Raw genomic sequence first — 56186 nt, 5'->3', positions numbered from 1 at the left:
CTGAAGGGCCTGACCCCGGTCGAGTTCCGGGAGCAGGCCCTTCTGGAGGCCGCTTAGGGTATCCTCATTTTAGCATCCAAGTTTTGGGGCGCAGTTCACTGCGGGGAGGCTCCTTTTATATGCGTGACCTCGGGCTTTAATTCCCTATACGAGAGCCGATCTTCCGTTTTCTGTGCTCCGCACGTTTCCGTGGCATTAAATACCAGTTTCGAGATAGGTTGATGGAGCAAACAAAGTCTCGCAGCCCTACCATGCGCTTCAACCACATCACGTGGCACGTCAGAGAGAGGGGTTTGCTCATGCACACCAACACTCAGCTCGCAACGGGACTGACCCGTCGTTCTTTCCTCACCGGTGCTGTCGCGGCCGGCGCTCTGCTTGCCATGGCCGCCGGGTCGTCCGCTCGCGCCAGCGAGTCCGCAAGCGCGGATGCAGGCGCCGGAGCCGCTGCCCAGGTGTATGACAGCGACACGACAGGTGCCACTCAGGGCGGCACGATGACGTGGTACCTCACGAACCCCGTTGCAATCGAGCCGTTCGGTGCCGAGGAGAACCAGGGCGTTGAGGTCATCTTCAACCTGTTCGACACGCTGACGACGTACGACTGGGAGAAGGGCCAGCTCGTCCCGCTGGCAGCCGAGAGCTACGAGTCGAACGACGACGCGACGCAGTTCACGTTCCACCTGCGCAAGGAGGCGACGTGGCACGACGGCAAGCCCGTCACGTCCAAGGACTTCAAGTATGCGTGGGAGCGCCTGTGCCGCTCCGACTTTAAGCCCGCTCCCTCTTCGCTCGGCTACAAGCTTACGAGCATCAAGGGCGCCGACGAGATGATGAAGGGCGAGGCCACCGAGCTCGACGTCGAGTGCCCCGACGACTACACGCTCGTCGTGAACCTCAAGGCCCCGTTCGCCGAGTTTGACGCCGCTGTCGGCGACATGGCCACCGCCCCTGTGCCTGCAGGCTGCACGGACACCGAGGAGGACTTCCAGAAGTTCCGTCTCGCCCCTATCGGCAACGGCCCGTTCATGATGGACGGCGAGTGGAACGACGGCCAGTACATCAACATCAAGCGTTATGACGGCTACTGGGGCGAGAAGCCGTTCATCGACGGTGTGAACTTCCAGATCTTCAAGGACGACCAGACGGCGTGGACGGAGTTCCAGGCCGGCAACCTCGACTTCACGACGATCCCCTCCGGCACGTTCACGCTTGCCCAGCAGACCTACGGCCTCGCCGATAAGGACGGCTACGTCGCCAACCCCGGCAAGCAGACGTTCCTGGGCGAGGAGACGTCGATTTACTACCTGCTCATCAACAACGAGGACGACGTGATGAGCAACAAGGATCTGCGTATCGCCGTGTCCTACGCCATCAACCGCAAGGCCATCTGCGACTCCGTGCTCCAGGGCACCAAGTCCCCCGCCTCGAACATGATTGCCCCCGGCGTCCCCGGCGCCGAGGAGAACGGCTGGGACTACTGCCTGCCCGAGGGCGACAAGGACAAGGCTGTCGAGTACTTTGACAAGGCCGGTTACCCGCTGGGCTCCGACGGCAAGCGTGGCCTGAGCCTGACGCTGTCGACGAACTCCGGCTCTGCGAACGAGTCCATCATGACGATGATCCAGGCTGACCTCGCCGCCTGCGGCGTCGACTCAACGATCGACGTCCAGGAGTGGGCCGCCTACATCGACGCGGTCCAGGGCCGCACGTACCAGATGGGCCGTCTGGGCTGGACCATCCAGGTCCCGACGCCCTACCTCGTGCTGCAGCCGCTGTTCTACACCGGCTCGGGCGACAACAACTCGGGCTACACCAACCCGGAGTTCGACGCGGCCATCGACAAGGCGTTCACCGTCACGGACACCGAGGAGCGCGTCGAGGCGTTCAAGGAGGCCAACAAGATCGTGGCCGCCGACTTCCCCGTCGTCCCGCTCTTCTACTACCTACACACCTACGTTGCCTCCGCGCGCGTGAACAACCTGTTCTTCAACCCGTCTGGCTACGGCCGTCTGACGCGCTGCTGGCTGAGCGCATAAGGCAAGGCTCCACAGCCGCATGAAAACGGCGCTCGTCGACCCTGGAGTCCAGGTCGGCGGGCGCCTTTTGTTTATGTACGAGACACTTCAGGCGGAGCAGAGCTCTGCTCAGTCGAGGCGTTACAGCACCTTGGCAAGCGCCTCGAGGGCAGCGGTAAGGCTGGCGACGATGTCGGCCTTCGACATGCTGGGCTTGCCGCGCATCTCCCCCTTGATGACCTGCTCGTGCAGCAGCGGCACGTGGATAAAGCCGGCGAGCAGGCCGGGGTTCTTGTGCGCAGCGCTGTCGAGCGTGAGGTACATGAGATGGTTGCACACGTACGTTCCGGCCGAGTCCGAGACCTTGGCGGGCAGGCCGGCCGCCTCGATAGCGCGCACCATGTCGTGGACGGGCAGCGTGGCGAAGTACGCCGCAGGACCATCGTCGACGATGGGCACGTTACAGCGGATGGCGTCAGCGTTGTCGGGGGCGTCACAATCATCGACGTTGATGGCGACGCGCTCAATCGTGACGCACGAGCGCCCCGCAGCCTGGCCCACGCACACAACGGCCTGGGGGTTCCAGTGCTCGATAGCGGCAGAGACGGGCTCAAAGGCTTGGCGATACGTCACGGGCACCTCGACCTGGACGATGTGCGCCCCGCCGATGACTTCGGGAAGCACACGCACGGCCTCGAGCGCGGGGTTCACGTCCTGGCCGCCAAACGGCTGAAAGCCGGTTACGACGATCGTCGGGGACAGAGACGGACCCTTCTCCACGCTTGCTGGCTTCTCTTCGCTCATGAGGCGCTCCTTTGCAACGCAGATCGATACGAAAGCGGACGTTTTCCCACGGCATCACGGATGCCGCGGGCAGCACCAGCCGATAAGTAACCACAGGGAGACGATCATAGCGGTTCTCGCTCGAACGGCGGATGGTGCGTGGCAGGTATCAGAGGGCGTCTATAATCCTGCGAAGCCGCGCCGCTCTCTGCCGACCGCGCGGCGCACCCGTCTCGATCCCACATCCTTGCATGGCGAAGGAGTCCCCGTGAAGGTTGCCACCACGTTCGACATACTCGGTCCCATCATGGTGGGCCCGTCCAGCTCCCACACGGCCGGGGCCCTGCGCATCGCCCAGATGGCGGCGAGCCTGTGCGACGCCCCCATCACCCGCGTAGCCTTCACGCTCTACAACTCTTTTGCGCGCACGTACGCCGGCCACGGTACGGACCGCGCCCTGCTCGGCGGCATCCTAGGCATGCACACAGACGATCCCGACATACAGCGCTCGTTTGACGTGGCGCGCGAGCGAGGTATCGCCTGGGAGTTCACACCCAGCAACGCAGGCGACGGCCTGCACCCCAACACCGTCGACATCGACATGCTGTGCGCGGACGGCACCCGAACGACCGTGCGCGGCGAGTCTCTCGGCGGGGGCAAAGCGCGCCTCGTCCGCGTGAACGGCGTGTCCGTCGACCTGACAGGTCGCATGCCCGCCGTGTTCGTGGCGCACCGCGACGTCCCCGGCATGCTCGCCCTCATGACGGGCGAGCTTGGAGCCGCCGGCATCAACATCGCCTTCATGAGCTCGTACCGTACGACACCGGGCCAGCTTGCCTACGCGCTGTTCGAGTGCGACACGCTTCCCGACGCCGAGGTCATCGCCAGCATCGAGCGCTCCCCCGACGTGTTCGGCGTGCGCATCGTGCGCGCCGTGGGAGGCGGGGCCGCCGTCGCCGGCGACGCGGCGAGCGAGCGTGACTTTGCCAGCGGGGCAGAGCTGCTCGAGCTCAGCGAGCGCGAGGGTGTGTCGCTTGGCGCGCTCATGCGCCTTCGCGAGGCCGATCTGCGCGGGAAGCAGGAGACGGACAGCCAGATGGCTCGCGTGCTCGACGTCATGCGCGCTGAGACGAGCGAGCCCGTGGCGCACCCCGGTCGCTCACTGGGCGGCATGCTCGACGGCCAGGCAGCCCGCGTCTTCGGGTGGTCCGGCCCCGCAGACGCGCTGTGCGGGCCCACTCTCACGCGGGCCTGCGCCTGGGCCATGGCAACGCTCGAGCGGTCGGCGTGCATGGGCATCATCGTCGCCGCGCCGACAGCCGGGTCGGCGGGCGTACTGCCCGGCGCCCTGCTGGCCAGTGCCGAGGCGCTCGGGTCGTCAGAGGCCGACGTGACCGACGCGCTGTTCTGCGCTGCGGCCATCGGCGCCATCATCGAACGCAACGCAAGCGTCGCCGGCGCAGAGGGTGGCTGCCAGGCCGAGGTCGGCTCGGCGTCTGCCATGGCGGCCGCCGCCCTCGTGCAGCTGCTCGGCGGCAGCGCGCAGACGTGCCTCAACGCGGCGACGCTGGCGATCTCCAATCTGCTCGGCCTCGTGTGCGACCCCGTGCGAGGTCTCGTTGAGGTGCCGTGCCAGGCCCGCAACGCGATCGGCGTCGCCAACGCATACACCGCCGCCCAGATGGCGCTATCCGGCGTGGCGCTGCCTATACCCTTTGACGAGGCCGTCGAAGCAATGGCGCAGGTCGGCCATGCGCTGCCGGAGAGCTTGCGGGAGACGGCGCTGGGTGGGCTGGCGGCGGCGCCGTCTGTCTGTGGGGCTTGTAAGTAGAGGGCGTCACGTCGGGCCGAGGGGTTGTGTATCCTGTGCTCAAACAGCTTCGCCGCAGAGGGCGCGGCTGCAGAACTGCGCCAGGATACACAACCCCCTTGGTCGCGTGCATGTCTTGGCAGGCATGGCACGAGGTAAAGAGAGGATTTGTGGGTAGCCTGATCCACCTGGTCGGAGATGAGTCGCTACCTGTCTTTGTGTTGATGCCTGCGATGTTTTGCTAGCCTGAGCTTCACGCGCTCGTGGCCATGGGGAGCGAGGCGCCTGAGGGGGCCGCCCTCGCGCAGGTGGGGCACGAGATGGAGGCCGCCGCGCATCTGTCGTGAGACGCGGATGCGCTGACGAAGCCTGTCGGCCTTCTCTCGGGCGGCGACGCGCGTGTTTGCCAGGTCTTGGGCGATGGCCGCACGACCGACGGGCGGCTCGCCGAACGTCTCCAGACGCTCAGCCGGCGTCACGCGGGAACGCAGGCCCATGAGCGGAGCGGAAATGAGAATTGGCAGGTAGAACGTCAGCGAGCGCCACAGCACGATAGCTGGGGCGACGAGGCCGGAACCCAGGCTCGGCCCGAAGAACAGCGCAAATCCGCCCTCGGCACCTCCCGTGCCGCCTGGAAGCGGCACAGCTGTGAGAATGAGCTGCACAAACGCCGCCGCGGCAAGGCATGTAAAGAAGTCCAGGTCGTGTGCCCCCAGCGCGTTCAGCACGAAATACGGCACGGAGTACATGGCAACAAGCTGGGCAATCGTGATGACGATGGCGCTGATGACGACGCCAGGGTGACGGATGGCAGCATGCACGGACGTCGCATACTGGTCGATCTGGGCCTCGACGCGGGCTAACACGGCCTCGCCGTCCTTTATGAGATGGATGCGCCCAGACAGCAGGCGCACACCTAACGTCACCACCCGACGCACGAGGTTCGGAAAGAATATGACTGCCACGAGACCACCCATAATGGCAAGGTGCACGCCAAACGACAGAACGCAGATCAGCACGAGGTTGCCATATAGCTCCTCAAAGAAGCGAAACTTTGCCAGAAGCATGGCGGCGCCAAACAGCGTGACGGCGCTCTGATACACGAAGAAGCGCGTGAGCTGCACCCCCGACGCGGCGCCCACAGACAGGCCCGCCTTGGACAGGCGCACGATCTGTGCAGGCGCCGCCCCCATCTGCCCGGGTGTCAGGTAGCCGAATACGATGCCAACGGCCGCGACGCTAAGCAGGTCAAGCAACCCCATGCGCACGCCCGTGAGCGTGCCGGCGATACGAAAGCACAGCGCATCGAGCAGGAAATACGAGAGAAAGCCGATGAGGCCGCCCAGAACCCACAGCAGATGAGCGTGGGACAGGGCGCCAACGAACGAGGCAGCCTCCCCTGTCGCGACGAGCCAGACAACGAAGCCGACGATGACGGCGCAGAGGAAGCCAATGCCGATGCGCAGCATCAGCTTATTCTTGCTATCCGTCTTGTCGGGCATGGAATCTGATGCAGCGCGGTCTGTCAACGGGCAGGCCTCCAGATACAAAAACGGGCCGGCATTTCTGCCGACCCGATTACTTTGCTGGTAGCCCGTACCAGATTCGAACTGGTGATCTCCGCCTTGAGAGGGCGATGTCCTAAACCGCTAGACGAACGGGCCATCCTATTATCAAACGGGCGAATGCCCGGTAAAACACTGGTAGCCCGTACCAGATTCGAACTGGTGATCTTCGCCTTGAGAGGGCGATGTCCTAAACCGCTAGACGAACGGGCCATCCTGTTTTCAACACGAGCAGGACGTGGCTGGGATAGAGGGAGTCGAACCCCCATTGACGGAACCAGAATCCGCTGTCCTGCCATTAGACGATATCCCAATTTGTTGCTCCCGGTGATTTCGTCCCGCAACGCGAGAAAGAATATTACGGATAGAAGCCTTCCCTGTCAACACCGATTTCAAACTTGTCCAATTTTGTCGGGAGCTTGTGAAGTGCGCAGGTCAGGAGCCTCGTTCTCTCGGAGCAGCTGGGATCCGTCCCCTATTCCGCCGGAGAAGGCGTCACGGTTTCGAAGACATCAGCCCAGTCCTGGCGGGTCTTCACGACCTCCTTGTGGCTCGGGTCGCGATAGCCGAACTGCGCCATCACGGCGACGCCGAACTCCTCGGGATCGATCAGCCCACGCTCGGCGAGCAGGTCGTTGAGCCTGCCCATGGGGAAGCCCTCGACGGGCGTTGCGTCGACGCGGAGCTCGGCGGCGCATGTCAGCATATTGGCCAGCATGATGTAGCACTGGCAGCGCGCCCAGCCAAACAGGGCCTCCGGTGTCGTGAGCCCAAAGTCCTCGCCCTGGAACTTGGCAAGCATGAGGCGACGGTTGCCCTTCTCCTCGTCGCGCAGCCCCTGAACCTCGGCGATCATGTGGCCGGCGTGCAGCGAGAATGCGCCGACCTTCCTGCGCGCAAGGATGACGACCGTGCGTGAGGCGTTCTTTTTCATGCCCCAGCAGAAGCTCTGCATCTCGGAGAGCAGAGCCTCGTCCTCGATGACGAGCACCTTCCACGGCTCGAGACCAAACGAGCTCGGCGACAGCCTGCCCGCCTCGCAGATCGCGCGGAAGTCCTCGTCGCTCACCGAGCGCGTCGGGTCGTAGCGCTTGCACGCCATGCGCCAGTTCAGGGCGTCCAGCGCCGCGCAACTCGTCATCGCCTCGTTTTGGGCCTGTGCCATACGCCATCTCCTCTCGTCGGGCGGGCAAAACCGCCACTGGTATCCTGTGATCCACAGTACATCGAACCTAACAGGGTCGCCATACGCTCCTGAATTACATATAAGCTCTCCGGGTATTTGGGAAATACTGGCATGAAGGAGTACCATTTGGTGGTATTCATGCCAAAAGCAGCGCACTTCTCGCCAGGTGGTACCCCAGGCAAACGTTTCTGGGTATCATTCGAGAGTTCCTGGGGGATCAGAAAAGGAGAGTTTTCTATGTCCGTGCTTCTCAATGTCTCCGGCCTGTGTGCCGGTATCGAGGACAAGCCCATCCTGCACGGTGTTGACCTGGCCGTCGAGCCTGGCCAGACCTGCGTGCTTATGGGCCCCAACGGTGCCGGTAAGTCCACGCTCGGCCACGTCGTCATGGGCGACCCTGAGTACGTCGTCAACAGCGGGTCCATCACGTTCGACGGCGAGGACATCACGGCGGAGTCTGCGGACAAGCGCTCCGTCCGTGGCATCTTTCTGTCGTACCAGGCGCCTGTCGAGGTGCCCGGCGTCCCGCTCTACAGCTTCCTGCGCACGATCTGCCAGAAGCGCCCCGAGCTCAAGATGACGTCGCGCCAGTTCCGCACGCGCGTCAACGAGGTCATCGACCAGCTCGGCATGGATCCGGCCTATCTCACGCGCGACCTGAACGTCGGCTTCTCGGGTGGCGAGAAGAAGAAGGTCGAGATGCTGCAGCTCCTGCTGCTCCAGCCCAAGCTCGCCATCCTCGACGAGACGGACTCCGGTCTTGACGTCGACGCCCTGGGCATCGTGTCGCGCGGCATCGAGGCGTATCGCCAGAGCTGCGACGGCGCGCTCATCATCATCACGCACAACACGCGCATCCTCGACCGCCTCAACGTCGACACCGTGCACGTCATGGTGAAGGGCCACCTCGTGGCAAGCGGCCCGTCCGATCTCATCGAGCAGATCGACCGTGATGGCTTCGCCACGTACGAGGCCCTGCTCGCCGACAAGCTCGCTGCCGAGCAGGGAGGCGCGCAGGCATGAGTGACATCGAGACCGCCCGCCAGTTTGAGAAGGCCACAGGCGGGCTCTACGACTTCGTAAAGAGCGAGGACGGCTACGAGCGCTTCGACGACGGCCTGTCTCACGACATCGTGCGCGAGATCTCGGCAAAGAAGGACGAGCCCGCGTGGATGCTCGACATGCGCCTGCGCTGCCTCGACCTCTACGAGTCCATGAGCATGCCCGCCAACTGGGGCCCGTCCATCTCCGGTCTGGACATGAGCAACATCTCCTCGTACGTGAGCCCCAAGACGAAGCAGGCAAAGACGTGGGACGAAGTCCCCGAGGACATCAAGGACACGTTCGAGCGTCTGGGCATCCCCGAGGCCGAGCGCACGAGTCTTGCCGGCGTCGGCGCGCAGTACGACTCGGAGATCGTCTACCACAACATGCGCGACGAGGTCGCAAAGCAGGGCGTCGTGTACTCGACAATCGAGGACGCGCTGCACGAGGGCTACGAGGACATCATCCGCGAGCACTTCGGCACGCTCATCACGCCGAATGACCACAAGTTCGCCGCGCTGCACTATGCGGTGTGGAGCGGCGGCTCGTTCGTGTACGTGCCCGCCGGCGTGAGCCTCGACTACCCGCTGCAGAGCTACTTCCGCCTGAACGCCGCCGGTGCCGGCCAGTTCGAGCACACGCTCATCATCCTGGAGCCCGGTGCGGATCTGCACTTCATCGAGGGCTGCTCTGCCCCCAAGTACAACGTCGCCAACCTGCACGCCGGCGCCGTCGAGCTGTTCGTGGGCAAGGGCGCCCACCTGCGCTACTCCACGGTGGAGAACTGGTCCAAGAACATGTACAACCTCAACACGAAGCGCGCTCGCGTCGAGGAAGATGGCAAGATCGAGTGGGTGTCCGGCTCGTTCGGCAGCCATGTGAGCTACCTCTACCCGATGTCGCTGCTCGTGGGTGCCCGCTCCAGCAGCGAATACACGGGCATCACGTTCGCCGGCGCGACGCAGAACCTCGACACGGGCTGCAAGACCGTGCTGTCCGCCCCCGACACGCGCGCGACGGTCAGCGCGAAGTCGCTGTCGAAGTCCGGCGGCGTCTCCACGTTCCGCAGCGAGGTCGTCGTGACGGAGGCGGCCGAGAACGCCAAGGTCAGCGTCTCGTGCGCCTCGCTCATGCTCGACGACGAGAGCCGCAGTGACACGATTCCCGCCATGGACGTGCGCTGCAAGAGCGCGAGCGTCGGCCATGAGGCCACGATCGGCCGCATCTCCGACGAGACGCTCATGTACCTCATGAGCCGCGGCATCCCCGAGGACGAGGCGCGCACGCTCATCGTGAACGGCTTCGCGAACCCCGTGTCCAAGGAACTCCCGCTGGAGTACGCCGTCGAGATGAACAACCTCATCAAGCTCGAGATGGAAGGGTCGATCGGCTAATGGAGACCAACACCATAGAGCTCACGCGCGTCGGCGAGTCGCCCTCGCCGACGTGGAATCGCCTGGACATCAACGGGCACATCGTCGAGGTGCCTGCGCCCGAGCATGACGCCACGGCAGTTGCCGACGCCGCCTCGCAGCATGGCGCGGCTTACGTCAAGCGCCCGTGCGAGCAGAGTCTCGAGGAGCGCTCCGGCCTGCGTAGCGGCCTGGGCACGGCAGCTCAGGCCTGGCTCGAGGCGCGCGCCCTCGACACCGCACAGCTTGACTTCACGCAGGACTCCCCCACTGCGGCTCAGGAGCTCGCCGTCACGTCCGATACGGGCGAGGCGCTGAGCGCACACATCGCGCTCGGGTCAGGCAAGCGGCTCGACGTCGCCATCGTGGCCGGCCCTCTTGCCGCCGGCATGCCCGTCAGCGGAGCGCTCACGAAGCTAGAGCTGGACGAGGGTGCGCACGCGAACGTGCACGTGCTCGTCGCGCTGCCCGATGAGTGCCAGCACCTCAACGACCTGCAGATCACGCTCGCCGATCGCGCCAGCGTGGACGTGACGTACCACCTGCTCGGCGCTGGCCGCTGCTTCGCGGGTATGGACATCGACTGCGCGGGCTACCACAGCGCGTGCCACGTTGACGTTCGCTACCTGACGCGTGACGCGGAAGAGCTCGACATGAACTACGTCATGCGCCTGCGCGGGCGTAAGTCCGTCGCGACGTTCGATGCGTACGGCGTCATGGGAGGCACGAGCACCAAGACGTTGCGCGACACAATCGACCTCGTGCACGGCGGCAAGGGCGCTGCCGGCCGCGAGCAGGAGACCGTACTGCTCACGAACCAGGGCGTCACGAACAAGTCGCTGCCCGTTGTGCTATGCGACGAGGACGACGTCGCCGGCGAGCACGGCGCGACCATCGGCGCCGTCAGCCCCGACCAGCTCGAGTACCTGCGCACGCGCGGCCTGACGGAGGACGAGGCCCAGGCCCTGTTCGCGCGCTCCGTTCTCGACAGTGCCGTTGCCCACAGCACGACGCCCGAGGCCCGCGCAGCCGCCCTCGCCCTCGCCGAACGCGTCATGGGCACCGAGGCCGCAGCCGAGATCGCTGACGTCGCCGCCGACGTGGAAGGGGCGCGATAAGTCATGAGCGACACGCAGCGCGTGGGCGCACCGACGCCTGACCCCTCCATTGTCGGCAACCCCTACAAGAAGGACTTCCCGCTGCTCGTGAGCCACCCTGACGTGGCCTATCTCGACAGCGCGGCGACGGCGCAGCGCCCGGCCTGCGTGCTCGACGCCCAGCGTCGCTTCTACGAGACGATGAACGCCAACCCGCTGCGCGGCCTCTACGAGCTCTCCGTTGACGCCACGCAGGCGATCGCCGACGTCCGCGCCCACACGGCGCGCTTCGTCGGTGCGAGCGACCCTACGGAGATCGTGTTCACGCGCAACGCCTCCGAGTCGCTTAACCTCGTAGCTTGCACGCTCGGCATGTCCCGCCTGCACGAGGGCGACGAGGTCGTCATCTCCATCATGGAGCATCACTCCAACCTCATTCCCTGGCAGCAGGTATGCCGCGCTACCGGTGCCTCCCTCATTTACCTGCGCCCCGACAGCGAGGGCGTCATCACCAACGAGGAGATCGCCGCGAAGATCGGCCCCAAGGCCAAGATCGTCTCCGTGACGCACGTCTCCAACGTGCTGGGCGTCATCAACCCCATCCGCGCCATCGCCGACCGCGCACACGAGATGGGCGCCGTCATGGTCGTGGACGGCGCGCAGTCCGTCCCGCACATCCCCGTCGACGTCAAAGAGCTCGACTGTGACCTGCTCGCATTCTCGGCCCACAAGCTGTTCGGGCCCATGGGCGTCGGTGTGCTGTTGGGCCGCAAGGCGCTGCTCGACGAGATGCCGCCGTTCCTCGTGGGCGGCGAGATGATCGACTCAGTGGCCGAGCAGGACGCCGTGTGGGCGCCCGTTCCCGAGAAGTTCGAGGCCGGCACACAGGATGCAGCAGGCATCTACGCCTTCGGTGCGGCGCTCGACTATGTGGAGGGCGTGGGCCTCGACGCGCTTGAGCACCGCGAGCGCCTGCTCGTGGACTACCTGTACGAGAGTCTCGCGGCACTCCCCTACATCGAGCTCATCGGGCCGAGCGACCCGGCCGCCCACGTGGGCGTCGTCTCGTTCAACGTGCGCGACATCCACCCGCACGACGTGGCAAGCCTGCTCGACACACAGCACGTCGACGTGCGCGCCGGCCACCACTGCGCCCAGCCTCTGCTAGCGTGGATGGGCCTGCAGACGTGCAACCGCGCTTCCATAGCCTTCTACAACGACGCGGCCGACATCGACAAGCTCGTGGCCGGCCTCAAATTCGTCTGGAGCGTCTTCCATGGCAATGACTGATCTGTACTCGGCGTCGCTCATCGAGCACAACGCCAATCCCGATTACAAGTACGAGATGGAGCATGCGACGTGCGAGCACATGGGCGTGAACCCCACGTGCGGCGACGAGCTCAAGCTCCAGGTGCGCCTCGCTGACGACGGCACGATCGCCGAGGCGTCGTTCACAGGCCATGGATGCGCCGTCTCCCAAGCCTCGGCCGACATGATGGCCGACGCCGTCATCGGTCTGGAGCCCGAGAAGGCCCGCGAGCTGTGCCACCTGTTCGGCAAGATGGTACGCGGCGAGGAAAGCGACCCGGCCAAGCTCGAGGAGCTCGGCGACGCGGAGTGCCTGCAGTCTGTGAGCCACATGCCGAGCCGAGTGAAGTGCGCCGAGCTCGCCTGGCGTACGCTCGACGAGATGCTGGGAAGCGCCGCTGGGTCTACCGGGTCAGGAGAGGCCACGACGACGGAGTAACCTTCTCGGACGGCTATCGTACTGGCGGGCGGGGCGTGTGCTCCTGGCTCGGTCAGTCCTCGTCTCGCACAGGCAGAGGGGCAGTGGATGCGTAACCTGAAGACAGGGACGCGCCGCTGCCCCTCTTGTGTGCACTGCGGAATCGCGCCCTGAGCGCACGCTCCGTCCGCGACGGCGCCCCAGCACAGACGAGAGCCTACCGGGACGCCCCCGAGGAGACGTCCAGCGCGAGCGCGTCAAGCAGGGCCCCACGCTCGTTGGGGAGCCGGCCGTCTATCACGCGGGTCAGCAGCATGCGCAGCTCGTGGCCGACTTCGGGGCCGCGCGGAACACCGGCAGCCATGACGTCAGCACCGCTGATGGCGAGGTCGCGCACGCGATATGTCTGTCCCTCGCGCACGACCTGCTGGAATATCCTCTCGACGTTGTCGAGGTTCGCCATGCGGTTCGGGATCGAGCTCGGCGCGTGTGCAAGGGCGTCGGCACGCTTGACCTGCATCAGCTCGCCAAACAGTTGCTCGGCAATCGCGTCGGAGCCCGCATAGGCGCGCGATAGGCGAGCAAGCATGCGGCACACACCGCGCGAACTCGGGTCGATGTGGTGATCGTGCACGCGAATAAGCAGGCAGGCGTGGTCGATGTCGAGCGAGCGCCAGCGCAGTCGGCGGAATATGCTGCGCGCGATGCGCGAGCCGACCTCCTCGTGCTCGTAGAAGTGGCCACGTCCCATCTCGTCCATCGTGTACGTCGCCGGCTTGCCGACATCGTGCAGCAGCGTCGCGTGGCGCACGAGCGTCGACGCCTTCGGGTCGAGCAGCTCAAGCGCGTGGAGGCAGTGCTCCCACACGTCATGAACGTGCCAGCGGCTATGCTGCTCGAAGCCCACCATCGGAGCAAGCTCGGGAACGACGTGTGTGACAACCTGTGCGTAAGAGCGCAGCGTCTCGACGGCGCGCTCGCCAGCCACGATGCCATCGTACTCCGTGGCGATGCGCTCCTCTGAGACACGGTCGAGCTGATCAAGGTTCTCGAGCAGCGCCTCACGCGTCGCATGCTCGACGACGAAGCCCAGCTTAGATGCAAAGCGAACGGCGCGCAGGATGCGCAGACCATCCTCCTCGAAGCGCGCGCGGGGGTCACCGACAGCACGTATGACGCCCGCCTGCAAGTCACGCCTGCCGTCGAACGGGTCGACGATACCGCGCTCAGGATTCCACGCCATGGCGTTGATCGTGAAGTCCCGCCGGGAAAGATCGTCCTCGACGCGCGTCACGAACGTCACCTCGTCGGGGTGTCGGCCGTCGGAATAACGGCCCTCCGTGCGAAATGTCGTGATCTCGACAGGCTGACCCTCGATGAACACCGTCACCGTGCCGTGCTTGGCGCCCGTCTCGACAACGGAGTAGCCCCGGGCCTGAAACACGTCACGAACGCGCTCCCATGGGGCGTCCGTCGTGACGTCGACGTCGTGGCAGGGGCGCCCGAGGAGGCCATCGCGCACGAAGCCGCCCACGAGAAAGCCCTTGTGGCGCGCCATACGCAGCACGTCAAGGGCGGTAAGCGCCCATGACGGGACAAGCTTCGGATCGATGTTCTTTGCGATGCGGGTGTCCCCCACAGGTGCCTCCCTCCCAGAGATCGCGCGTAGACAGCCAGTCCAGCCCAACCGCTATGTCGTGGTGCAGAACTCCACCATAGTAGCCGACTTGGAGCCTACCGGACGCGTCTATCTTCATCTGATACCTTCCGCTAACAAGAGATTACCGCACATCTCTGGGAATCGACCGCTGAGAGATGCCCCATGTCGCACTTTTGCGCGTTGTGCTGCGTCCCTCCCCCAGCCACCTCGCGTTTTGGGATAATGCACACGGTTTTTCTGACACCTGCCGAGGCAGTCTTTCGCTTTCCCGGCACACATCCAAGGAGGGTCCCATGTCCATCGGTTCCCCGTTCCTCAAGCCCGTGCCCACGTCAAGCGCCGACTTTGCCCACGACGCGGCATACGTCGTCGCAAAGAACGCCGTCACGGCCAACGGCATCATGAAGAGCGCTCGCGTGCCGGAGCAGGCCGCACGCGCCACGACAGCCTTCACGATCCAGGTGACGCCGCAGGGCGCCATCACGAACCAGAAGCAGTCTGGCCGCTGCTGGATGTTCGCTGCCCTCAACGTTATGCGCCGCGAGGTCATGGTGAAGCACAACCTCGAGACGTTTGAGCTTTCCCAGGCCTACCCGCTGTTCTGGGACAAACTCGAGCGCTCCAACTGGTTCCTCGCCAACGTCCTCGACATGCTCGACGAGCCGCTCGAGAGCCGCGAGTGGGCCTACCTGCTCGCCGACCCGCTGTGCGACGGCGGCCAGTGGGACATGTTCGTCTCGCTCGTGCGTAAGTAAGGCGTCGTCCCCAAGGAGGCCATGCCCGAGACCGCGTCCTCCTCTGCCACGCGCGAGATGGACACGTACCTCACGAAGCTGCTGCGCGCCGACGCCGCCGAGCTGCGCCGCGCCCACGAGGCCGGATCGAGCGCCGACGAGCTCTCCGCGCGCGTCCCCGCCATGCTGCAGGCCGTGCGCCGCATCCTGTGCACGTGCCTCGGTGAGCCGCCCGCATCGTTTGACTTCCGTGCCCGCACGAAGGGCGACAAGCCCGAGACGATCGAGGCGCTCAACATCACACCACAAGACTTCTATGCCCAGTACGTGGGCCTTCCGCTTGAGGACTACGTGAGCGTCATCAGCGCAAACACGGCTGACAAGCCGTTCGGCCACACGTATACGGTCGAGCGCCTGGGCAACGTGGCCGAGGACGGCCAGGTTAAGTACCTCAACCTCCCGATCGAGCGCCTCAAGGAGCTCGCGGTCGCCCAGCTGCGCGACAACCGCCCCGTGTGGTTTGGCAGCGACGTGGGCCAGTTCGGTCTGCGTGACGACGGCATCCTCGACACGAATGCCGTCGACGTCGACACGCTGTTCAGCATTGGAGCCGAAGGGACGCCCTCCAGCCTGCTCATGGATCGCGCGACGCGCCTCGACTACGGCGACTCCTGCATGACGCACGCCATGGTGCTGCAGGGCGTCGACCTCGACGCCAACGGAGCGCCCACGAGCTGGCGCGTCGAGAACAGCTGGGGCAAGGACTTCGGCAAGGACGGCTTCTACGTCATGAGCGACGCCTGGTTCAGCGAGTTCGTCTACCAGATCGCCGTGCCCAAGAGCTACCTGAGCTCCGATGAGCTCGCGGCCTGGGGCGAGGAGCCGAAGAGCCTGCGTCCGTGGGACCCCATGGGCACGCTCGCGAGGTAGTTTTTCTTCTCTTTTCAAGGCGTTGCGTGCGCATCGACCAAGAAAACCTTGCACACGGACGAGGGCTCGTTTGCTCTGGCGCAGTTCTGCAGCCGCGCCCTTCGCGGCGAAGCTGTTTGAGCACAGAGCAAATGAGCCCTCGGCCCGACGGCAGTCATACGAGATATTGAGGAAGGACTTCCAGATGTTACAGGACATCACACCACAGGAGCTCAACGAGTTTGCTGGCGCGCTCGAGGGCGACCGCTCGTTTGCCATCGCGCGCAACGCCGCCACCTCCATGGGGGTGCGCACCGCCTCGAAGAACCCCATCGTCTATCGCTCGTACCAGGACACGTATTCCGTCAGCCTCACGCCGACGAGCGAGGTCACGAACCAGCGCCAGTCGGGCCGTTGCTGGATGTTTGCCACCCTCAACGTGCTGCGCGACCGCATGATGAGCGAGATGGGCGTCAAGTCCCTCGAGCTCTCCCAGGCCTACCTGCAGTTCTATGACAAGCTCGAGAAGGCCAACCTCTTCCTCGAGAACATGATCCGCCTCATCGACGAGCCCATCGACAGCCGCGAGATGACGCTGCGCCTCGACGCCCCCGTGCCCGACGGTGGCTGGTGGGACATGGCCGTCGTGCTCATCGAGAAGTACGGCGTGCTGCCCAAGGCCTGCATGCCTGATTCGGCCAACGCCTGTGCGACGTCCGACCTCAACGAGCTGCTGAACCGCAAGATGCGCGCTGTTGCCACGAACATGCGCGCCCAGCACGCGGCAGGCGCCGACGAGACAGCCCTGCGCGACCTCAAGAAGCAAGCGCTCGCTGACGTGTATCGCATGCTGAGCGTCGCTCTCGGTGAGCCGCCCGCGCGCTTCGACTTCGACTTCGTTGCCGATGAGCGTCCCGCCTTCAAGCCTGCGGGCGACCCCGAGGCCCTTGCCACGCCCGAGGCGCTCGCTGCCCGCAAGGCCGCCATGGCTGAGGACGCACGCTTCGTGCGCCTGACCAACGTGACGCCTCTGGAGTTCTTCAAACGCTACTGCCACGTCAACCTGCACGAGTACGTCAGCCTGGGCCACGTCCCCGGCGACGGCCGCCCCTTCGGCTCCATCCTGCAGCTCGACCACGACGGCAGCGTTCAGGGTGTGCCGATCCGCATGATCAACGAGCCGATCGACGTGCTGAAGAACGCCGTCATCGCCCAGCTCAAAGCCGGTCATCCCGCCTGGTTCGCCTGCGACGTCACGAAGTTGCTCGACCGCACGGACGCTTCCGGCCTGCTCGACACCGAGTCTCTCGACACGGCGGCACTGTTCGGCGTGGACTATAACGCCTGCGACGGTGCTCCCATGACGAAGGCCCAGAGCTATGACGCGCGCGAGACGAAGCTCAACCACGCCATGACGTTCCAGGGCGTCAACCTGACGGAAGACGGCACCCCCACGGCATGGCGCGTCGAGAACAGCTGGGGCACGGAGAAGTGCAAGAACGGCTACTTCATCCTGACGGATCGCTACTTCGACGCATATGTGGGCCAGGTCATCGTGCACCGCGACTACGTGCCCGCCGACGTCGTAGCAGCCTGGGAGAGCCCTGCCACGCCGGTTGTGGAGATGAAGCCGTGGCAGCCGCTGCTTTTTGGCATGAGCGACTAATTGGGTATTGTAGCCTCTGACGTACGCTGACGCGCCCGGGCGACACACGTCGCTCGGGCGCTTTTCATAAGAGAGAGGCATCCCATGAAGACAACGAGCAACGCCCCGCTCGCTCCCCTAACGACGCTTCACGTGGGCGGTTCCGCCACGACACTTATCGAGACGTCGTCAACCGACGAGCTCATCGCTGTTGTGCGCGACGCCGAGAAGGCCGGCAAGCCCCTGTTCGTGCTTGGCGCAGGCTCTAACGTGCTCATCTGCGACGACGGTTTCGTGGGAACGGTCGTGCGCCCCCGCCAGGCAGCTATCGAACTGCTTTCCGAGACCGGTCCCGACTCTGCCCACGAGGCCCTCGTCCACTGCGAGGCAGGCGCGCGCTGGGATGACGTCGTGGCGTTCTGCGTTGAGCATGATCTGGCGGGCATCGAGGCACTCTCGGGCATCCCCGGCCTCATGGGCTCTGCGACAATGCAGGACATCGGCGCATACGGCCAGGAGATGGGCGACGCCCTCGTGAGCGCGGAGCTGCTTGATCGCGCGACGGGCGACGTGCGCTCGTGGGGCCACGACGAGCTCGGCTTGGGCTATCGCACGTCCATGCTGCGTCGAAGCCTCGAGGGCGAGGACGGAAACGAGCGGAGCTGGTTCCCCACGCCGCGATGGGTCGTGCTCGGTGTGACGCTCGGGCTCTCTCGCAAAGCCGGAGCGGCAGTCAACCACGCACAGCTCGCCCAGGCACTCGGCGTTGAGGTGGGGGCGATCCTTCCCATCGCGCAGATCCGCGCGGCCGTGCTCGACGTGCGCGGCGCAAAGGCCATGCTCGAGGACGGAGCAGGCTGTACAGCCTGCGGAGAGGCAGGGCCGGACTACGACCGCTGGAGCAGCGGCTCGTTCTTCATGAACCCGGTGCTCACGCAGGCACAGGCCGATCGCCTGCCCTCCGACGCGCCCCGCTACCCCGCGCCGGAGGGCCGTGTCAAGACCTCAGCCGCATGGCTCATCGAGCACGCTGGCTTCTCGAAGGGCTTCGGCGCACGCGACGAGGACTCGAAGGCGAGGCTCTCCTCGAAGCACTGCCTTGCGCTCACAAACCGCGGAGACGCGACGGCCGATGACGTCATGGAGCTGGCGCGCACCGTGCGTTGCGGCGTCTTTGACACGTTCGGCATCCTGCTGAGCCCCGAGACCGTCCTTGTTGGGGAGAGCATCTAGGCAACGCGCAACACCCTCATCGCGGCTCCGTACGAGCAGAGTTATGCCCGTGCGGAGCCGTCGCGGTTTGCATCAAGGAACAGCTTGCGCGTCACGAAGTTGTACACCATGACGATGCCGGTGACGACGATCTTCGTGAAGCGGTAGTCGATGCCCAGCACGCTCTGGCCGACCCACATGAGCAGGTCGTTCAGGCCAAGGCCCACGACGGACAGCGCGACGAAGATGACGAACTCGCGGCGGCGGCTCATGTCCTGCTTGTGTGCGAACACGAAGCGCATTGAAGCCAGGTAGTTAAAGATGACCGACACGACGAACGATATCGTCGTACTCAGCAGGTAGTTGACGCCAAAGACCTCCGTTAGGAGGATCATCAAGCCGTAGTCGATGACGAATGCGAGCACGCCCACGACGCCAAAACTCGCGATCTGTCCGAGCAGGCCCGGCCGCTTGCCATCGTCATGCAGAACGTTGTGTGCCATATCAGAACCTCTCAAATCGCGGGGCATCGACCTCGACGTGGGCTCGACCGCCTGTCAGCTCGCGCACGTCAGCCAAAAACGCCTGTTCCTCTCCGAAGCGAAACGTCACAGGCAGCATGACATCCGTCGCAAACACAGCCTCGCCCACACGACCGCCGGCAGCCCCCGCCATGTGCACGACCTTGGCATACGCCCCGTAGTCGAGCCCGACGCGCACGGTTACGCAACTCGTGTACTCGAGCACCTCCGCAGCAGCCAAAGCCTTCTGCGCGGCCTGGGTATAGGCTCGCACGAGACCACCCGCACCCAACAGCACGCCACCAAAGTAGCGCGTCGTGACGATGCAGACGTCGACAAGGCCGCTGTGGCGCAGCACCTCGAGCGTAGGTACGCCTGCCGTCTTCTGAGGCTCACCGTCATCCGAGTAGCGCTCCCGCCCATCGCGCAGCACATAGGCCCACACGTTGTGACGTGCCTTTGGATTGGCCTTGCGGATCTCCTCCAGCACTGCGAATGCGCCCGCTTCGTCAGACGTCGGGAAGGCCGCGGCTATGAACTCGCTGCGATCGATCGTCACGCTCGCCTCGCAGCGCGACGCCAGCGTGCAATAGCCGCTCGTCGCCGCGCCGGAGCTTGCCCCTGTCACGTCAGATGCCATGTCGCCCCCTCAGCAACTACGAAAGCGCCCTGAACAAAGACGGGACCGGCAGGCACTCAGCCAGCCAGTCCCGCCGAAAAGATGCGCTCGTGCGCGAAGCGATGTCCCAGCGCGAATTAGACGCGGGAGATATACTTGCCACCCTCGCGCGTGTCAACCTTAATCTTGTCGCCGACGTTCAGGAACATAGGCACCTGAACAGTGGCGCCAGTCTCGATCTTGGCCGGCTTCGTAGCAGACTGAACGGTGTCGCCCTTGAAGCCAGGCTCCGTCTCGAGGATCTCAACCTCGATGAACAGCGGCGGCTGCACGGCGTAGAGCACGCCGTTGGCGTACTGCATGAGGCAGGTGTCGTTCTCCTTGAGGAAGGCAGCGGCGTCGCCCACGATGTCGCCGGCAACGGGCGTCTGGTCATACGTCTCGTTGTCCATGAACCAGAACATGCCCTCGTCCTCGTAGAGGTACTGCATCTCGCGCGTCTCCATGCGGACGCTCTCGAACTTCGCGGACTGCTGGAAGTTCTGCTCGTTGACGCGGCCCGTGCGGATGTCCTTGTACTTCGTGCGCACATACGTGTTGCCCTTGCCGGGCTTGACGTGCTGCGCCTCGATGACAACGCAGTCCTTGCCGTTGATGTTGACGCCGAGACCCGCCTTGAGGTCGTTGATGCCAAGAGTAGCCACGATAAAACCTTTCAGATCGGTGTCACACGCATGCCAACGCATGCGCAATGCCGTGCCATTTTAGCGCAGCCGCCGGCTCGGGATTTCGCTCCGGCACACTGTCGGTATCCATCTCCGTAGGTTCTGCGCGTTTTCTCCGAGGAGTCGGGCGCGAACCTGGAAGAAAGTACCTCGAAACGCAACGACGTTACGCGTCGATGACGACGAGGTCGTGCGACGCGCGCGTGAACACGTCGAAGCCGTCGGACGTGACGACGCCGTAGTCCTCGAGACGCACGCCCCCGAAGCCGGGCAGGTAGACGCCAGGCTCGACCGTCACGACGTGCCCGGGCTCCATGACATGCTCGTCGAGGCGCGAGAAGCGAGGCTCCTCGTGGATCTCGAGGCCGACGCCATGGCCCAGGCCATGCTTGAAGTAGTCGCCGTAGCCTGCCTCGCTGATGAGGCGCACCGCCAGGTTGTGGATGTCCTTGCCGATGACGCCTGGGTGAACGGCGGCCTCGCAGGCCTCATTGACGCTACGGACGAGGTCATAGAGGGCGCGCTGCTTCTCGGAGGGCTGGCCCACGACGACAGTGCGCGTCATGTCGCTCTTATAGTCGCCCAGACCTGCGCCGTAGTCCATGAGCACGAAGTCACCGATCTGCACGACACGCTCGCCGGGCTGGGCGTGCGGGTTGGCAGTGTTGGGGCCACTCGCGACGATCGTGTCGAACGACAGGGCGTCCGCGCCATGAGAGAGCATGTAGTTGTCGAGCTCGACACGCAGCTGCAACTCCGTGAGGCCCGGGCGGATATAGGAGCACATGTGCTCGAAGGCGTCGTCCGTAATGGCCTGGGCCTTCCTCATGGCTGCGATCTCGGCCGCGTCCTTCACGGCACGCATCTGAATGAGGTCGCCGTGCAGCTGCGGGAGCAGGCAAGCGACGGAAGCCGACTGCAGCGCGCTCAACAGGTCGTTGTAAAACGAGAGCTGCACCGTGTCCTCGATCGCAACGACGCGCGAGCGTGTCTTGGCGACCATGGATGCCACCCAGGCAGGCGCGTCAACGATGTCCATGTCGAGCTGCCAGGCCGTGTCCGTGCCGAGTCGCTCTACGAACGTGTTGTAGTAGCGCGAGTCCGTGTGCAGCCACAGGCCGTCCGCCGTGACGAACGCCGTGTGCGCGAGCTCGAAGTCGAACGTGCGCGCCGCGCCGGTCAGCCAGCGCAGATCGGGATTGTTGCGCAGCACGACGGCGTCGTAGCCTCGCTGCGCCATGAGGGCACGCAGGCGCTCGACCCTGCCACAAGCCGCCAGAACCTCGGAATTCATTGTGAAGCGCTCCTTTCAAAGGATGGAAGACAGGTTGGGTCGCCCCTACAGCAGCCCCTCGTCGTAGAGGAGCTCGCCGACGGAATAGGCCACGTCGATGAACGACAGGCCGCGGATGTCGAGCACGTAGTCCGCCGCCTGCTCATAAAGCGGACGGCGATGTGAGAGCAGACGAGCCGCCTCGTCATACGTGCCCAGATCGGGCCTGATCTCGGGATGTGTGATGTGGGAGAGCGCCTCGTCCAGGTCGAGGTCGAGAAAGACGACCTTGCCCATCGTGCGCATGAGCTCAACGCTCTCTGGGCACTCCACGATGCCGCCACCACACGAGATGAGACAGCTCTTTTCCGAAAGAAGCGAGCGCAGGGCGGCGACCTCCATAGCGCGGAACGCCGGCTCGCCCACCGTGTCGAAGAGTTGCGCCACCGAGGCATGCTCGCGATGAACGACCATGCGGTCCGTGTCCAGGTGCCGACGATTGAATAGGTGGCCAAGATTTCGGGCCACTGTCGACTTGCCGGCTCCCAGAAAGCCTATGAAAAAGATATGATCGCATCCCGCATGGCGCGTGTAGCCATCGGGCGTCGTGCCGTCTTGCATGTGATGCTGGTCCGTCCTGCAGCGTCGCGAGGCGCGCAGCTTCGCCTTCCGTGGGTTTCCATGCGATTTTACCACGGGAGCTGCGCGAACAATCTCAGCATGAGGCATGCGCCGCCCGCAAGCGCGATATACGGGCCGAATGCAAACGTCCGCTGGCCACGCGCGAGCGACACGGCACAGCCCGCCAGGCTTGCAAGGAAAAGGACGGCGACGATGCCCGGGCCAAGCCACAGCGCCAGGGCCGAGAGAAGCTTGACGTCACCCAGACCGATGCCGTGTCTGCCCCGCATCGCACGCCACAGCGCCTCAGCCGCAAGAAGGACGCCCAACACACCCGCTGCACTCAGCAGACGGGAGCCGTCGGGAGCGAGGCCGGAGAAGGACGTACTCACCAGCAGGCCGCTCGCATGCAGCGCAAGCTGGACGAGCGCACAGAGAGCCACGATAACAACGCACGCGTTGGGGATGCGCCGCTCGATTGCGTCCACGAAGGCGCCCGTGCCAAGAGCCGCAAGCGTCAGGGAAACGCAGGCCCATGCGCAGGCGACCGCCACGAGACGCTACTCCCCTTCGGGCTTCCTGTCAGCGAGCACGCGCCGCTCGAGACCTCGGAAGGCCAGACCGTGCTTCAGGTCGACGTTGGCCTGGGGGACAACGAGGATGGAGTCCACACCCGCGATGTTGGCGCCGAGGGCGTCTGTGAACAGCTGGTCGCCAATGAACACGGCCTCGCGACGCCTCACACCCACCTTGCGAAGGGCATGCCAGATGGCGAACGGAAGCGGCTTGAGCGCACAGGCAACAAGCTCGGCACCGATGTCCTGTGCGTTTCCCCGCACGTTCTTCGCCCAGTTGTTTGAGACGATGCACAGGCGAAAGCCCCGCTTGCGGGCCGACGCGAGCCAGGCGCGCACGTCATCGGGCAACACGTGCGTGTCGCGTGGGACGATCGTGTTGTCGCGGTCAATGAAGATGCCTCGCTTGCCCGACGCCCAGAGGGCGTCGAGGTCAAGCGAGGTCACTCCACGCACGTAGCGCCCCGGCTGAATCAAGCTCACGACGCAAATCCCATGGCCTCGTTATAGGCAGAGCGAGCCGCCCAGAACTCGTCCTCCGTCGCGCAGAACGTGTGCGTGCCGTCAAGCGCGGGCGACGCGACGTAGTAGTAGTAATCCGTCTGCGCGGGACCGGCGGCCGCCTGCAGAGACGCCAGCGAAGGCGAGCAGATGGGACCCGGAGGCAGGCCGAGGTTCGTGTACGTGTTGTACGGGGAATCGACCTGCAGGTCCTCCGTCGAGAGCAGGTCATCCTTGCCGAGCGCGTAGTTGATGGCGGCGTCGATCTGCAGCGCCATGCCTGCGTTGAGACGGTTGTACACGACAGAAGCCACCAGCGGACGCTCGTCGGCGACCGCCGTCTCACGCTCGATGAGGCTGGCGAGGATGACAACGTCACTGAGCGAAAGCGTCGTGGCGCCCTGCGTGGCCCCGCCGAGGCTTACAGCTGCGATCTCGGCCTGGAACTGGTCGAGCATCGCGCGGATGACCATGTCAGCCGTGACTTCCTCGTTGCCAAACGTGTACGTCTTCGGGAAGAGGTAGCCCTCAAGCGAGTCGTTGTACGCGCCTGACAAGAACTGGTACGTCGCCACGTAGTTCGAAGCCTTCGCCTGCGCAAGGAACGCATCGGAAGAGATGCCGAGCGCCTCCTGCACGCGCTGCGCCACCTGGTTGACCGTGAGTCCCTCCGGGATCGTCAGCGACTTCGACGTGTCGTTGGGACCGGCGACGAGCTGCTTGATGACGTCGTCGTAGCTCATGTTGCGCTCGAAGCTGTACGCACCCGCCTTGAGGCTCGAGTCGACGTTGCCCGCCGCCTGCACCGCGTTCATGAAGTCCGTCGTGCTCGTGATGACGCCGGACTGCTGAAGCAGCTGTGCGATGTCGCCCGCGCCGTAGTTGGCGGGAATGCTCACCGAGATGGCGCCGCCTTCGTCCTGCTGGTCGGATGCGGCCCTGAAGTTGACGACGACCACGACGGCAACGACCAGCACGAGTGCCACGGCAACGACAGCACCGACCACAGCGGCGAAGCGCGTGCGGCGTGGGTGCTTCTGCGCCACCGTCTTCTTCATCGTGACGGTGTCGTACTTGTGCATGGACGTGGCACCCTGGCGCAGATCGGCGCCCTGCTCGTCCTGGTCGTCCCGAAGCTCGCTGGGATCGAACGGCTTGAGACTCATCTGTCTCCCCTCGTCGGGCAGTCCTGGCTATCCATCCAGGACTGCAGGAAGAGCGACGCTGCGATGCAGTCTATCTTGCCGCGCATCTGACGCTCCGAAAGCCCCTGCTCATGCAGGATGCGCTTTGCCTGCGCCGACGAGAGCCGCTCGTCGGTGAAGGCAAGCTCCAGGCCGCAGGCGTCCGCCACCTTGCGTGCGATAGCCATGACGCGCTGGGCCTGGGGTCCCTCCTCCCCTGCCATCGTCAGAGGACGCCCGCACAGCAGCATGTCGGGCTCGTGATCCTCGAGCACGCGCTTGAACGAGCGCCCGGGGACCTCCACCTCGTTAGCAGGCAGCACCGTGAGCGGGACTGCCACGCGGGAGGCCGTGTCGCCGAACGCGACGCCGACGCGGCGCTCCCCGATGTCAAGGGCGATCACTCTCATTCTAGCAGCCAGCGCCCTCAAACAGGGCGCGCGCCTGGGTGAGCGCCACGTCAAGACCGGACGCGTCCTTGCCTCCGGCCTGCGCCATCTGCGGACGACCGCCGCCACCGCCGTGGATGGCGGGCGCGATGGCCTTGATGACCTTGCCGGCGTTGAAGCCCGCCGCGACGGCCTCGTCCGTGCCAGCGGCCATGAGCAGCGGCGCGCCGGACTCCGTCACCGTGCCGAGCACGCAGGCGCCCGGCGCAGCAAGCTTATCGCGCACGAGGTCCCACTGGCCGCGCATGCCCTCGGCATCGAGGCCGTCGACACGCGCGATCACGAGCGGATAGCCGGCGTCGATCACGCCGTCGAGAACGGCGTCCACCTTGCTGGCAGCCGCAGCAGCGCGCGCCTTCTTCTCCGCATCCTCGAGCGCCTTGACCTCGGCGGCCAGATCGGCAGCCTTGCGCGGCACGTCGCGTGTGGGAACCTTGAGAGCATCGGCCGCCTCGCGCAGCGTGTGCTCCTCCTCGTTGAGGTATGCAAGGGCGTCGAAGCTCGTCAGCGCCTCGATGCGGCGCACGTTGGCTGCGACGGAGCCCTCAGACACGATCTTGAGCAGGCCGATCTCGGACGAGCGGCGCACGTGCGTGCCACCGCACAGCTCGCGAGAGAAGCCCTCAACATCCACGACGCGCACGCGCTCGCCATACTTCTCGCCGAACAGCGCCATGGCCCCCGATGCACGGGCCTCGTCAAGCGAGCACTCGCGCGTGGACACGGGCAGGTCGGCCATGATGCGCTCGTTGCAGATGCGCTCGACCTCGTCGAGCTCGGCACGCGTCACAGCCTGGAAGTGCGTGAAGTCGAAGCGCAAGCGACCGGGCTCGACGAGCGAGCCAGCCTGGTTGACGTGCGTTCCGAGCACCTGGCGCAAGGCGGCGTGCAGGATGTGCGTCGCCGTGTGATTGCGACGGATACGCTCGCGGCGCAGGTGGTCGATCGTTGCCGTGCACTCGTCACCGACGTGCACCGTGCCGGACACGACAGTGCAATGGTGAACGGTCAGGACCTTCTCGGCGCTCGTCGTATCGCTGACCTGGAGCTTGAAGCCCTCGCCCTCGATGACGCCTGCGTCGCCGACCTGGCCGCCCTTCTCAGCGTAGAAGCTCGTGCGCGGCAGCAGGACGTCGACCTTCTGACCCTGCGTGGCCTCGTCGACGACCTGCTCGTCCACGACGAGCGCGCGGATCTGCGTGTCGACGGAGTCGGTGTCGTAGCCGACGAACTCGTCGCCGCCAAACTGACCGGACAGCGCGACCCAGATCGTGTCAAACTTGCCCCAGGCAACGTCTTTTACCTGGGCGCGGGCACGCTCGCGCTGGGCGGTCATCTCGCGCTCGAAGCCTTCGTGGTCGACGTCGTGGCCCTGGGCCTGGGCAACCTCGACCGTGAGGTCAAACGGGAAGCCAAACGTGTCGTGCAGACGGAACGCGTCGGCGCCGTCGAGCACGCCGCCCTCAGGCAGCTTGGCGAGCGCCTCGTCAAGGTAGGCCTGGCCCGTGCGCAGCGTCGCGGAGAAGCGCTCCTCCTCCGACAGCGTGATGCGATGGATGAGGTCGGCGTTTTCGACGATCTCGGGATAAGAGTCGCCCATCTCCGCGATGACGCGATCGATGTACGTGCCCATAAAGCTGCCCTCGATGCCGAGCATGCGGCCGTGGTAGATGGCGCGACGCATCAGACGACGCAGCACGTAGCCGCGGCCCTCGTTTGAGGGCAGGATGCCGTCGCCCAGCATGAACGTCACGGCGCGGGCGTGGTCGGCAAGGATGCGAAGGCTGATGTCGGCCTTGGGGTCAGCGCCGTACGTGAGGCCCGTCAGGCCCTCCCCGACCGACAGAAGGCCGGTGAGGATGTCGGAGTCGTAGTTCGTCGACTTGCCCTGCATGATGGCAGAAATGCGCTCCAGGCCCATGCCCGTGTCGATGTTCTGATGCGGCAGCGGCGGCAGCGAGCCGTCCTCCTGACGATCGAACTGCGTGAAGACGAGGTTCCAGAACTCGAGGAAGCGGTCGCAGTCGCAGCCGGGCTTGCAGTCGGGGCTTCCGCAGCCCACCTCGGGGCCCTGGTCATAGTAGATCTCGGAGCAAGGGCCGCAGGGGCCGGTGGGGCCGGCGGCCCAGAAGTTATCGTCCTCGCCGAGGCGGGAGATGTGATCCTCGGGAACGCCAAGCGCACGCCAGATGTCGTGTGCATCGTCATCTTCGGTGAAGATCGTGAAGTACAGACGGTCGAGCGGGAGGCCGAGGTACTTGTCACTCGTAATGAACTCGAACGCCCACGCGCAGGCCTGCTGCTTCGTGTAGCCGCCGAACGAGAAGTTACCGAGCATCTCGAAGAACGAGAGGTGGCGTCCGTCGAGGCCAATAGAGTCGATGTCGTTCGTGCGCAGGCACTTCTGACACGACGTGGCGCCGATCTCCTCCATGGTCTTCTTACCGAGGTAATACTGCTTGAACTGGTTCATGCCAGCGTTCGTCAACAGCAGCGACGGGTCATCCGGAACGAGCGACGACGACGCAACGCGACGACAGCCACGCTCCTCGAAGAAGCGAAGAAAGAGCTCACGAATCTCTGCGGACTTCAACGTGCCCTCACTTTCGTCCAAGGCCCGGCGTCGTCGGCGCGTTCCACGAAACAGCAGGTGACAAGCGTTTGCGCGACGACGGGCGTCAATGACGGTATCCAAACCCGCTGATAATACATCCTTGGGGATCATTTGCCCGCCCGGGGTGGCCCGGTGGGAGGAGCATCCCGCCAAATCACAGAATCAGGGCAGGTAGTGGCTGGTTATTGGCCCCTTTGCCCCACACGTGAGGCGCCGCTGTGCCCCCTAAAGCACCTCGCACCAACGCGGCGCACAAAAAAGAACACGCCCGCCGCTACGTAGGCGACGGGCGTATCGAGAAACGCCTGATACTTTTGGAACGCTTAGCGGCCCTCTGGGTGGTCATCCTTGGGTTCCGGTTTCGTGCTCGCAGGGGCGCCATCTGAGACCCGGCTCGGAGCGAAGCCGTCAGTCCCCCTCTGAGACGGAACGTCTTTGTGATGACGGCGAGAACGACGAGAGCGCTGCTCCGCCTTCTCGCGAGTCGAAGCAGCCTCCTTCTCCTCGCGCTGGCGCGCCCGCTCCGCCTTCTCGGCGGCCTTCTGGGCCTCTTTCGCATCCTGAGCCGCGCGCACGGGATCGGGAACGTCGGTGTGGCCGTGCTGTATTGCTGCCTTGATCCGCTCGGGCACTCCCTTGTCGCCTTCGACGTCGACGCCCAACGAGTCGCAGGCAGGCCGGGGGTTACCCTCCTTGTCGCAGAACGGCTCGCCCTTGAACAGCGACCCGTCGCGGCTCACGAGCTGTCGCCCCGTCTTCTTCTCGAAGTAATAGACGAACGTGCCCTTTATGGCGGCCGTCAGTGGCACGGCAGCAATCATACCGAGAATGCCGCCAAGAGAGCCGCCGGCAGAAAGGGCAGCGATGACGAGGACGGGGTGCAGCGACACGGCCGACTGCATGACCTTCGGAGAGATGAGGTTGTCCGTGAACTGCTGCGCGAGCACCGTCACAGCGATGGACAGTACCGCGGGGACGGGCCCGACCGTCAGGCCAACGAGGAAGCCCAGGCCACCGCCGACCCAGGGGCCAATGTACGGGATGACGTTGAGCACAGCCGTCAGCAGGCCGAGCAGCATGGCATAGGGAACGCCCAGGACCCAGAAACCAAGGCCCGCTATGACGCCCGTGCACGTCGACGTGACAATGAGGCCCTTAAGATAACCGGACAGGGAGCGGCCGAACACCGACGTGACGATGCGGTAGTCCTCGCCACGGCGCGGGCCCACGATGTTTGCGACCTCGCGCTCCATGCGGGGGAAGTCCTTCGCGAGCCAGAACGAGATGACCACGGCCATGAAACCCGTGACAAAGCTCGAGAACACCGACTTGATGCCCGTAAACAAACCTGACGCCGTCGAGGAGGCGACGCTGCTCGCAAGCTGGCTCACCTGCCCGCCAACGGACTCGGTAATAGAGGCGAGAAACGTCTGGACCTGCCCGTCAGGGTTGAGCGCAAGGAACTCGTTGAAATCGTTCCAGAGGTCCTGGATCTGCGCCAGAAAGCCGGGCAGAGCGGACACGAAGCTCGCCGCCTGCGAGATGATCGGCGGGAATATGACAAACGACAGCAGGCCGATTGCGGCAAACACCGTGATCATGCCGATAAATGTTGCGAGCGTACGCGGCACATGCAAGTGCTTGTCAAGCGCGTTCGTGATGGGCGCGTAGATGAACGCGAGGATGCCACCGGCAAGCAGCACGCTGATGGCGTCGCCTATCTTGCCAAGGCACCAGCACACGGCAACGACGATGATGCCGATGCCGATGTAACCCCACACGCGAAAGAAACGGCGGCGATAGCGCTCGGCACGTGCCGAGCGCACACCTCCGTCCCCCGCCCTATTCGAGGGGGCGACGTCGGGAATCTGAGGGCTCTGCGTGGACGCAGGCAGCAAACGCATCGGTGGGCAACCTACCCTTCGCTGATATCGACCTGCAGGCCGGGCGCGATCTTCTCTTGCATGCGCTTAAGCGTGCGGCGCAGCAAGCGCGACACCTGCACCTGTGAGATGTCGAGGCGCTGAGCGATCTCGGCCTGCGTCAGGCCATCGATGAAACGCAGGCGCACAACCTCCTGCTCTTTGGGCGTGAAGTCACGCAGCACCCGCTCGATGAGCAGGCGGTCGTCCGAAGCGTTGAGGTCAGCGTCCTCGCTCGCGTAGCGGTCAAGGACGGACACGGAGTCGTCGTCGCCCGTTCCCGTGGCCTCGAGCGGCACTGAAGAGTACGCCTCTCCCGACTCCATGGCCTCGAGCACCTCGTCGACAGACACGCCGAGGTAGTCGGCGATCTCATCGACGGTCGGAGAGTGCTGAAGCTGCTGGGTGAGCGCATCGGTCGCCTGGTTCACCTTCGCGGACAGCTCCTGGAGACGGCGAGGCACGCGCACGGACCAGCCCTTGTCGCGGAAGTGCCGCTTGATCTCGCCGAGGATCGTCGGCGTAGCGTACGTCGTGAACTCCAGTCCACGCGAGGGGTCAAAGCGATCGATTGCCTTGATGAGGCCGATCGTGCCAACCTGGATGAGATCCTCGAGCGGCTCGCCGCGGTTATTGAACTTTGCGGCAAGGAAGCGCACGAGATTGAGGTGGCTCACGATGAGCTGGCTGCGAGCCTCCTCGTCGCCCTGCTCCTTGAAGCGGCGGAACAGCTCACGGGTGCGGGCCTTATCCCAGATGAGCTTGCCGCCCTTCTGATCAGAGGACATCGGCATTCCCCGTTCGCTTCACAAGTCGCATGTGGGCGTCGCCCCCGTCGTTGATGTGGCACTCATCGCACATGGCGTCGAGGATGAGCGCCGCGTAGACGAGCGAAGGCTCAGACTCGTCCTCGGAGACATGGTCCGTGCCGAGCTCAAATGCCATCTCGAGCTGGCCGGGAGTCAGCGTGAAGACAATGGTCATCTCGTCAGACACGCCCGTGGCGCACGCGTACACGAACGCCTCCTCAGCCGCCATGCGGACGTCGTCAACATCGTCGACGGACAGACCGCCGATGGCCGCAACGTTGGCCGCGCTCATGCGAACGAGGCGTGCGTAGCTCGGACGCGGGGGGACGCGCAGCTCTATGGTGTCGGGAGCGGCGGAGGCCGCCATACCGTCATGCTGTTCCATAGGTATCTCTCACTCCTCAGGCTCGTCGTGCTGGGACGGAAATCAATGCGGCAAAGCGCGCTAATGACGTGTCGGCGTCGCAGATCCGCTGGCGCTCGGATAGGTAAAGTAGCCCTCGTCTGCGTGAATGACATCGGCACGCTCGGGCTCGACGTCGTGCAGCTGGGGCTGCTCGTCGCTGGCCACCTGGCCCTGGTCATCGGCTGAGGCAGACGGTAGCGAAGAACCATCACGCTCCTGCTGTGCGCGGCCCAGGCCAAAGCGACCGCGCACGCGATCGACGATGCTGTTCGTGGCGGCGCCCACGGCTTGCGTGGCGTTGGAGGCCGTTCCTGTGATGCGGGAGACATCCGTAAGGATGGCATCGAGGTGCGTCAGGTTCGCGGAGAGGTCCTCGACTGCCTGCGTGGCGTTGGACAGCAGCGGGCTGACATCAGCTGCGGCAGGCTTTGCCTGTGTGACGACCTCGTCGACGTGAGCGATGACAGGACGAGCCTGCGCGATGGCCTCATCGGCGCCCTTGAGGACGGGACGAGCCTGGGCAACGACGTCCGAGACGTCGGACTGTATCGACTCCACCGCCTTCTGGGCGGCGCCAATGGCCGGACGAGCCCGACGCACAGTCAGCGCCACCTCGACTACGAGCCAGATTGTGGCGATAACCAGCACGATGAGCACGATGGTGAGCACGTCAGGTCCCATATCGTCTCCCCTTTCGAAGGGAATCTCCCTGTGGGCGCATTCTTTGTCACACGGCGCCCCATATATTCGATGTCAGACGCTTCAACTATACCCAACGCGCGCAAGGCCCACGCTTTCGCATCGCTGGCTTACCGAAGCTCCCCATGTGTCACGTCAGCGACCCCGAACACCGGACGGCGCCTCGGGCCCCTGCGCCTCCGTCGCGCTCTGGCGGTCGCGCCTCGTGAACTCCGTACGGTACTGCTCCCAGCCACGCTCGGTCGGTCGGTAGAAGCACCCCCGTTCGAGGCCATCGGGAAGATAGCGCTGGTCGACCCACGCGCCTGGGTAGTCGTGTGGATAGAGATACGTGCCATACTCGTCGCTGCCCGGTCGGTGGCGGTCGCGCAGGTAGCTGGGAACCGCTCGGGCAGGTGACGTGCGCACGTCGGCCTGGGCAGCGTTGAGCGCTGCGTAGCTCGCGTTGCTCTTGGGGGCGAGGGCGAGGTAGATAGCGGCCTGTGCCAGGTTGATGCGGCACTCAGGCAGGCCGATGACCTCGGTAGCCCGAAACGCCGCCTCGGCGATGAGCAGGGCCTGCGGGTCAGCGTTGCCAACATCCTCGGAGGCGAGGATGAACATGCGGCGCGCGATGAACTTGGGATCTTCGCCGCCAGCGAGCATGCGCGCAAGCCAGTAAACGGCGGCGTCGGGGTCGCTGCCGCGCATGGACTTGATGAACGCGCTCACGATGTCGTAGTGCTCGTCGCCGCCCTTGTCGTAGCGCTGGACGCGGCTCGGCGTTGCCTCTCGCACGTCGTCGGCCGTGATCTCGACGAGGGCCCCTTCCTCATGGCCCCCGTGACGCCGGGCAAGTTGCGCCGCGAGCTCGAGTGTCGTCAGGGCGCTGCGAGCGTCGCCGCCAGCAAGCAGGCAAATCTGGGCGCGCGCGTCATCAGGTAGCTCGTAGGCACCCGCAAGGCCTTCGGGGCACGCGAGCGCGTGATCGAGGATGGCGGAGATGTCGTCGTCAGAGAGCGTCGTGAGCTCTACGACCCGCGAGCGCGAGAGCAGGGCCTGGTTCACCTCAAAGTACGGGTTCTCCGTCGTGGCGCCTACGAGTACGACCGTGCGGTTCTCCACCGCGTGCAGCAGGGCATCCTGCTGGCTCTTCGAGAACCGGTGGATCTCGTCAACGAAAAGAATGGTGCGCCGGTCGCGCTGGAGCAGACGTTGATGGGCGGCATCGATCTCGCGACGTAGGTCTTTGACCGTGCCCGTGATGGCCGAGACCTCGACGAACTCGGCTCGCGTGACTCGAGCGATGATACGCGCGAGCGTCGTCTTGCCCGTGCCTGCGGGCCCAAACAGGATGACAGAGGACAGGGCGTCATGCTCTATGGCGTCACGCAACCACGTCCCGGGCCCCACCGCCTTGAGCTGCCCGTGAAAGTCGTCGAGCGTCTGCGGCCTCACGCGGGCGGCAAGTGGGGCGTTCCCCTCTGTTCGCGCGCGTTCCATCTGCGAAAAAAGCGTCTCCATGCAGTGCTACTCCTGCGTATCTGGGCTTGGTGGTACCCCTGTGCCCGGCCAGCGCTCGCCACGCGCGCGGAAGCCAGCAAAGTACGAGCGTTGGGGCGTAAACGTGCGCCGCCCTTTGAAGAAAAGCTCGGCAAGGGCGAGAAAGTAGGCGTCAGTCATGCTGGCGATGTAATCGACGACCGTTTGGTCCAGGTCGGACTGCCAGTCATACTGCTGGTCATAGTGGCGCGCGAGCAGCGACACTGGCTCGATGTGATGCCGGAATATCGGCGAACTCTCGTCGCCAGAGACGAGGTCAGCGCGCAGCCGGTCGTACAGGTCGGAGAAGGCCTCGCCCAGCTCTTCGTCATAGCTGCACTCGACGGCGGCACTGCGGTAGATGACGCGATAGTTCTCCCTTTTGGCGGCAGCGAGCTCGTCGAACGCCTGCTCGCTCATCTCGATGTGGTCCTTGCCGTAGCTGTGCTCGACGATGTCGATCGTCAGGTGCTGCAGCACCCACGAGTTGTACAGGCCGGCGGGTCCGGTGTCGAAGTGGGCGTCGCGACTGATGAGGCCCGCCGTCTCGGCGTCCTGGCGATCCTTCCCAACATAGGCGATGATGTCGGACACGCGCACGACGCAGCCTTCGAGCGTCATGGGGGCAAGACGAGAAATGGCCTCGTCACCACGCGTCCTACAGTCCTCTACAACGGCGTCGAACTCATCGAAACTCGAGAGGTTCGACGTGCGAAACACGCGCTGCTCGTACTCGCCGTTGTGGCAGAGCACGCCGTCAAGCGTCTGCAGCCCGAGGTTGCGGCGGTACAGACCGTCGAGCACGCGCACGCTGTGCACGTTGTGGCGGAACCACCGCCCCGTATGCTCGTGGTACACCGTGTTGAGCAGGCGCTCCCCCGCATGACCGAACGGCGTGTGGCCGATGTCGTGGCCCAGGGCGATCGCCTCGATGAGGTCAAGGTTCAGGCCAAGTGCCGCCCCGATGTCGCGCGCGACTCGGGCCACGAGCTGCACGTGCAACCCGCGCCGCGAGAGGTCGTCATTCTGGCGAAAGGAAAAGACCTGCGTCTTGCCGGCGTAGCGGTTGTACGCCGGCAAGTGCATGATCTTCTCGACGTCGCGCACGAACGCAGTGCGCCACAGCGTCGCATGGTCGCGCGCGGTGTCGAGGCGCCGTACGACCGCGGCGTCTTCGCAGCGGTACGGGTTGACCCAGTGCTCGGCACGGTCGCGCAGGATGCGGCGCTGGAGCTCGGGAGAAATATCGTCAGGTGCATCGTACATGGGCGACGCTCACCCCCTTGACGTGCGTGCGCGAAGCGCAATGGGCCGCCCGCCCCCACTAAGCCTGTCGAACGCCCGCAGCCACTTCCTCGCTCGTCAGCCTACGGACCTCGCGGTAGTACACGTGCTCGCCGGCGCACTTCTTGCAGTACAGCTTCCCGTCGCGCTCGATGCCGCGGCCGTCGTGAATGAGCTCGCCGCACGACGCGCACGGAATGCCGTGGCTCTTCCCGCCAGGGAGATCCGCCTCGGTGAGCTCAGGCAGCTCTACGACGTCGACGTTGAACAGCACGTCATCGGACAGGTCGGCAAAGAAGGCCACGGGGTCAGTGCCGCCCGGGCACTTGTTGCCCTGAGGCTGGGAGATGCGAATGGCCTGCTTCGTGGCCATGTCGTAGAACGTTGCGGACATGACGCCGTAGTCGTACCACTTGAGACGGCGTCGGCCAAGGTTGCAGTGGCACACCGTGATGACGGCGTCGGCCAGACAACGATCGCACTCGACGAACGCAATGAGGTCGCGATAGTGGGCGGGGTCCTCGATGCCGAAGTAGCGCAGCGCGAGGCGTGCCATGCGTACGCCGATGACCTGGCCGGCGCACAGGTGACCGTGGAAGGCGATGGCGCGTTCGAGATCCTGCTCAAACGTGGTGACAAGCTCAGTCATGATTCCCCTTTGCTTTCGAACGGTTGTTCGCTGTCTAGTATACCCGGTTACGCCTCATTCCACCAGGGCAGCTTTGCGATGTTCGAACGCACCTTGGCGCACGTCGCATGGAAGCTCTCAAGCTCTCGTTCGGAAAACGCGAGCTCAATGACCTCCTCGACACCGTCCGCCCCAATGACGCACGGCAGCGACGTGTAGATGCCGCTCTCGCCGTACTGCCCGGTCAGCATCGTGCCGGCAGCCAGAATGGCGTGCTCGTTGTGCAGAACGGCAGCGCAGATGCGTGCCGACGTGTTGGCAACGGCGTATTCCGTGCACCCCTTGCCTGCGTACGTGACGTAACCTGCGCGACGAGCCGTGTGCTCGAGGGCGTCTTTGTCAAAGGAGAAACGCTCGGGCTGCTCGCGCTCGAGCTCGGCGAGCGGCTTGCCGCCGAATGCGACGTGCGACCAGCAGGCAAACATCGTGTCGCCGTGCTCGCCGATCATATACGCCTGGATGGACTTGGGATCCCAGCCCGTCTCGCGCGCCAGTACCGTGCGGAAGCGTGCCGAGTCGAGCGCCGTGCCCGAACCTATGACGCGCCGCGGATCGCAGTCTGTAAGCTTCTGGATCTCCGTAGCCACGACGTCGCACGGGTTTGCAATCGTGACCCACACGCCGCCGAAGCCCGCCTTCGCCACACGACCGGCAAAGCTGCGGCAGGCGTCGGTCGTGAACTCAAGCTCGCCATCCCGGTTGCCCGCAGAAAGAGCAACGTTGCCGGCTGCATTGACAATGATGTCGCAGGAAGCGAGATCCTCGTAAGAATCGTGCACGTTGATGACCGCCGTGTTGTGTGGCACAAACGAGAGCGAGTCCATGAGGTCCTGCGTCTCGGAGACGACCTTCTGGTCCTTGACGTCACACAGATAGAGCTCGTCGGCGATGCCCTGAAGCAGCAGGCTATTTGCGACATGAGCCCCGACGTGGCCCATGCCCACGATTCCGATCCTGTGAGGCTGTGCCATGACGGCATCGCTCCCTTTCTGCGGTCACGCCCCAAGCGCGGCCGATGCCAGATGCGAGGACGCCCGCCGCCCCTGAAAGGCGACGGGCGTCTCCATGACTACCCTATCGTATCAATCCCGCGACGCACTGTTACCCGCATCTTCCCCGTCGGGGGCAACGTCACCCGCATCTCCACGCGGAAGGCGCCCAGAACGGCGCAGGGCATCGCGCAGGATCCACTCCACCTGAGCGTTGACGCTGCGAAAGTCGTCGGTCGCCCAGCGCTGGACCGCTTCCCATACCTGGGGGTCGATGCGCAGGGGATATTGCTTGCGGGCCATAGGTCACAACCGTCCTACTGGTAGAGCGATCCGGCATTCACGACGGGCTGAGCCTCAGAGTCGCTGCAGAGCACGACGAGCAGGTTCGACACCATCTGGGCCTTGCGCTCCTCATCCATGTCGACGACCTGCTTCTCGCTGAGCTCGGACAGGGCCATCTCCACCATGTCGACGGCGCCGCGCACTATTTTGCCGCGCGCCGCGATGACGGCATCCGCCTGCTGGCGGCGCAGCATGGCCTGGGCGATCTCGGGGGCATAGGCCAGGTGCGTCAGTCGCGCATCGTCAACGGCGACGCCCGCCACAGCCAGGCGCTCGCTCAGCTCGCCTTTAAGCACGTCGCTGACCTCAGCGATGTTGCTGCGCAGCGTAATCTCATGCGAGTCGGCATCATCAGCATCCATGTGGTCATACGCGTAGAGGCTTGCCACATGACGCAAGGCAGTCTCGCTCTGGGCCGCGACAAAGCCCGCGTAGTCGTCGACATCAAACACCGCACGGGCCGTGTCATCGACATGCCACACGGTGACGTTGGCGATCTCGATGGGGTTGCCGAGCCTGTCGTTAACCTTGAGGTGTTCACCGTTGAGCGTGCGAGCACGCAGAGACACCTTCGTCTTCTTGTAGAACGGATTGACCCAGCGCAGGCCTGTATCCGTCGACGTGCCCTTATACGCCCCGAACAGCGTCAAGACGCGTGCCGTGTTGGGCTGCACCATCATAAAGCCGCCCATGAGCAGAACCGCCAGCACGAACGACACGAGGCCACCACCCAGGAGAACGCCGCCAAGAGGACCAGAGGCGCCCACGTCAAGCAGGGAGCCGCCAGCACAAACGCCCACAATGGCGAGGCAGGCAAGAACGACGAACACGACGAGCATCAGCCAGCCTGAAGCGGCGTGCGTGCGATGTTCTGTCGTAGGGGCAACCTGCGGGGAGGGCACAGTGCTGGAATGGTCAACGGGGTGGACGGAAGCCGGACTGCTCATGGGTTCCCCTTTCCTCTCTGCGCCTAGGCATGTCAACCGTAGGCGTCTTTATGATAGCATTATGATATCATGTTGGTATCCCATCTCACAAGTAGCCAGAGCGTCAGCAATCTGTAAGGAAAAGACGACATACAAAAACGGGCCTCGACCGGCATTTCGATCGAGGCCCGCCCCTATCGAGCAGGAGGGTATGCCTTCCGCCCGCCTACCGCGTCACAAACAACACGCTTCCGTCGGGATAGGGGCCGCCCGCATACGATTCGGACTGGATGACATCGTAGTCAACGAGAAGACCGGCGTCTCCGTAGGCGATGAGCAGGCAATTCACAACGTTTCCTGCCGCACTCGACGTGGCATCCTGGCCATTGAGCACGCCCGACTCAGCCGTCATCTGGATGTGGTACACGCCGACGCCCAGTGTCCTCGGTGTAACGCCCAGATCGAGCAAGGCTCCGACAAGATCGGAGATCTCGGGGTCATCAAGGCGCAGCAGCTGCCCATACAGCTCGTTGGGGATCCCGTCGCTGACGTCTTCGAGCACATACGTCCCCTGGGCGTAGGAGGCGCCGCTGGCATCGTAGTGCCACGTGAACGAACCCTTGTCCCATCCGTCATCAGGGGACAGCATGACAGACTGGCCATCGCTCGACACCCAAAGGCCGTCGGGCGAAGAAAGCGTCGATCCGGCGATACCACCATTGGAGTACGCCGCATGCGCCCCGCGCGATATGCCAAGCGCACCGCACGAGGTAAGCGCACCCATCGCGACGGACAGTACAAGCGAGCCAAGCAAGCACAACACAATGACGCCGACGGGATGGCTCCGCTTCTGAGGCGCGGTCGGGGCCTGGGAAGTCGGGACAGAAGGCTCCTCGTGGGGTGTCTCGGAGAAGCCAGCGACAACAGGATTGGGAGTCGTCTGGGTGGAAGAGGTGTTCTCGCTCGCGGCAGAGGGACCTCCCTCGCCTGCGACGACCCCAGGAAGCGAGGCGACGCCGTCCGCCACAGGGGCAGGGGACACCGCCTCGGGAGTCGCGCTCCCGCCGATCATCGGCTCCTGCGCAACCGCAGCGGAGTCGGATGCGGGCTGAGCGGCAGAAGGCGCCGCAGGACGCACGGGAGCATCCGAACGCGCGGACTCCGCTCGAGGCTCAGGCAGTGGATCGGTCATAGCGCCCCAGCGAGGAACGTCAAACTGGGCGGCCCAGTTGCCCAGCGCACGCCAGCAGACAGCCGTGATGACGAGATAGGGGATGTTCAGGAGGAAAGAGAGCACGAGCCAGAGCGGCGCCGTCACGACAAGCATCCCAGCGATACCCACAAGCCAGGAAATGAAGCCCTCGAGGCCCGCCGACGCGACATAGGCAAGATCAGACAGAATGGGCACGGCAGCGCCCGCCGTAAAGCCCAACACCATAATCGAGTACACAGCTCCCACGAATATGGAAATCAGCACGTTCAGGCCAACGGTGCCGAAGAACAGCTTGAGCAGGCCACCGAAATCACGGCCTGCCATCTGCAGGGACTTGCCCCACTGCCACGCCGCGCCAAAGCGGTTGTACACCGCAAGGCGCACGAGGCCGACGTAGCAGCAGATCGTCAGCAGGATCGTCCCGCAGAGCCCCACTGCAACAAGCACGCCGAGCACGATATCGTCAACGATTCCGCCCTGCATGTGCCCAAAGAACATCCACACGGCTCCCAGGATGCAGATAAACGCGGCCTCGATGAGCCCGTAGAGCAGAGTCGTGACCCACGCCTTGGCACCGCGCGGCCAGAAGGCGCGATCGCCACCCGAAAGCACGTGCGCAGGAGCGGGCGTCTCCATGCCCCAGGCTGCCTCTCGCACCCAGCCAAGGAAGTATCCCAGTGCAACGATCTGCCCAAGGATGGGCACAAACTGGAGCAGCGCGATGAGACAGAGCTTCCCGAACACGTTACGCGTCGACGCCAGTGACGCCCACGCCCTCCCGAAGAACCTGCGGTCTGCAACTGGCATATGCTCCTCCGCATTCTCGAATCGATACCCCCTGCGCCCAGAAGGCATCCTGCGTTATCGACAGTAATCATCTTGCTTGTGCCCAAAACGTCGGGCGCTCCATACAACAAAGCACGTATCCCCAGCCTGAACCCGGTTCGACGTCGTGTTGCATAGAACGCACGAAATGCCAAACATCCTTTCAGAAAAAAACGGCGCCCGCCTTCATCTCAAAGGCGGGCGCCGCGGTACTTTTACTTGCTTTTTGGCAGGCCTCACACTGGAGCCTGGCCACCTGGAAACAAGCTACCCCTCCTGTGGCGAGAGCGAGGCGGCCTCATCCTCAACGAAGAGACGCAGCATCTGCGCGACGCCGCGATAAAACGGCGTCGCGGCGTGATCCTCGAGCTCGTCGCAGAAGCCTGGAACCCAGGGCACGAGGTGGTCGGACACGAACGTGGCTTGTGCCTGCATTAGCTCTTGGGCCTCGGCAGGAAGAGGCGCACCCTCGACCGCGCCTTGACCCTCAACATCACCCTGAACTTGATCATCATCGTTAGCATGAGCCTCGATCGTTGCGGCAAAACGCTCACAAAGCGCCGCCATAAACGAGAGCTCGAGGCTGATGTGGTCCTCGGGAACGCGCAAGTCCTGAGACGCGCCAAAGCCCTGCTGGCGATAGTCGGCCACGACCTTGTCGCGCGCCTCCTGCATCATGAGGCGCTTCTCGCTCGTGTGCACGGACTCATACGGCGACACGGGGTCGACCGACATGCCGAGCAGCGACGAGGCGTGGTCCGCAGCAAGCTCCTTGCGCTGCCGCTCGCGGCCGTCGGCGTCCAGCTCTGCCAGGCCGCAGGCAAATGCATCGAGCTCCGTGCCCGTCTCGAGCTCCATGGAGCTCAGCGAGTCCAGAAAGCTCAGTGGGATCTCCTCGTCGGCCAGTGCACGCGCCAGAAACGAGTAGGTCATCGAGCGCTCGCGCGCCTCGTCGGCAAGTTGCCGAAGCTCGGTATCCACAGGTCGTCTCCCCTCGTAAGAAGGGAGGCCGAGCGCGTGCCCGGCCTCCCCTGTCGCACGATCAATCAGGCGGGCTCATTGTAGCGCCCCGAGGGGCACGCCCGCACCCGCCTTTCTAGGCGATAAACACGCAGGGACCCGTCTCGCCCTCCATGCGCGCTCCGCCCTTCTCGGCGGCCAGCGCCTCCATCTCGTCGAGCGGACCGAAGTGCAGCGCCTGCGTCGGGCACGTGGCGGCGCAGTGCGTCAGGCCCTCCTCGGTGCGGCCACACGTTGTGCAGCCGTCGCACTTGTTCATCTTGCCGTCCTCGACGTCGTACTCGGGGACGCCCCACGGGCACACGCTGGCGCACGTCTGGCAACCGATGCACTTCTCGCGGTCGAAGACGACGATGCCGTCCTCCTCGCGCTTCGTGATGGCGCCCGCCGGGCAGGACTCGACGCAGGCGGGGTTCTCGCAGTGGTTGCACGCGTGTGACGTAAAGATACGGTTCACGTCAGGGAACGTGCCCTCGATCGTCTCGTCGACCTTGCGACGGCTCACGCCGCCCGCCTTGATGCCGTTCCACTGCTTGCATGCAATGACGCAGGCCCAGCACTTGATGCAGCGGCTCGTGTCAACAAAGAAGCCGTACTGGTTACTCATTGTCGCCCTCCTAGAGCTCGCCGGTGCCCGCAGGGATCTCGGCAGGATCAAGCTTGCTGATCTTCACGAGAGTCTGCTTGGACATGGCGGAGTTAAACGGGTCAAAGTTGGCCATGTTGTCGTCGTAGAGGACGTTGACCTCGGAGCCTCCGTCTTCGCAGCCATAGCCGGGCAGGCCGAGCTCGGGGCAGTCCTGCCACCAACCGCGGCGGCTCATGAGCACGTCGGGGGCGATGGCCTCAAAGTAGCGAGCAACCATCTTGACCCAGCCGTGCGGGGACTCGATCTTCATCCAGTCGCCGTCCTCGATGCCATACTTCTGGGCGGTGGCGGGGTTGATCTTGACCCAGGGCTCGGGCTGCAGCTCGCGCAGATAGGGCACGTTGACATAGCAGCTGTGGTTGCACAGGCGATACGCGTGGACGTCCGAGAAGATCAGCGGGTACTCCTCGGCGAGCTCCGGCGTCTCCGTCAGCGACTCGGCCGGGCCGTTGTACACGGGCAGCGGAGAGATCGTCGACAGGCCGTCAGCGCTCGGCATGTTGCCGATCCAGTTGTTGTAGCACTGGACCTTGCCGTTGGGCAGCTCGGCGAACAGCTCGGCGTAGCGCTTGTACTCGGGCTCGGTCGGCTGGGCGCCGTCCGTGCGCTCGACAAACATCTGGCCCTTCTCGCGCAGCTCGTCCAGGTCGATGCCGGACGGCTCAAGCTGCTCGCGCAGACACTCGTCGAAGTCGCCGTGCCAGAAGTCGTCGCCGTAGCCCATGCGATCGGCCAGCTGGCAGTAGTAGTCCCAGTCGGAGCGGCTCTCGGCCAGCGGCTCGGCGATCTTCTGGTTGATGCCGATCCACGTACCGGCAACGGAGTTCTTCGTGGCGAACTGCTGATCCGTCTCGTAGTTCGTGCATGCAGGCAGAACGATGTCAGCGTAGTCGCACGAGCTGTTCCACTCCGTGTCCATGACAACGTAGAAGTCGAGCTTCTTGAGGGCCTCGATGACGGTCTTCGGCTGGCGCGTGGCCGTCAGCGGGTTGGACGACTGGCCGAAGATGCAGCGCAGCGGATAGGGATCCTCGGTAAGGATGCTCTGGATGCCCTTGTTGTAGGCCGTCGTGGGGCCGGACTCCTGCGTCACCATGTTCTGGAACCAGCGCGGGGTCTCGGGGGCCACGAGGTCAGCGACGCCGGCCATCCAGCCGTTTGCCTCGTCCTCATCGGAGGCGGGCAGGCGGTCGGACAGGATGTCGATGCCACCGGTCGGGATGAGCGACGGGGGCATGATCATAGCGGCACCCGAGCCACCGGGAACGTCGATGTTGCCGGTGATAGCCTCGATGAGGTCGATGCAGGCCTGGGCCCAGTGACCGTCGTTCTGCTGGTCACCGATGCCGTTGCCGCAGTTGATGCCCATGGGCTTGATCGTGCCCATCATCTCAGCGATCTGCTCGATCTGCTCCGTCGGGACGCCCGTGATGGCGCTTGCCCACTCAGGCGTGTTCTCGGCGAGGTGCTCGGCGAGCTCGTCAAAGCCGTCGCACCAGTTGTCGACGAAGTCGTGGTCGTACAGGTCGTTCGTGATGATGTAGTTCAGGCACGCCATGGCGAGGGCGCAGTCGGTACCGGGGCGCACGGGCACCCAGATGTCGGCGTGCGTGGCAAGGCCGTCGCGCATCGGGCGGATGTCGATGACCTGCAGGCCGTTCTCGATGGCGTTGAGGCGCTTGTTGGGGTCGCCCTGGTTGATACCGGAGTTCTCGGAGTTGTAGCCCCAGTTCACGAGGAGCTTCGTCTTGTTGAGCTGGCCGGGCATCGTCTTGTTGCACGCAGCGTGCTGCTTGCCGCCGAGCGTGACGAGGTTCGAGAACATGCGCTGCGAGTTGCAGATGGCGGAGTGCATGTAGTTCGGGCTGCCGTGGACGTTCAGGAAGCGGCGGCCAAGCGTGCCGAGAACGGCGTAGAACTGCGGCGACAGGACGCCGTACGACTTGGCGCCGTACTGCTCCTTCTGCTCGAGCAGCTTGGCCGCGATCTCGTCGAGCGCCTCGTCCCACGTGATGCGCTCGAACTTGCCCTCGCCCTTCTCGCCGACGCGACGCATCGGGTACTCGAGGCGCGTGGGCGAGTAGAGCACGCCCATGGCGGCGTTGCCCTTGCCGCACAGCGTGCGGCTGCCGACACCGTAGTTGTTCCCGGCCTCGGGGTTGCCCTCGACGCTCGTCCAGCGGCCGTCCTTGATGTGGCACAGCGTGGAGCAGTGCGTACGGGCAGGACCGCACATCTGGCAGAACATGTGACGGATCTCTTCGACCTCGCCGCCGTCCTTCGCGCCGGACGCCTTATCGTCAGCCAGTGCGACGAGCCCCTGCGAGCCGAGCATTCCCCCGGCGGCGGCAACGGCACCGAGCGTGGCGCCGGCCTTAAGGAAGCTGCGCCTACTGACCATCGTGGGCTTGCGTTCCATGTCTCTCCTCCCTCTCTCCTTCTCCCTGCGGGTTCGAAGCTCGGCACGCTTGCCTGGGCACGTCTGGTGCCGCATGAGATACCGGCTCGAACTCCATGACGTCTACATAAACAGATTCATCGGCAACCTTGTGCGGGAATGCTGTCGAACGTTGTCTATGAGGGCATCGGACATTTCATATGACAGCGTTGCATGGCACGTCTGAACTGGGCATTCAATGAGATGAGACTTCCCGTGGGCAAAAATGTCTCTCCTGAGGCGTTGCCCCGATTTCTTTGCTGAGGCACACTGTTCGGCGACATGGGGAGGATGCATGACCGGAAAAAACGAGCCGAGAGGCCAAAATTCTGCCGAATCGTCCGACGTTGCGCCCGGAGCGCGACAGACGTTTGCCACGATCGCCGGGTTCGGGTGCCTACTTGCATGGACCTGCTCGCCTCGACGGTAGGGCGGCGGGGGCCCCGCGCGATCACGACCGTGAGCCACGTCGTTGCGTTCGCCATGGCGTTCCTCATTCTGCTCGCACCGATCGTCAAGGGAATGGGTCTGCTGGCCGACCTTGCCACCATGGTGTGCTATGCCCTGTTCTACCTGCTGCTGTGGACGCTGCTGGCCCAGACCGTCATCGCATACCGTCTTCCCGTCACCGTTGGGTTTGGGCTCGGCCTGGGCCTGGCGTTCGCCGGGTGTCTCGCCGGAACGTTCGTCGGGAGCCTCCTGACGTCGTTCGTCGACATCGGGTGGCGCTCATCTTGCCTGCTCGCGCTCGGCTGCGCCTGTATCGTGCACGCCTCGCTGATGTTTGTCGTGGACGACCGCACGATCGTGGCCCTGCTCGACGCCGACGACGAGCGCCCGTCCTCGCCGCGGCGCTTCATGCTGCGCTGCGAGCAGCTCGCCGACGCGCACGGCCTCACGCCACGCGAGACCGAGGTCATGGTGCTCATCGCTAAGGGCCGCTCCGCCCAGAAGATCCAGGAGATGCTTGGGCTGTCAGCCGGCACCGTGAACACGTATCTCGTACGCATATATAAGAAGCTCGGCATCCATGCACGCCAGGAGCTCCTCGACCTGTTAGACGAAGACCACGGTACCCCGATGTACTAGAATGGCCGTAATACAAGCAGTGTGTGGGGTATCGGCAGCCTGAGAGGAGCATCGTGACAGAGACGGCCCACGATCGGGAAACGCGTGACATATCGCGCCTGGCCATGGCGCTGACGTCTATCGGACTCGGTGCCCTGATATCGTGGACGTATATCGTGTTTCTGAGCTGGGCCGTGCTCACGCCGGAGCACGGTGACGCAAACCTGCTCGACAAGGCTCACTCTGTTTCGTACATGGGCCTCGTCGTCGCGCTGCTCGTCCTCGCGATTCTCTCGCGTCCCGGCACTGCCCTCGCCTCGCGCATCGAGCGTTGCGTTGCGGGAACGCAGGGAGCGCGTCTCTCCCCCGCCGTCGCGCTCGCCAGCGTGTCCGCGCTGGTCATGTGCGCTGGAACGGTCGTCATCATCGCCGGTGAGCAGGGCCAGCTCGGCAGGGGCGTATATCACGTGGCTGCGCTCGCATCGGGGGCCGGTCTCGGCGCGCTGTTCGCGCAGGCTGCAACCAAGGTCTCGCGTCTCCCCCGCCGATCAATCCCCGTGTGCCTTGCGATCGCATTCGTCATCGCCGCGGCGCTCTACACGCTTGCCCTGCACCTTCCCAGCGGCCCCACGCACATCATCTCCCTCATCCTGCCGCTCGTCGGAGCATCGCTCCTCATTCTGCCCGTCGAGGGCGACGCTTCCGCGTCTGCTCAGGATGAGAGACTCGCCCTGAAGGGCATGGCCCCGCAAGACCTGCCGCGTGCCATCGTGTGCTTCTGCGTGCTAGGTTTCGCAGAGGGCGTCGCGCGCGGCTTCTTCCTGCAAGCTAATCCGCACGCAAACCCCGTGCTGCACCGCTGGGTGTTCCTCATGGCGACCGTCATCGCTTGCTTGCTGCTTTTGCTTGCGGCCTTCCACGGACGGGGGCTCGTCGGCATCACAAGCGCGGGGCGAGCCGGCATGCTCATGCTCGCGTTCATGTTCCTGCTTGCGCCCATCGTCGAGGAGCTCGGCCTCGTCGCCGACGTGCTGACGAACGCGAGCCACATCCTTCTGCTGCTCATCGAGTGGACGCTGCTCGCCCAATACGTCAACGCATACCGGCCGAGCGCCGCACGCGCCTTCGGCTTTGGCCTGGGCATTGCCTACCTGGGATGGGTGGCCGGCGACGTAACGGGCAACGCGCTCGCTCCACGCTTTGGCTCGTCCTACCACCTCGAGAGCCTCATCGCACTCGTCTGTGCCTGCCTCACGATGCTCGCCTTTTTCCTCATCGTGCACGACCGCAGCATCGCCGAGGTCGTAAGCGAGGACGACCACGCGGGCGCGCCACGACGCTTCATGGAGCGCTGCGAAGACGTCGCACGCGAGTACGGCCTCACGAAGAAGGAGACCGAGGTCATGGTGCTCATCGCTAAGGGCCGCTCGGCTCAACGCGTTCAGGAGATCATGGGCATCGCCGCCGGCACGGTGAACACGCACCTCGCGCACATCTATCGCAAACTCAACGTCCACACCCGTCAGGAGATGCTGGACAAGATCGAGCGATAGCGCCAGAGCGGTGGCGTAACGACGCGCGATGCTCTACCATGGCGATCGTTTGCGCAACATCAAAGCGAAGGAGTGGCTCCCATGCCCAACGTAGGCAGCTTCGACGAGGCCGTGCGCCGCAGCAACGAGGTCGCGGCTGATCTGACGGTTCATCCTGAGAAGTACGTCATGCTCACCGGCGACCGTCCGACGGGCCGCCTGCATCTTGGCCACTACTTCGGCACGCTCAAGAACCGCGTTGCCTTGCAGAACCAGGGCGTGCGCACGAACGTCCTCATCGCCGACTACCAGGTCATCACCGACCGTGACACGACGGAGCACATCTCCGACAACGTGTACAACATGGTCATGGACTACCTGGCCTGTGGTCTAGATCCCGCGAAGACGATGATCTACACGCACTCGGCCATCCCCGCGTGCAACCAGCTCATGCTCCCGTTCCTCTCGCTCGTCACCGAGGCAGAGCTGCAGCGTAACCCCACGGTCAAGGCAGAGATGGAGGCGTCCGGCCACGCGCTGACCGGCCTGCTCCTCACCTATCCTGTGCACCAGGCGTGCGACATCCTGTTCTGCAAGGGCAACGTCGTCCCCGTCGGCGCCGACCAGCTCCCGCACATCGAGCTGACGCGCACGATCGCCCGCCGCTTCAACGAGCGCTTCGGCAAGGTGTTCCCCGAGGTCAACGCACTCCTGTCCAGCGCGACGTTGCTACCGGGCCTCGACGGCCGCAAGATGAGCAAGTCGTACGGCAACGCCATCTCCATCTCCATGACAGCCGACGAGACGGCAAAGCGCATCAAGAAGTCGCCGACGGACTCCGAGCGCACGATCACGTTCGATCCCGAGAACCGCCCGGGCGTGTCCGCTCTCATCTCGACGGCCGCCATCTGCACCGGCCGTGACCCGCAGGACATCGCCGACGAGATCGGCGACGCAGGTGCCGGCGCACTCAAGAAGTACGTCACGGAGGCGGTCAACGACTACTTCGCCCCCATTCGCGAGCGTCGCCACGCCTACGAGAACGACCTGTCCTACGTCAAGGACGTCCTCGCCGAGGGCAACCGCAAGGCCAACGAGATCGCCGAGCAGACGCTTGCCGAGGTGCGCGCCGCCATGGGGATGCTGTACTAGCACGCCATCTTCGCCGGCGTGTTCGCAAGAGATACTGTTCGATGAATTAAACTTCCGAGGAGCGCCCTCAATGCGAGCGGCGGTCCCCGGAAGTTTTTCTTTTATACGATATCGAACGGGTGTACGATAGTTTGCAATGCGACGGCGATCCGCACGGCACGACACGAAGGAGCGATGCGCATGTTCAACAAGCGACTCTGGGCTATGGTGCGCGGCGCGCATCCCTGCGTCTTCGCCTGCGTAGGCTTTCAGTGGCTCTCCCTGCTGGCAAACATTGCGCTCACGATGTTCATTGGTGTGTTCCTGCAGCACATGCTCGAGGGCAGCGTCACGCAGCTCAGCCTCGTGCAGCTCTGCCTCGGGGCCGCGCTCGCCATCGCCACGCGAGCCGCGTGCACCGTCATGGCACAGCGCATGGGCCTGCGCAGCTCCGTCGAGGCCAAGCGCACCGTCCGCCAGCAGGTCTACGACAAGCTCGTCGCCACAGGCCCCTCCTACGTCGAGAGCGTCCGCACGAGCGAGGCAATGCAGGTGAGTGTCGAGGGGGTTGAGCAGCTCGAGGTCTACTTTGGGCAATATCTCCCCCAGCTGTTCTACGCGCTCGCCGCTCCACTCACGCTATTCTTCTGCCTCGCCCCCTTAAGCCTGCCATCTGCCGTGGCGCTCATCGTCTGCGTGCCGCTCATCCCTGCGTCCATCATGGTTGTGCAAGGCATCGCTAAGAAGGTCATGGGGCGCTATCTGGGCGCATACACAGACCTCGGTGCCATGTTCCTCGAAAACATCCAGGGCCTGACGACCCTCAAGATCTACGAGGCCGATGAAGCCCGGCATCGTCAGATGAACGACGAGGCCGAAAAGTTCCGCGTCGCGACGATGAATGTCCTGCGCATGCAGCTCAACTCCATCATCGTCATGGATGTGTTCGCGTATGGCGGTGCGGCCGTCGGCATCATCGTGACGCTCGCCCAATACGCATCCGGCTCGATAGGGCTCGCCGCCGCCTTTACGATCGTGCTGCTCAGCGCCGAGTTCTTCCTGCCCATGCGCACGCTTGGCTCATTCTTCCACACCGCCATGAACGGCCTGGCGGCTGCAGAGAAGATGTTCAAGATTCTGGACGCGCCCCTGCCGCCCCAGGGAACGCGCACGCTACCTCACGGCCGGCAGCTCAACGTGTGCTGCCGGGGCGTCAGCTACTCCTATGACGGCTCGCGTCAGGTGTTGCACGACGTCGACCTGGCCGCCGCGCCCGGAGAGCTCGTCGCCATCGTCGGCCCATCCGGCTCAGGCAAGTCCACGCTCGCCGGAATCATCTCGGCGCACATTGCCGGGCATGACGGATCTGTTCGCATCGAGGGCGTCGAGGTGCGAGATCTCTCCCACGCCGCGCTCGCCAACGCTGTCACGACCGTGAGCTTCGCGAGCTACTTGTTCAAGGGCACCGTGCGCTCCAACCTGCTGATGGGCAAGCCCGATGCCACGGACGACGAGCTCTGGAGTGCCCTGACGCGCTGCCGCCTCGCCGATTTCGTGCGCGCGTCCGGCGGCCTTGACATGGCCCTCAGCGAGCAAGCTTCCAACCTGTCAGGAGGGCAGCGGCAGCGCCTGGCACTAGCTCGCGCCCTGCTGCATGACACGCCCGTCTACATATTCGACGAGGCCACGTCCAACGTCGACGCGGAGAGCGAGGCGGCCATCTGGCGCGTCATCGAGGAGCTCGTGGCAGACGGCCGCACGGTCATCGCCATCGCCCACCGACTCGCCGTCGTGGCGGGCGCCGCTCGCATTTACGTACTCGACGGTGGCACGATCGCGCAGTGCGGAACGCACGAAGAGCTGCTTTCCACAGGGGGCGCGTACGCGCGCATGTGGAACCAGCAGGCCGAGCTCGAGTCGTTCGCGCGCGCAACCGAAGACGGCACCGCACAGGAGCGCGAGGCAGAGCGAGCCCGACGCAACGCGGAGCCCGCACGGGAGGCCTGCTCGGCGAGGCCCGGCCCCGCCTCACACGCCACGCGACACGACCCCGTGCTCGACGGCCCCGAGCAGGCCGGCGCCGATGTCCCGGGTACGTCGGCGCCCCGCCGCCGCAGCGCCCTCAAGGTCATGGGACGCCTCGTCGGCCTCGTGCGCCCGCTCGCGCCTTTCATGGCGCTTGCCGTCGTACTCGGCGTGCTCGGCCACGTTGCCGCCATCCTGCTCACGCTGATCGGCGGGCAGGGCATCGCCCTCGTCGCGGCAACGCCCCATAGTGCGCCCGGTCTCACGGCACTGCTCGTCGTCATAGCCGCGTGCGGCATCATGCGCGGTCCGCTGCACTACGGCGAGCAACTCTGCAACCACTACATCGCCTTCAAGCTGTTGGCGCTCGTGCGTGACAAGATGTTTGGCGCCCTTCGACGCCTCGCCCCCGCAAAGCTTGAGGGACGCGACAAGGGAAGCCTCATCTCGACACTCACGGCAGACATCGAGCTGCTGGAAGTCTTTTACGCGCACACCATCTCGCCTGTTCTCATCGCTGTCGTTGTAAGCCTCGCCATGACAGTCGTCATCTGGTGCCAAGACCCGCGCCTGGGGCAGATCGCACTTGCGGCGTACCTCGTCATCGGCGTCGCCGTGCCGTTCTTCGCCTCAAAGGCGACAGGCTCAGCGGGCCTCACCATGCGCAACCGTATCGGAGACATGAACACGTTCGTACTTGACGGGCTGCGCGGACTCACGGAGACGCTGCAATATGGGCAAACCTCTGAGCGTTCGGCAGAGCTCGCCGAGCGCACACGCAAGATGGGCGAGACAGAGGGGCGTCTCAAAGATCGCACAGCGGCATTCATGGCACTGACGATGGCGCTCATCATGGCGTTCGACATCGTGATGCTCGTTGCGTGCGCCGTGCTGTGTCAGAGCGGCGCCATCGACTTCTCGCAGGCCATCACTGCAACGGTGGCACTCATGAGCTCCTTTGGCCCTGTCGTGGCCGTCGCAAACCTCGGCAGCACGCTTGCGCAGACGATCGCCTCGGGCAACCGCGTGCTCGACATCCTCGACGAGCAACCCCAGGTGCTCGATATCACAACCGGCCAGGACGTCCACACATTCACGGAGGTCATCGCACGCAACGTGGACTTCTCGTACGGCGGTGAGCAGGTCCTCTCCGGCATAAACTTGCGCGTGGAGCCCGGTACGGTCACGTGCATATCCGGGCGCTCCGGCTCGGGCAAGTCGACGCTGCTCAAGCTGCTCATGCGCTTCTGGGATCCCACGAGCGGCTACATCGAGATGTCCGGCGTCAACCTGCGCCGCGTCAACACGTCGAGCCTGCGTGCTAACGAAAGCTATATGACGCAGGACACCCACCTGTTCGCCGGCACGATCGGCGAGAACATCCTGCTGGCACGGCCCGACGCCACGCAGGAGGAGCTCGAGCGCGCCTGCAAGAAGGCGGCGCTGCTCGAGTTCGTCTCAACGCTTCCGCAGGGCTTTGACACGCCCGTCGGCGAGCTTGGCTCCACGCTGTCCGGTGGCGAGCGCCAGCGCATCGGACTCGCCCGCGTGTTCCTGCGCGACGCCCCGCTCGTGCTGCTCGACGAGCCCACGAGCAACCTCGACAGCTTGAACGAGGCCGCTGTGCTGCGTGCTCTCGAGCAGGAGCGCGCCGGCAAGACAATCGTGCTCGTCAGCCACCGTCGTTCTACGGTTGCGTTTGCAGACGCGCACGTCAGCGTCGAACATGGGAGGCTGAGCTAATATGGACGCCTCCTGGGAGAAGGCAGCCAGTGCCACAACGGGGCTCCCTTACGACATCGTGTTCTCCGACATCGACGGCACGCTGTTGCGCCCGACGCACGCCCTGTCTGCGCGGACCGTCCGCGCCGTGCGCGCCCTACACGAGCGCGGCGTCGTATTCGCACTCGCCACGGGGCGCATGCCCTCCGGGCTCACGCAGGTGTGCGCAGAGCTCGGCATACCAGCCTATCGCATCTGCTACAGCGGCGCCTTTGTCACAGACGACGTCGGCACGCCCCTGGCAAGCGAGACGATCGACGTCCAGACAACGCGCGCTGTCCTCGACCTCATCGCACGGCTATGGCCGCAGCTCTCGCCATGCTACTTCGCGGGGCCTCACTGGTACGCAGAAGACCCGACGGCACCAGCCATCGAGCGAGAGGCCTCCATAGTGCGAGCGACGCCAGAGCAGGCTTCCTACGATGACCTGCTCGCACGCGGCATCGAACCGAACAAGCTGTTCTGCGGGTGTCGTCCCGACCCAGCACGCAGCGAGGAGGTACGGCGCACGCTTGCGGCGCGCTTTCCCCACCTCTCGATCATCCGCTCCACGAACGGAGCGCTCATCGAGATAGTCCGCTCCGACGTCAGCAAGGCAACGGGCGCTGCCGCTCTGCTCAAGCACCTCGATCTCGACATGGCGCGCTCCCTTGCCTTTGGCGACGACGAGAACGACGTCCCGCTGCTCCAGGTCGCAGGGCATGGCGTCGCGATGGGAAACGCCGCCCCTCGCGTGCGACGCTGCGCCGACGAGACCGCGCCCTCGAACGCCGAGGATGGGCTCGCATGCGTCATCGAGCGTCTCCTCGGCATCGGAGCACCGCCGCGCGGATAGAAAGCTGTCAGGAAACGCGGCGCATACCCACACCGTGGGACGTGCCGCATCGGCATTCACCATTGGAAGGAGTCACATGAGCGCACAAGATAGCAACCCGACGATCGCCGACATGCTCAGCCGGCGCAGCATCCGCAGCTTCCAGAGCCGCCAGATAGACGAGGACGCGCTACAGACCATTATTAAGGCAGGCCAGTACGCCGCCACGGGTATGGGCAAGCAGCCTACGCACCTCGTCGTCCTCCAGGATCCCGAGCAGATCGCCACCCTCTCGAAGATGAACGCCGCCGTGGCCGGCGTCGATTCGGACCCCTTCTATGGCGCACCCACCGTCATCGTCGTGCTCGCCGACGCCGCGGCATCTCGCACCTACGTCGAGGACGGCTCGCTCGTGCTGGGCAACCTCATGCTTGCGGCCCACGCGCTCGGCATAGGATCGTGCTGGATCCACCGAGCCCGACAGGAGTTCGACAGCCCCGAGGGCAAGGCCCTTCTCGCTGCGTGGGGCGTCGAGGGCGATTGGGTTGGCATAGGCCACTGCGTCCTCGGTTACGCCGCCGGCGACGCCCCTCAGCCCGCGCCCCGCAAGCCAGGCTTCGTCACGCGCGTCTAGATCTGCCTTCCGCACAAGCGGGGCCGGCCCCTCCCCAGGAAGGACCGGCCCCGCATCTATTGAGCAGCAGTTTTTTCGATTTACTCGGCAGAGACCTCCTGCTGCGAGGCAGGTTCGCCTTCAGGCTCCGCAGGGGTAGCATCGGCCTCGACGGGGCCACCCGCGATAAACTTCAGCGGGATCTGCTCAGCGGCGAGCGTCGAGGGGTTGAGGCGCACCTCGACCTCGACCTCGGCTTCCGCCAGCTCGACGCGCGTCGTGAACGCACGCTTGCTCGGCGATGTTACCTTGAGGTCGAACGAGCCCTTGGCCGAGCCGATCGTGCCCACGCCGTCCGCGCCGGTACTCGCAAACTGTGCCTTGCCCCCGTCGGCCGGTTTGAGCTCGATGCGGGCGCTGCGCAGCGGCTTGCCCGCCTTGTTGTCAATGACATGCACCTTGAAGTTGCACTCCGGACGTTCGCGCGCCACGAACGAGAACTTGTGCGTTCCGGGCTCGTGCGGGATCTCCATCCCGTCGGCGATAAAGCGCGCCTCCCAGCGATGCAGCCGGGCGTCCATGGGCGCCGTCATCGTGAGCTTGTCCCACCACAGCGTCGTGCGCGGCTCCTCGGGCTCGTGCAGCGTGCCACTCGCCTGCAGTACCCCGTCAGCATCGACAACCTCGACACGACAACCACCCAGGTTGCAGCCGTCGGAGCAGCTGACGCCCACGCACACCTCGAGCGGCTCGCCGATCCACACCGGGGCCGTGAGCCCCCACGTCGAAATCGCGACGTGGTGCGCCTCGACCGTAAGCACAAGCAGCAGGTCACGCGAGGAGTGCGGGTTCGGGAACGCAGGACCACCATCGTCAGGCAGCGGCAACGGAGCGGGCTCGTAGTGAATGCGATACTGGTAGTCGCCCGGCTTCTCGGGCATCGTCAGCAGCAGAGCGTCCGTGTAGGCCAGGGACCCATCCTGGCCGACGAACGTAGAGCTCGCAAGCTCGGTGCCCGACGCGTCCATGATACTGATGGCGTCGCCGACGAGCTCGCAGCCGCTTGAGCACTCGCCAAACAGCACGAGCGCCACCGTGTCGCCGACGAACAGCTGGTCAGGCAGGCCGTCGATGTCAAACGACACATCGTGTCCCTGCCCGCTCGCCGTGGCGGGGATGCGCTCTTCTTTTAGGCCCTTGACGTCGATGTCGCCGACCTGCGTCGCCTCTTCGGCCATGCCTGCCTCCTTCAGTCGCCAGACGACGTGTCGTCGCCCCGGCCTATCAGCTCATATCGTTGCCATTGCACGAGTGCCCACGCCCCGCCCGGTGGCGGAAAAGGCACGCGTCTGCATACCAGCCCTAGGGTACCCCACCACGCGCGTGCCCATGCAGGGCATCTGCCGCTCGGCGCCACGTTTTTTACCGCACGGCTCCCGAACACGCGGGCAAGCGTTACTGCGCAGATCCCCCAGGGGCAGGTGGCGCACCCTTCTCGTCGGAAGCGCCCGGCGCTTCGCCCGACTCGATGATGTGTGCGAGCTCGTCCTCGCCGAGCACGGGCACGCCAAGCTCCCGAGCCTTCGTCAGCTTCGAGCCCGCCGCCGTACCGGCGACCACGTAGCTCGTTTTCTTGCTCACCGAGCCCGACACCTTGGCACCAAGCTCCTTGAGTGCCGCGCCCGCCTCGTCACGCGACCAGCGCTCGAGCGTGCCCGTCAACACGAACGTCAGGCCCAAAAGAGTTTGCGGCCTCGTCGGCGCAACGTCCTCCTCGAGGCAAACGCCCACGGCACGCAGCCGCTCGATGACGGCAAGGTTCTCCGGCACGCGCAGGAAGTCCACGACGCTCTCGGCAATCTCCGGGCCGACACCGTCGACGAGGGCGATGTCCTCTGCCGAGGCAGCGGCGAGCGCCTGAATCGACCCAAAGCGCCGTACGAGCGTCTCGGCGACCGTCTTTCCCACGTGACGGATGCCCAGGCCGAACAGGACGCGGGAGAATGGCTTTTCCCGCGATGCCTGAATGTTGGCAACGACCTTCTCGGCGATCGTGCGGCCCACGGTCGCAGACTCGCCGGCTCGACGGCTCTCGACCGTGTCCTTGTACGTGCGACCCGTCGGCACACCGTTGCGCAGGATGGGATCGCCCGCTCGGTGCCCTATGACGTCCTTCTCGTAGACGCGCCCCGTCGGCAGGGATGCGACCTGCTCGACAGTAAGGCCGTAGAAGTCAGAGACGTCGCCCACCTCCCCGGCCTCGATAAGCGCGGCCACGAGCTTCTCGCCCACGAGCTCAATGTCCATGACGGGACGGCTCACCCAGTGCAGCAGACGCTCAGTCGCCTGGGCTGGGCAGTCAATGGACACGCAGCGATACGCGACCTCGTCGCCCTCGCGCACGACGGGACTGCCACAGCTCGGGCAAGTCTCCGGCATCTCGAAGGGAGCGGCGCCCTCGGGGCGCAGATCAAGCACGGGCCCCACGACCTCGGGAATGACGTCCCCCGCCTTGTGCACGACGATCGTGTCACCAACGCGCACATCCTTGCGGCGGATCTCGTCGATGTTGTGCAGCGTCGCACGCGCAATCGTTGAGCCCGCAACAACAACGGGGTCAAACTCGGCAACAGGCGTGAGGGCGCCTGTACGACCAACCTGGATGGCAATGTTGCGCAACACCGTGCGTTTCTCCTCGGGCGGGAACTTGAACGCCGTGAAGAAGCGCGGGGCTCGGGCCGTGAAGCCGAGCAGATGCTGCTGGGCAAACGAGTTCACCTTGACGACGACGCCGTCGATGTCGTAGTCAAGGCCCTCGCGCTTACCGAGTGCCTCTGCGCAGAACGCGTGCACCTCGGCCGCGGTGGCACAGCGCGTGACGTTGGGGTTGACGTGAAAGCCCGCCGTGCGCAGCCAAGCAAGAAAGTCCTGCTGGTTGTCGACGTCGAGCGAGTCCATGTCTGCCAGGGCGTACATAAAGGTCGCGAGATCGCGCCCGGCCGTGACCTTGGGGTCCTTCTGGCGCAGCGACCCCGCAGCCGCGTTGCGCGGGTTAGCAAATGGCGCGCGGCCTGCCTCGTCCGCCTGCTCGTTCAGGCGCAGGAACGACGCTTTGGGCATGTAAACCTCGCCGCGAACCTCGATGACGCCCTCGGGATGCAGTACGTGGCCGAGCGCCTCGGGCTGCAGGTGCATGGGCACGTCGCGAATCGTGCGCACGTTGAGCGTCACGTCCTCGCCCGTGACGCCGTTGCCGCGCGTCGCTGCCCGCACGAGCGTGCCGTCGCGATAGGTCAGCGCGATGCCCAAGCCGTCGATCTTGAGCTCGCACAGGTACTCCGTCGGGCCGCCGAGCTCGCGCTCCGTACGTTCAAGCCAGGCATCGAGCTCTTCGAGGTTCATGACGTCATCGATTGAGTACATGCGAGCGGCATGTGGGACCTCGGCGAATTGGCTCGCCACGTAGCCGCCGACGCGCTGCGTGTAGCTGTCGGGCGTCACGAGCTCGGGGTGGGCAGCCTCGATGGCGCGCAGCTCGCGCACGAGAGCGTCGAAGGCGGCGTCCGTGATCTCCGGGTCGTCGAGCGCATAGTAGCGATAGGCGT

44 protein-coding genes, 3 tRNA genes and 1 pseudogene (1 of these 48 running past the window's edge) are annotated in these 56186 nt (G+C 64.7%); 16 read left to right on the top strand and 32 right to left on the bottom strand.

The features are described 5' to 3' along the window. Positions 1–299 precede the first annotated feature (299 nt). Positions 300–2039, top strand: a complete 1740-nt coding sequence (locus KHZ24_03210; GenBank protein MBS5450207.1) for an ABC transporter substrate-binding protein — start codon at positions 300–302, stop codon at positions 2037–2039. Between the two features lie 120 nt (positions 2040–2159). Here KHZ24_03210 and pcp read toward each other — a convergent pair whose 3' ends face one another. Further along, positions 2160–2822 (bottom strand): pyroglutamyl-peptidase I, encoded by a 663-nt coding sequence (gene pcp, locus KHZ24_03205; protein ID MBS5450206.1) that lies wholly within the window; start codon positions 2820–2822, stop codon positions 2160–2162. Positions 2823–3069: 247 nt separating this feature from the next. On the opposite strand from pcp, the gene sdaAA reads away from it, so the two are divergent. Then, positions 3070–4632 carry an L-serine ammonia-lyase, iron-sulfur-dependent, subunit alpha gene (gene sdaAA, locus KHZ24_03200; GenBank protein ID MBS5450205.1) on the top strand — a complete coding sequence of 521 codons (1563 nt, stop codon included), beginning with the start codon at positions 3070–3072 and terminating at the stop codon, positions 4630–4632. Between the two features lie 185 nt (positions 4633–4817). Here sdaAA and KHZ24_03195 read toward each other — a convergent pair whose 3' ends face one another. The 5 genes from KHZ24_03195 to KHZ24_03175 form a co-directional block, all read right to left on the bottom strand. Beyond that, positions 4818–6113, bottom strand: coding sequence for a flippase-like domain-containing protein (locus tag KHZ24_03195; protein ID MBS5450204.1), 1296 nt, complete (start codon positions 6111–6113; stop codon positions 4818–4820). Positions 6114–6198: 85 nt separating this feature from the next. Further along, positions 6199–6275 (bottom strand) — tRNA-Glu (locus KHZ24_03190). A 37-nt stretch (positions 6276–6312) separates the two neighbouring features. Then, a tRNA-Glu gene (locus KHZ24_03185) sits at positions 6313–6389 on the bottom strand. A 26-nt stretch (positions 6390–6415) separates the two neighbouring features. Next, a tRNA-Gln gene (locus KHZ24_03180) sits at positions 6416–6489 on the bottom strand. 162 nt (positions 6490–6651) lie between these two features. Next, positions 6652–7317 (bottom strand): NAD(P)H-dependent oxidoreductase, encoded by a 666-nt coding sequence (locus tag KHZ24_03175; GenBank protein MBS5450203.1) that lies wholly within the window; start codon positions 7315–7317, stop codon positions 6652–6654. Between the two features lie 282 nt (positions 7318–7599). Here KHZ24_03175 and sufC point away from each other — a divergent pair, with 282 nt between their 5' ends. Genes sufC through KHZ24_03150 form a run of 5 tightly spaced genes read left to right on the top strand, consistent with a single transcriptional unit; the run spans position 7600 to position 12662 of the window. Next, on the top strand, positions 7600–8385 hold the full coding sequence (gene sufC, locus KHZ24_03170; protein ID MBS5450202.1) for a Fe-S cluster assembly ATPase SufC: 786 nt from the start codon (positions 7600–7602) through the stop codon (positions 8383–8385). Continuing rightward, on the top strand, positions 8382–9800 hold the full coding sequence (sufB, locus tag KHZ24_03165; protein ID MBS5450201.1) for a Fe-S cluster assembly protein SufB: 1419 nt from the start codon (positions 8382–8384) through the stop codon (positions 9798–9800). The genes sufC and sufB overlap by 4 nt, the downstream gene beginning before the upstream one ends. Beyond that, on the top strand, positions 9800–10936 hold the full coding sequence (locus KHZ24_03160; GenBank protein ID MBS5450200.1) for a SufD family Fe-S cluster assembly protein: 1137 nt from the start codon (positions 9800–9802) through the stop codon (positions 10934–10936). Before sufB ends, KHZ24_03160 begins: the two co-directional genes overlap by 1 nt. A gap of 3 nt (positions 10937–10939) precedes the next feature. Next, complete coding sequence (locus KHZ24_03155) at positions 10940–12205, top strand: SufS family cysteine desulfurase (protein ID MBS5450199.1); 1266 nt, start codon at positions 10940–10942, stop codon at positions 12203–12205. After that, positions 12198–12662 (top strand): SUF system NifU family Fe-S cluster assembly protein, encoded by a 465-nt coding sequence (locus tag KHZ24_03150; protein ID MBS5450198.1) that lies wholly within the window; start codon positions 12198–12200, stop codon positions 12660–12662. The genes KHZ24_03155 and KHZ24_03150 overlap by 8 nt, the downstream gene beginning before the upstream one ends. Positions 12663–12858: 196 nt before the next feature. On the opposite strand, the gene KHZ24_03145 is transcribed toward KHZ24_03150, so the two are convergent. Further along, positions 12859–14280, bottom strand: a complete 1422-nt coding sequence (locus KHZ24_03145; GenBank protein ID MBS5450197.1) for an HD domain-containing protein — start codon at positions 14278–14280, stop codon at positions 12859–12861. Positions 14281–14594: 314 nt separating this feature from the next. Here KHZ24_03145 and KHZ24_03140 point away from each other — a divergent pair. From KHZ24_03140 to KHZ24_03130, 3 genes and pseudogenes are all read left to right on the top strand, one after another. Next, positions 14595–15965: pseudogene (locus tag KHZ24_03140) on the top strand (C1 family peptidase). 184 nt (positions 15966–16149) lie between these two features. After that, positions 16150–17610, top strand: coding sequence for a C1 family peptidase (locus tag KHZ24_03135; protein MBS5450196.1), 1461 nt, complete (start codon positions 16150–16152; stop codon positions 17608–17610). Positions 17611–17694: 84 nt separating this feature from the next. After that, positions 17695–18822, top strand: coding sequence for a UDP-N-acetylmuramate dehydrogenase (locus KHZ24_03130; GenBank protein MBS5450195.1), 1128 nt, complete (start codon positions 17695–17697; stop codon positions 18820–18822). 41 nt (positions 18823–18863) lie between these two features. Here the strand turns inward: KHZ24_03130 and KHZ24_03125 are convergent, their stop codons facing one another. The 23 genes from KHZ24_03125 to KHZ24_03015 form a co-directional block, all read right to left on the bottom strand. Beyond that, the gene (locus KHZ24_03125; protein ID MBS5450194.1) at positions 18864–19304 is read right to left on the bottom strand and encodes a GtrA family protein; all 441 of its coding nucleotides are present in this window, start codon (positions 19302–19304) and stop codon (positions 18864–18866) included. A gap of 1 nt (position 19305) precedes the next feature. Continuing rightward, complete coding sequence (locus KHZ24_03120; GenBank protein MBS5450193.1) at positions 19306–19962, bottom strand: YigZ family protein; 657 nt, start codon at positions 19960–19962, stop codon at positions 19306–19308. A 116-nt stretch (positions 19963–20078) separates the two neighbouring features. Then, a complete protein-coding gene (gene efp / locus KHZ24_03115; GenBank protein ID MBS5450192.1) occupies positions 20079–20645 on the bottom strand; it encodes an elongation factor P in 567 nt (188 codons plus the stop codon). Between the two features lie 187 nt (positions 20646–20832). Then, positions 20833–21960 (bottom strand): aminopeptidase P family protein, encoded by a 1128-nt coding sequence (locus tag KHZ24_03110; GenBank protein MBS5450191.1) that lies wholly within the window; start codon positions 21958–21960, stop codon positions 20833–20835. Between the two features lie 45 nt (positions 21961–22005). Beyond that, positions 22006–22560 (bottom strand): shikimate kinase, encoded by a 555-nt coding sequence (locus KHZ24_03105; protein MBS5450190.1) that lies wholly within the window; start codon positions 22558–22560, stop codon positions 22006–22008. Between the two features lie 68 nt (positions 22561–22628). Next, positions 22629–23114 carry a prepilin peptidase gene (locus KHZ24_03100; protein MBS5450189.1) on the bottom strand — a complete coding sequence of 162 codons (486 nt, stop codon included), beginning with the start codon at positions 23112–23114 and terminating at the stop codon, positions 22629–22631. 6 nt (positions 23115–23120) lie between these two features. After that, positions 23121–23618 carry a YqeG family HAD IIIA-type phosphatase gene (locus KHZ24_03095; protein MBS5450188.1) on the bottom strand — a complete coding sequence of 166 codons (498 nt, stop codon included), beginning with the start codon at positions 23616–23618 and terminating at the stop codon, positions 23121–23123. Further along, entirely contained in the window at positions 23615–24694 is a 1080-nt protein-coding gene (mltG, locus tag KHZ24_03090; protein MBS5450187.1) for an endolytic transglycosylase MltG, read from the bottom strand. Before mltG ends, KHZ24_03095 begins: the two co-directional genes overlap by 4 nt. 104 nt (positions 24695–24798) lie before the next feature. Continuing rightward, positions 24799–25230 carry a Holliday junction resolvase RuvX gene (gene ruvX, locus KHZ24_03085; GenBank protein ID MBS5450186.1) on the bottom strand — a complete coding sequence of 144 codons (432 nt, stop codon included), beginning with the start codon at positions 25228–25230 and terminating at the stop codon, positions 24799–24801. Position 25231: 1 nt separating this feature from the next. Next, positions 25232–27994: an alanine--tRNA ligase gene (gene alaS / locus KHZ24_03080; protein ID MBS5450185.1), complete on the bottom strand. Its 2763-nt coding sequence runs from the start codon at positions 27992–27994 to the stop codon at positions 25232–25234. Positions 27995–28206: 212 nt separating this feature from the next. Beyond that, positions 28207–29787 carry an AI-2E family transporter gene (locus tag KHZ24_03075; protein ID MBS5450184.1) on the bottom strand — a complete coding sequence of 527 codons (1581 nt, stop codon included), beginning with the start codon at positions 29785–29787 and terminating at the stop codon, positions 28207–28209. Positions 29788–29798: 11 nt separating this feature from the next. Beyond that, positions 29799–30599, bottom strand: a complete 801-nt coding sequence (locus KHZ24_03070) for a SigB/SigF/SigG family RNA polymerase sigma factor (protein ID MBS5450183.1) — start codon at positions 30597–30599, stop codon at positions 29799–29801. Then, entirely contained in the window at positions 30583–30981 is a 399-nt protein-coding gene (locus KHZ24_03065; GenBank protein ID MBS5450182.1) for an ATP-binding protein, read from the bottom strand. Before KHZ24_03065 ends, KHZ24_03070 begins: the two co-directional genes overlap by 17 nt. Before the next feature lie 78 nt (positions 30982–31059). Next, a complete protein-coding gene (locus KHZ24_03060) occupies positions 31060–31701 on the bottom strand; it encodes a hypothetical protein (protein MBS5450181.1) in 642 nt (213 codons plus the stop codon). A 153-nt stretch (positions 31702–31854) separates the two neighbouring features. After that, positions 31855–33222, bottom strand: a complete 1368-nt coding sequence (locus KHZ24_03055; protein MBS5450180.1) for a replication-associated recombination protein A — start codon at positions 33220–33222, stop codon at positions 31855–31857. A gap of 6 nt (positions 33223–33228) precedes the next feature. Beyond that, positions 33229–34506: an HD domain-containing protein gene (locus KHZ24_03050; protein MBS5450179.1), complete on the bottom strand. Its 1278-nt coding sequence runs from the start codon at positions 34504–34506 to the stop codon at positions 33229–33231. Positions 34507–34564: 58 nt separating this feature from the next. Continuing rightward, entirely contained in the window at positions 34565–35173 is a 609-nt protein-coding gene (locus KHZ24_03045) for a TraR/DksA C4-type zinc finger protein (protein MBS5450178.1), read from the bottom strand. 47 nt (positions 35174–35220) lie between these two features. Further along, positions 35221–36183, bottom strand: coding sequence for an L-lactate dehydrogenase (locus KHZ24_03040; GenBank protein MBS5450177.1), 963 nt, complete (start codon positions 36181–36183; stop codon positions 35221–35223). Positions 36184–36518: 335 nt separating this feature from the next. Then, positions 36519–37493: an SPFH domain-containing protein gene (locus KHZ24_03035; GenBank protein MBS5450176.1), complete on the bottom strand. Its 975-nt coding sequence runs from the start codon at positions 37491–37493 to the stop codon at positions 36519–36521. Between the two features lie 205 nt (positions 37494–37698). After that, positions 37699–39492: a DUF4013 domain-containing protein gene (locus KHZ24_03030; GenBank protein ID MBS5450175.1), complete on the bottom strand. Its 1794-nt coding sequence runs from the start codon at positions 39490–39492 to the stop codon at positions 37699–37701. 285 nt (positions 39493–39777) lie between these two features. Then, a complete protein-coding gene (locus KHZ24_03025) occupies positions 39778–40491 on the bottom strand; it encodes a molecular chaperone TorD family protein (protein ID MBS5450174.1) in 714 nt (237 codons plus the stop codon). A 115-nt stretch (positions 40492–40606) separates the two neighbouring features. After that, positions 40607–41137, bottom strand: coding sequence for a 4Fe-4S dicluster domain-containing protein (locus KHZ24_03020; GenBank protein ID MBS5450173.1), 531 nt, complete (start codon positions 41135–41137; stop codon positions 40607–40609). A gap of 10 nt (positions 41138–41147) precedes the next feature. Beyond that, the gene (locus KHZ24_03015; protein ID MBS5450172.1) at positions 41148–43598 is read right to left on the bottom strand and encodes a molybdopterin-dependent oxidoreductase; all 2451 of its coding nucleotides are present in this window, start codon (positions 43596–43598) and stop codon (positions 41148–41150) included. A gap of 477 nt (positions 43599–44075) precedes the next feature. Between KHZ24_03015 and KHZ24_03010 the strand changes: the two genes are divergently transcribed. The 6 genes from KHZ24_03010 to KHZ24_02985 all read left to right on the top strand — a co-directional run bounded on the left by KHZ24_03010 (position 44076) and on the right by KHZ24_02985 (position 52602). Beyond that, positions 44076–44705 carry a helix-turn-helix transcriptional regulator gene (locus KHZ24_03010; GenBank protein MBS5450171.1) on the top strand — a complete coding sequence of 210 codons (630 nt, stop codon included), beginning with the start codon at positions 44076–44078 and terminating at the stop codon, positions 44703–44705. 53 nt (positions 44706–44758) lie between these two features. Then, on the top strand, positions 44759–46237 hold the full coding sequence (locus KHZ24_03005) for a helix-turn-helix domain-containing protein (GenBank protein MBS5450170.1): 1479 nt from the start codon (positions 44759–44761) through the stop codon (positions 46235–46237). Between the two features lie 81 nt (positions 46238–46318). Beyond that, positions 46319–47368 (top strand): tryptophan--tRNA ligase, encoded by a 1050-nt coding sequence (gene trpS, locus KHZ24_03000; GenBank protein ID MBS5450169.1) that lies wholly within the window; start codon positions 46319–46321, stop codon positions 47366–47368. A 180-nt stretch (positions 47369–47548) separates the two neighbouring features. Then, complete coding sequence (gene cydC, locus KHZ24_02995) at positions 47549–51115, top strand: thiol reductant ABC exporter subunit CydC (protein ID MBS5450168.1); 3567 nt, start codon at positions 47549–47551, stop codon at positions 51113–51115. A gap of 1 nt (position 51116) precedes the next feature. Then, complete coding sequence (locus KHZ24_02990) at positions 51117–51989, top strand: HAD family hydrolase (GenBank protein ID MBS5450167.1); 873 nt, start codon at positions 51117–51119, stop codon at positions 51987–51989. Between the two features lie 76 nt (positions 51990–52065). Further along, entirely contained in the window at positions 52066–52602 is a 537-nt protein-coding gene (locus tag KHZ24_02985; GenBank protein MBS5450166.1) for a nitroreductase, read from the top strand. 80 nt (positions 52603–52682) lie between these two features. Here the strand turns inward: KHZ24_02985 and KHZ24_02980 are convergent, their stop codons facing one another. Next, entirely contained in the window at positions 52683–53819 is a 1137-nt protein-coding gene (locus tag KHZ24_02980; protein MBS5450165.1) for a hypothetical protein, read from the bottom strand. Positions 53820–54036: 217 nt separating this feature from the next. Further along, positions 54037–56186 carry the 3' portion of an NAD-dependent DNA ligase LigA gene (ligA, locus tag KHZ24_02975; GenBank protein ID MBS5450164.1) on the bottom strand. Its footprint extends 139 nt past the window's final position, so the window shows 2150 of its 2289 coding nt (coding positions 140–2289); the start codon falls outside the window, past its right edge; the stop codon is at positions 54037–54039.

The sequence above is a fragment of the Coriobacteriia bacterium genome, assembly GCA_018368455.1.
In the GTDB taxonomy this organism is placed as follows: domain Bacteria; phylum Actinomycetota; class Coriobacteriia; order Coriobacteriales; family UMGS124; genus JAGZEG01.
Note: the sequence above shows the minus strand (reverse complement) of the source record. Positions and strands in the feature narration are given on the sequence as shown.

Coding starts and splice junctions, on each gene's coding strand:
- cydC (MBS5450168.1), top strand. CDS start 47,549: ATGTTCAACAAGCGACTCTGGGCTATGGTGCGCGGCGCGCATCCCTGC.
- trpS (MBS5450169.1), top strand. CDS start 46,319: ATGCCCAACGTAGGCAGCTTCGACGAGGCCGTGCGCCGCAGCAACGAG.
- KHZ24_03155 (MBS5450199.1), top strand. CDS start 10,940: ATGAGCGACACGCAGCGCGTGGGCGCACCGACGCCTGACCCCTCCATT.
- ruvX (MBS5450186.1), bottom strand. CDS start 25,230: ATGAGAGTGATCGCCCTTGACATCGGGGAGCGCCGCGTCGGCGTCGCG.
- KHZ24_03070 (MBS5450183.1), bottom strand. CDS start 30,599: ATGCCGATGTCCTCTGATCAGAAGGGCGGCAAGCTCATCTGGGATAAG.
- KHZ24_03195 (MBS5450204.1), bottom strand. CDS start 6,113: ATGCCCGACAAGACGGATAGCAAGAATAAGCTGATGCTGCGCATCGGC.
- KHZ24_03125 (MBS5450194.1), bottom strand. CDS start 19,304: ATGGCACACAACGTTCTGCATGACGATGGCAAGCGGCCGGGCCTGCTC.
- sufB (MBS5450201.1), top strand. CDS start 8,382: ATGAGTGACATCGAGACCGCCCGCCAGTTTGAGAAGGCCACAGGCGGG.
- KHZ24_02985 (MBS5450166.1), top strand. CDS start 52,066: ATGAGCGCACAAGATAGCAACCCGACGATCGCCGACATGCTCAGCCGG.
- KHZ24_03210 (MBS5450207.1), top strand. CDS start 300: ATGCACACCAACACTCAGCTCGCAACGGGACTGACCCGTCGTTCTTTC.
- mltG (MBS5450187.1), bottom strand. CDS start 24,694: ATGAAGAAGACGGTGGCGCAGAAGCACCCACGCCGCACGCGCTTCGCC.
- pcp (MBS5450206.1), bottom strand. CDS start 2,822: ATGAGCGAAGAGAAGCCAGCAAGCGTGGAGAAGGGTCCGTCTCTGTCC.
- KHZ24_03160 (MBS5450200.1), top strand. CDS start 9,800: ATGGAGACCAACACCATAGAGCTCACGCGCGTCGGCGAGTCGCCCTCG.
- KHZ24_03065 (MBS5450182.1), bottom strand. CDS start 30,981: ATGGCGGCCTCCGCCGCTCCCGACACCATAGAGCTGCGCGTCCCCCCG.
- sufC (MBS5450202.1), top strand. CDS start 7,600: ATGTCCGTGCTTCTCAATGTCTCCGGCCTGTGTGCCGGTATCGAGGAC.
- KHZ24_03110 (MBS5450191.1), bottom strand. CDS start 21,960: ATGAATTCCGAGGTTCTGGCGGCTTGTGGCAGGGTCGAGCGCCTGCGT.
- KHZ24_03150 (MBS5450198.1), top strand. CDS start 12,198: ATGACTGATCTGTACTCGGCGTCGCTCATCGAGCACAACGCCAATCCC.
- KHZ24_03175 (MBS5450203.1), bottom strand. CDS start 7,317: ATGACGAGTTGCGCGGCGCTGGACGCCCTGAACTGGCGCATGGCGTGC.
- KHZ24_03105 (MBS5450190.1), bottom strand. CDS start 22,560: ATGCAAGACGGCACGACGCCCGATGGCTACACGCGCCATGCGGGATGC.
- KHZ24_03030 (MBS5450175.1), bottom strand. CDS start 39,492: ATGCCAGTTGCAGACCGCAGGTTCTTCGGGAGGGCGTGGGCGTCACTG.
- KHZ24_02990 (MBS5450167.1), top strand. CDS start 51,117: ATGGACGCCTCCTGGGAGAAGGCAGCCAGTGCCACAACGGGGCTCCCT.
- alaS (MBS5450185.1), bottom strand. CDS start 27,994: ATGATCCCCAAGGATGTATTATCAGCGGGTTTGGATACCGTCATTGAC.
- KHZ24_03050 (MBS5450179.1), bottom strand. CDS start 34,506: ATGTACGATGCACCTGACGATATTTCTCCCGAGCTCCAGCGCCGCATC.
- KHZ24_03020 (MBS5450173.1), bottom strand. CDS start 41,137: ATGAGTAACCAGTACGGCTTCTTTGTTGACACGAGCCGCTGCATCAAG.
- KHZ24_03120 (MBS5450193.1), bottom strand. CDS start 19,962: ATGGCATCTGACGTGACAGGGGCAAGCTCCGGCGCGGCGACGAGCGGC.
- KHZ24_03045 (MBS5450178.1), bottom strand. CDS start 35,173: ATGACTGAGCTTGTCACCACGTTTGAGCAGGATCTCGAACGCGCCATC.
- KHZ24_03130 (MBS5450195.1), top strand. CDS start 17,695: ATGAAGACAACGAGCAACGCCCCGCTCGCTCCCCTAACGACGCTTCAC.
- KHZ24_03135 (MBS5450196.1), top strand. CDS start 16,150: ATGTTACAGGACATCACACCACAGGAGCTCAACGAGTTTGCTGGCGCG.
- KHZ24_02980 (MBS5450165.1), bottom strand. CDS start 53,819: ATGGCCGAAGAGGCGACGCAGGTCGGCGACATCGACGTCAAGGGCCTA.
- KHZ24_03075 (MBS5450184.1), bottom strand. CDS start 29,787: ATGCGTTTGCTGCCTGCGTCCACGCAGAGCCCTCAGATTCCCGACGTC.
- KHZ24_03055 (MBS5450180.1), bottom strand. CDS start 33,222: ATGGAGACGCTTTTTTCGCAGATGGAACGCGCGCGAACAGAGGGGAAC.
- KHZ24_03060 (MBS5450181.1), bottom strand. CDS start 31,701: ATGGGACCTGACGTGCTCACCATCGTGCTCATCGTGCTGGTTATCGCC.
- KHZ24_03015 (MBS5450172.1), bottom strand. CDS start 43,598: ATGGAACGCAAGCCCACGATGGTCAGTAGGCGCAGCTTCCTTAAGGCC.
- KHZ24_03040 (MBS5450177.1), bottom strand. CDS start 36,183: ATGGCACAGCCTCACAGGATCGGAATCGTGGGCATGGGCCACGTCGGG.
- KHZ24_03035 (MBS5450176.1), bottom strand. CDS start 37,493: ATGAGCAGTCCGGCTTCCGTCCACCCCGTTGACCATTCCAGCACTGTG.